The following is a 57,671-nucleotide window of genomic DNA, read 5'->3' as shown; positions in this document are numbered from 1 at the left end:
CCTGTTTCCGGTCAGTTGTTGTCGCCGGACATCTCCGTGGCTGCCGCCGCGGCCTGCGCGGCGGCGCTGCCGGGCCGCTTACGGGCCACCCAACCCTCGATATTCCGCTGCTGGCCGCGGGCTACGGCCAGCGAACCGGCCGGTACGTCCTTGGTGATGACGGACCCCGCGGCGGTGTAGGCACCGTCCCCGACCGTGACCGGTGCCACAAACATGTTGTCCGAGCCCGTCTTGCAGTGCGAGCCGATCGTCGTGTGGTGCTTGGCCTCGCCGTCGTAGTTCACAAAGACGCTGGCCGCACCGATGTTCGAGTACTCGCCGATCGTCGCGTCGCCGACATAGGACAGATGCGGCACCTTGGTGCCCTCGCCGATCGAGGCGTTCTTCATCTCGACATACGTCCCCGCCTTGGACTTCGGGCCCAGCCGGGTGCCCGGACGGAGATAGGCGTACGGTCCGACGGCCGCGTCCGCGCCGATCTCCGCACCGTCGGCGACGGTGTTGTCCACCCGGGCCCCGGCGCCGACGGCGGTGTCCTTCAGACGGGTGTTGGGGCCCACTTCGGCGCCTTCGCCGAGATGGGTGACCCCCAGGAGCTGACTGCCGGGGTGGATGATCGCATCTGGCTCAAAAGTGACGGTGACATCGACACGTACGGACGCGGGATCCACCACGGTGACCCCGGCCATCATCGCCTGCTCCAGCAGCCGGGCGTTGAGGAGCCGGCCCGCCTCGGCGAGCTGGACGCGGTTGTTGATGCCGAGGATCTCGCGGTGGTCCGCGGCGACGGATGCGCCGACCCGGTGACCGGCCTCGCGCAGAATGCCGAGGACGTCGGTGAGGTACTCCTCGCCCTGGCTGTTGTCCGTACGCACCTTGCCGAGCGCGTCCGCGAGGAGCCGGCCGTCGAAGGCGAAGACCCCGGAGTTGATCTCCCGGATCGCGCGCTGGGCGTCGGTGGCGTCCTTGTGCTCGACGATCGCGGTCACGGCGCCGCTGGCGGCGTCCCGCACGATACGGCCGTAGCCGGTCGAGTCGGGGACCTCGGCGGTCAGCACGGTGACGGCGTTGCCGTCGGCGGAGTGCGTGGCGGCCAGCGCGGTCAGCGTCCCGCCGGACAGCAGGGGGGTGTCACCGCAGACGACGACGACCGTGCCGTCGAGCGCGCCGCCCGGCGCCAGCTCCTCCAGACCGATACGGACGGCGTGACCGGTGCCGTTCTGCTCGGCCTGGTAGGCGGTGCGGGTACCGGCGTACCGCTCGGCGAGATGCCCCTCGACCCGCTCGCTGGCATGGCCGACGACGACGACGAGATGCTCGGGCTCCAGCTCGCGCGCGGCGCTGACGACATGGCCGACGAGTGATCGTCCGCACAGTTCGTGCAGGACCTTGGGTGTCTTCGACTTCATGCGGGTGCCCTCACCCGCTGCGAGGACGACGACGGCTGCCGGGCGAATGGCGCTCACGGGTATGCCCTTCGGCTTCGAGTGGTGGACATCCGAAGGATACCGGTGGGTTTCGCCGGTGATATGAGGACGGGTCCCGACCGTCACCGGTCAGGACCCGTCCTCACGACGCTCCCAGGGAAGGAATCGAACCCTCATTCAATGGACCAAAACCATTTGTCCTGCCATTAGACGACCTGGGAAGGCGTGCCCCGGAGAGGTGATGACGTCCCGCTTCGCGTGGCCGACATCACCAGGGCAGCCCCTACTATGCCGTACCGCCCGCCTCCGCCGCGACGGTACTCCGCCGTCGGCCGCGCGGGGCGGGTCGCCGGAGGCGCCGGGGGCTCGTCCGGGAGTCGTCCGGAGGCGCCGGGAGAGATGCCCCGGGGGGTCCGGTGCCACGGCGTACGCGGTGGGGACGACGTGGGTACGAGGTGGCGCGCGTCGGGGGTGCCGGACGGCCGTGCGCCGGACGCGGAGGCCGGCGCCGGGCGGGTGCGGGCGGGGTGTGTGGGCCGGCGCCGGGCGGGTGCGGGCCGGGCTCACCGCGGGTGCTCCAGGTGTCCGCTCCCCGAAAACTGCCGGGAAAATCCGTCGCGCGCGCCCGTAGGGTGGAGTACATGACCACAACGGGGGCACAGCAGGACGCCACGGGAACGACCACCCGTGCCTGGCTGTGGTGGGGACGGCGGCGGAGCGTCGCGCTGGATGCCGGGCTCGGCGTCGTCTCCGCCTTCGAATGCGCTCTGGAGGGTGCGAGATTCGCCGAGAGGGCCGCGTTTCCCCTGCCGCTCGGGGTGCTGTTCGGGCTGATCGCCGGATCCGTGCTCGTCCTGCGGCGGCGCTCGCCGATCGCGGTGGTGCTCGTCTCGATCGCGGTCACCCCCGCCGAGATGGGCTATCTGCTGGGCTTCGTCGGCCTGTACACGCTCGCCGCGTCCGAGGTGCCGAGGCGCATCATCGTCACGCTGTCGGGCACCTCGCTGGTGGCCATGTTCATCGTGGCCTCCCTCCAGCTCCGCCAGGACATACGGAACTCCGACTTCGAGGACCCCGGCGTCTGGTACGTCCCGCTGATGGCCAGCTTCGTGGCCATCGGGATGACCCTGCCGCCCCTCCTCTTCGGCCTCTACATAGGGGCCAGGCGCCGGCTGATGGAGAGCCTGCGGGAACGTGCCGACAGCCTCGAACAGGAGCTGTCCCTCCTCGCCGACCGGGCCGAGGAGCGGGCCGAGTGGGCGCGTACGGAGGAACGGACCCGGATCGCCCGTGAGATGCACGACGTCGTGGCCCACCGGGTGAGCCTGATGGTCGTGCACGCGGCGGCGCTCCAGGCGGTCGCCCTGAAGGACCCCCAGAAGGCGGTGAAGAACGCGGCGCTCGTGGGGGACATGGGCCGCCAGGCCCTCACCGAGCTGCGCGAGATGCTCGGCGTCCTGCGCGCGGGCGAGGGGGACACGCCCCGGATCACGCCGGTGCCCCTGGCCGCGGTCGGGGCCGCCGCGGCCGCGGCCGCGGCGGCCGCGGCGGACGACGGGCCCTGCATCGCCGATGTGGAGGACCTCGTCGGGCAGTCCCGGCAGGCCGGGATGGTCGTGGAGCTCGCCGTCCAGGGCGAGGTACGGGCGTATACGCCGGAGGTCGAGCAGACCGCCTACCGCGTCGTCCAGGAGGCCCTCACCAATGTCCACAAGCACGCCGCGGGCGCCAAGGTGATGGTCCGGCTCGCGCACCGGGAGGCCGAGGTCGCCATGCAGATCGAGAACGGCGAACCGGAGGCGGCCGGCTCGGCGCCGCGCGCGGATCTGCCGAGCGGGGGCAACGGGCTCATCGGCATGCGGGAGCGGGTGCTGGGGCTGGGGGGTGTGTTCGTGTCGGGCCCCACGGATGCGGGGGGCTTCCGCGTGTCGGCGGTCCTGCCGCACGGGTGACTCTTCTCCGGGCTCCGCGCCCGGAGCGCCCTCGGTCCTCAAGCGCCGGACGGGCTTGCTTGTGCGTGGCCTTGCCCGGCCGGTGGGGGTGCTCCGGAGCACCGTCCGTCCTCAATCGCCGGACGGGCTGTTGTGGGTGGGCCTTGCCGGGCCCGTGACCGTGCTTCGGGGCATCGTCCGTCCTCAAGTGCCGGACGGGCTTGCTTGTGCGTGGCCCTCCCCCGGTCCGGTTTGGTCTCAGGTGCCGGACGGTCCTCTCGCGCTCGCTCATCACGTCGGAGACAGGAGCATGTCCGCGACGAAGCAGGCGACAGCGCGGCTCGGGGTCCGGCCGATCCACACCGGATAGGTTCCGTCGCCCCAGCCGCTTTCGAAAGCGACCAGGTCGGCACCGGAATCGGACCCGTCGAGAAACGCGAGGCGTACGCCGGCGACCTGGCCTTCTCCGAGCCGGTGGTCGCCGCCCACCACCTCCTGGACCGCGGCGGCATCCATGAAGGACGCCATGCCGGAGTCGACGCCGAAACCATAGGCATCACCGTCACGCAGCAGGCGCGGATCCTCTCCGGGCAAGAGCGCGAGCTCCCACGATGACACCTGCTCGTCCCGGATCAGCAACCCACAGGCGGCGACGCGCGGGCTCATACCGATCCCCTCCGGCGAGCGCACCACATTGAGGAAGACCCGGTAGGTCCCCGGTGGGACGGTCACCGTGTAGGGAGCCCGGTCCGCGAGAAAGTAGTCATCGGGGTCCGACGCGATCACGCGGCCGGTCGGCAGTCGCAGCGATCCGGCGATATGCGACTCAAGCAGCAGCTGTTCACCGTGCAACGACATCGGGCGGGGCGCTCTGTCATGGGCCAGCACCCGGGGATCCGGCAGCAGGGGCCGCGGGGGCTGCCAGACCGGTCGGACGAAGGGCACCACGGCGACATCGGACGGCGGCGGATACCGCTCCACGAGACGGGCGTTGGACAGATGCCTCGGCAGCAGGGGCTCCGGCCTCCAGTCACCACCGTGGCCGGGCAGTTCGGCCAGCAGCGCCAGAACGCCGTCGTCGATGAAATCCGAGACCGTCTCCGTTCCCACGGTGCTGTTGCCCATGAGGATGAGCGTGCTCCAGTCACCGAAGGAAGGCACGTCGAGCATCAGACTGTCCCGGGCCGCGTCCCTGCTCGTCCGGGTGCGCTCCGTGATGACCATCACGCCACCGTCCGGCCTGTCGGTACGGGTCTGGACGGTACGGCACGGCACGGCCGGGTCGAACTCGTCCTGTTCCGCGTGGGAATACTCCCAGACGATCTCCTCGACGAGAACGAGCTGCCCACCGGCCAGCCGGCGCATGTCACGTTTCACCATGCGCCGACGATCCTCGTCGAAGCCCCACACCACACACATGTGATGCCGCCATGCGACCTCGATCAGCACCAGAGGCAGGCTCCCGGAGAAGATCACGACCGCGTACTGCTCCCCGGAGATGTCCCGGGCACGGGCGACCTCGGATGTCAGGGGACCTGTGACCGCACGGGCACACGGGTCCCAACCCTCGCAGTAGATCGCGTCAAGAGGCTTATCCACGGTCGCAACGGACCCTCTCATCGGCAACGGCAGACAAACGGCAGATCAAACGGCAGATCAACGGTGCTCTCCGTGGCGGTCGACGACGTCTGTCGATTCCCCCTGAGACAGGGAAGTTACCTCCCCCGGGCCGTCGGCGGACCGCTTCCGCGAGGCGCCGGTCCGCCCCAAGGAGCCTGCGGGCGTCTGAGGACGGCCGGTGCTCGGGTGGGCGTTCCCGGCCAGGGGCAGGGCCCACCCCATCAAGCCCGTCCGGCGTTTGAGGACGGCGGGTGCTCCGGAGGATGCGAACGGCTCGGGGAGGGGCGGGCATATGTAGCCCGTCCGGCGTTTGAGGACCGGGGGTGCTCTGGAGCACTCCCGCGGACCGGGGCAGGGCCAGGCGCATGTAGCCCGTCCGGCGTTTGAGGACGGACGGTGCTCGGGAGGGCGCGAACGGGCCGGGGAGGGTCGAGTACATGGAGCCTGTCCGGCGTTTGAGGACCCGGGGGTGCTCCGGTGCACTCCCGCGGGCCGGGGAGGGCCCGGCGCATGAAGCCCGTCCGGCGATTGAGGACAGACGGTGCTCCGGCGCACCCCCGCGGACTGGGGCGGGGTCGAGTACATGGAGCCCGTCCGGCGTTTGAGGACCGAGGGTGCTCCGGAGCGCGCCCACGGACAAGGGCAGGGTCCGCCCCCGCACCCCGGCGGCGCCCCCCGCGGCGCCCCCGCATTCGTCAGGAGAGGGTCAGGCGCTTGGGCTGCAAGCCCTCCAGGAGCGTGGAGAGGGCGCGGTCGATGTCCGCGCCGACGAACCAGTCCCCCGTGTGGTCCACACTGAACACCCGCCCCGCGATGTCGATCGCGAGGACCGCCTGATCCTCCCCCTCCATCCCCAGCGGAGCGACCTCCGTCTCCAGCGCCCGCCCCAGATCCGCGAGCGTGCGCGCCAGGTGCAGCCCCGCGAGCGGATCCACCCGTACCAGCGGCGGCACCGTCTGCCGCCCCGGCCCGAGCGCCGCGATCCGCAGTCCGCCGAACTCCGCCCATGCCTCCACCGCCGCCGGGAACACCGTGTGGCGGTGCCCCCCGGGGGACTCGTACGCGCGCAGGGAGTCGGCCCAGTGCTCGGCCAGCTTGATGTCCCAGCGGCCGGGCTGCCAGCCCGCCTCTCGCAGCGCGGCGTCGACGCCCACCGGGAACCTGGTGGTACTGAGATTTTCGGGCATAGGGGTTTCAGCCGTTCTCGGGGGCGGTGGGGTCCACGGCTCGTACCCCGAAGTGGTCGAGCATCGCCGTACAGGAACGGCAGGGCGGCGCGTAACTGCCGTGCAGCGGATCGCCGTCCTCCCGGATCCTGCGCGCCGTCAGCTTCGCCTGCTTCAGCGCGCGTTTGGCCTCGCCGAACGTCAGCGGCTTGCGCTGCGCCCGCTTGGAGCGCCTGCCGTCCACCGCCGTCAGATGGCGCGACAGCAAAATCGCCTCCGGACAGCGCCCGGTGAAGCGCTCGCGCTGACCGCTGGTGAGGGTGTCGAGGAAGTCCTGGACGAGCGGGTGGTGCACGGGCGGCTGGTCGCCCTTCCCGGCGGTGGACGTGAGCGTTTCGCCGCGTACGGAGAGTGCCGCCGCGACGGTGGGCAGGATGCCGTCGCGCCGGTGGTTGAGCGCGGGCACGGGCGTCTCCTCGTCGCTGCTCCAGCTGAGACGAGGATCACCCGTGTTGCTCTTTGTACTTGGTTGCGCTGTGTGCATGGTGCGGTCGTCCCCTCCGGTGCACTCCCCCCGAGTTGCGAACAGCCTGCCAAACGCGGTGCTGCGTGGGGAAGCTGGGTCGCTGAAACGTGTGTCGCCGTCGGCGTTCGGTCACGCGGTTGTGACACTTCGTAACAACGGGGAACGCCCGGCGCCGACGGTTTGCAGACCCCCGAACCGGCGGTCGCCATGGGCCGGAACGGGGTGGGAGGCGGCCGTACGGGGACCGCTGCCGCCGCCCGGGCGCCCCCTGTCGCCCCACCGCATAGGCTGTCCCGAACAGTCAGTAGCCAGCAGGGGGCAGATCGCCATGACGACAGATCGGCAAGGGCTGGGGGCACCACCCCCCGGCCCCCGGGGACATGTCGCGCCACCGAACGCGGCCTACGCCGGTCAGGTCGTGAACTTCCCGGATCCGGTGCGGGCCGCCCGCCACCCCATGGGCGTGCGCGTGGACCCCGACGGCTACCCGGACTTCTCCGCGTACGCCCGTGCCGCCGCCGAGATCGACGAACCCCCGACGGGCTTCGGCATCGACGAACTGCGTCTGACGGACTACGTGTCCGCCAACGCCGCGCTGCACGCCGACGGCCACCAGCTCTGGGACACGGTCTCCCCGGTCGCCACCCCGCACGGCTGGACCTGGCACCACGTCCGCGGCACCCGCCGCCTCGAACTGATCCCGGTCGAGGTCAAGGCCCTGCTCCGGCACCACGGCGGGCTGACGACCACCGTCGTCGACCAGTCCAAGCGCGGCACCCGCCCGCTCCAGGAGACCCGGCCCGCGCACTTCGGGCTGCCCAAGAGCGCGGTCTCCGTCAGCGAGCAGCAACTGCTCGGCGTGGAGGAGGACCTCGGCTACCGGCTGCCCGGCGCGTACCGCACCTTCCTCAAGGCCGCCGGCGGCTGCGCCCCGGTCGGCGCCGCGCTCGACGCGGAGCTGGGGCTGCTGGTGGACCAGCCGTTCCTCACGGTGCGGGACGAGGCCGCGATCAACGACCTGGTGTACGTCAACAAATGCCTGCGGGACCATCTGACCAAGGACTATCTCGGTATCGCGTTCGTCCAGGGCGGCATCCTGGCCGTGAAGGTGCGGGGTTCGGCGACCGGCTCGGTCTGGTTCTGCCCGTACGACGACGCACGCGACCAGGACGGCTGGCACGTACAGGAGCGGGTGGACCGGCTCCTGCTGCCCTGCGGCGACGACTTCGACGGCTTCCTCCAGCGGCTCGCGGGCAATCCGCCGGAGCTGGAGACCGTCGCGAACCTGATGGTGGACGGCGGCTTCGCGCGTGCCGTCCCGGTTTCGGACGAGGGGTGACGCTCCGATGGTGACCTTCGCGCAGGCGCAGGAGCGCGCGGAAGAGTGGGTCAACGGCGATGTGCCCGCCTATCAGCACCGTGAGGTGCGGGTGCGGGAGTTCGATCTCGGCTTCGTCGTCTGGGCGGAGGACCGCGAGGGCGGCGCCCGTTCCGACGGCGGTGCCCAGCGGCTGGTGATCGCCCGCGACAGCGGTGACGCGACGCTCTGGCCGGGACTGCCGGTGGGCGAGGTCATCCGCCGGTACGAAGAGGAGTACGGCGCCGCAGTCGCCCCTTCCCCGGCCGCCGCCGAGCCGCCGAAGCGGATCGATCTCAACCAGACGTCCTTCCTGATCACTCCGCCGGAGTGGCTCCAGGAGGCCGCGGACCGGTTGGGTGCGCCGGACAGGAGGCCGTCCTCCGGTACGGATACGGGCGCCGGCACCGCTGTTCCCTCCGCGCCTTCCGTCCCGGCCGACGCTCCCGGTGCTGCCGGTACCTCCGGTGTTTCCGGTACCTCCGGCGCGGGCGCGGGTGCGGGTGCCTCCTCGGATCCCTTCGCGGCGGGCGGTTCGGCGTCCGGGGGGTCCGGGGGGTCCTCCTCCGCCGGTTCGCCGGCGGGCGGTACGGGGTGGCCCGACGCCGGTTCCTCGCGTACGCCCGCGTCTCCCGGCACCTCCGGGGGCGGGACCGCCTGGCCGGACGCGCGTGACGGGGGCCGCGGGCCCGTGCCCTCGGACACACCGCCTTCCGACCGCTTCCCCTCCGGCCCGCTCGCCTCGGGCCAGGGCCCTGCCGACCGGGTACCCCCGGCCCCCTCAGTCCCCTCGGATGCGCCCCCCGGCGGCCGTACGCCCTGGAACGACACCAGTGCGGCGGGCCCGGACGACGCCTCCGTACCGCTGCCGGACACCGTGTTCGCACCGCCGATCTCCGGCTCGGACCGGGAGGACGCCCCGCCGATCGTGGGCGCGGACGCCCCCACCGCGCTGATGTCGGGCGGCAGCGCGCTGCCGCCGACCGCGGTCTCCCCGACGCTCGACCCCACGCCCGGCCACTCCGCCGCGGCCCCCGGCGCCCCGGGAGCCCCCGGTTCCACTCCGCCCGCGCCGGGTGACCCGTCCGCCAGGCCGGGTGCCGGGCCCGCCGCGCCCGCCGGTGCCGCCGACATCGCGGACGCGGCGACGAGCAAGGCGCAGGCCCCGCCGAGGGGCGCGCGCGGTCCGCGCGGCGGTGGCTCGACGACCCCGCCGCCGCCCGGTGCTCCCGGTACGCCGGGCGTACGCCCGGGGGCGACGCCCCCGCCGTCGGGCCCGGGTACTCCGGGAGCGCCGGCGGCGGGATATCTGCCGACCCAGCTCGTCTCCCAGCTCGGTTCCGAGGGCCCGCAGCCGCCCGGTCCGCCGGCCCCTCCCGGTCCGCCCGGCCCTCCTGGCGCGCCCGGAGTCTCGTCCGGTGCCACCCCGCCGCCTCCGGGACCCCCCGGACCGCCCGCGCCCCCCGGTCCTCCTGGTCCGCCCGGGCACCCCGGCTCCACGCCTCCGCCCGGCGGTGGTGTCCACCACGCGGCGACGATGCTGGCGGGCCCCAATCCACTTGGCCCGGGCGCTCCGGGTGGCCCGGGCGCGCCCCAGCCTCCCGGACCGCCCGGTTTCACTCCGCCGCCCCCTCCGGGCGGTGGTGTCCACCACGCGGCGACGATGCTGGCCGGTCCCAACCCGCTTGGCCCGGGCGCACCCGGCGCCCCGCAGCCGCCCGGCCCACCTGGTCCGCCCGGTGTGCCGTCCGGTGCCACCCCGCCGCCTCCGGGACCCCCCGGTCCCCCCGCCGGTCCTCCCGGACCTCCCGGCCCGCCGGGTATGCCGCACGCCTCGCAGGGCGCCCCGCCTCCCGCGTACGGCTATCCCTCGCAGCCCACCGGAACCCCGACCGTCGGACCCGGCTACCAGGCCGTCCTGCGCTACCGCGCGCCCGACGGCTCGGAGGCGCAGCTGATCCGCCGTTCCGCGCCCGGCACCCCGCACCCGGAGTGGCAGATCCTGCACGAGCTGCGCGCCATGAACGTGCCGCCGCAGCAGGTGCTGGAGCTGCACACCGAGCTGGAGTCGTGCGAACTGCCCGGCGGCTACTGCGCCCGGATGATCCGGGAGACCTGGCCACAGGCGCGGATCACCAATATCGCCCCGTACGGCAGGGACCATGCCAGCCGTCAGACGGGCATGCGCCAACTGATCACCCACCAGGGCGAGTTGCACCAGGTGGCGGACGGTCCGGCGCGCCCCGCGCCGGTACGGGCGCCGCTGCCCCAGGTGCAGCAGGCGCCGCCCGTCCCGCCGCAGGCGGTGGCGCAGGAACTGCTGGGCGCGTTCGGGCCGCAGGGCCTGTGCCGGTTCGACCAGCGCGCGGTGGCGCGTCAGGGCGTGCCGGACGTGGTGGCCGCGACGCTGGTGTTCGCGGGGCTGCCGGGTGACTTCAACCCGTTCTTCTGGGCGCAGCCCGCCCAGCCGGTCATCCCGACGCTGGCCGAGCTGGCCGCCCAGCGACAGGTTCAGGCCGCCGTGGACGCGGGCTCGTATCTGGTGATCGGCAGTGACTTCGGCCGCGCGATCTGTGTCCAGTACGGTACGGCGAACATCGTGGCCGTCCCGGTGGAGGCCGGGCCGGGCGGTCAGTCGCACGCCCCGCAGTTCGTGAACACGGGGCTGCCGGAGTTCGTCCGCTGTATGGCACTGCTCGGCCGGATGTGGCGGCTGCGGTACGGGCTCAACCCGGAGCAGGCCGGCCGCTGGACGGTGGACTTCCAGTCCTATCTGGCCGCGCTCGACCCGGCGGCGCTGGCGTCGCCGGAGGGCTGGTGGTCGGTCCTGCTCGAACAGATGTGGGACGGCCTGCTGTAGCCGTACCGAAGGCGCCCGGACCACCGCACCGAGGTCCGGGCGCCTTGCCGTTCCCGCCCGCGTCAGGGGCGTGAACCGGCTCGGTGTCCGGGGCCTGAACCGGCAGCGTGTCCGGCGCCGGGTCCCGGCGGGCCCGCCTGTCCGCTCGGCTCCTCGTCCGTGGGCGGTGGCCCGGGAGCCGTGACCCCGAGCCGTGTCGCCGTGTGTACGGAGCCGTGTCCCCGCGCATCCGGGCCCGGGGTCGTGCCCCCTCGTACCACGAGCCGGCCACGGGCCGACCACGAGCCGACGGCGGCCCCGCGAATCCTTGTTCCCCGAGCCTGTGTTCCCGGCGTTCCCGCGAACCTCGTGACTCCACCCGCCCGTGGTCTCGGACCACCCGCGAGTTCGCGCATTGTCCCGCAAAACGACCCGCAGAGTGTCGCGTTTTGAACGCTTCGCTTCGATCCTGGATGATATGCGCACTATCGCGTCATGTGCTCTGGGTGCCGCGGTGGTCCGCTGTGTCGTGGGGGGCCGGAAGGGATCGCGAAAATGAGTACCGCAGGAGTGCCGCCTCACGGCTTCGACGTCGTACGCCGCGGCTACCGCCCCGAACAGGCCGACGCGTACGTCTCCTCTCTCTCCGAGGAACGCGACGCCTCCTGGGAGCGCGCGGCCCGGCTCACCGTCCTCGCCAAGCAGATGGAGAGCGAGGCGGCCCGGCTGCGGGAGACCGTCGCCGCGCTCGCCCCGCAGACGTACGAGTCGCTGGGCGGGCGGGCCCGGCAGCTCCTCGGGCTGGCGGAGGAGGAGGCGGCGGCGCTGCGCGAGTCCGCCCGTGACGGCGCGCAGGCGACACTGGACACCGCCGCCGACGGTGCCCGTGCCCTCGCCGACCGTACCCGTGCGAACGCCGACGCCGTACGGTCGGCGGCCGAGGAGGACGCCCGGCAGCGCCTCTCCGCGGCCCGCGCGGCCGCCGGTGAGCATCTGACGGCGGCCCGCGGTGAGGCCGCCGGACTGCGCGACGAGGCGATGACCTACTGGCAGGACATGCGCCGGCGCGCCGAGGACCTGCTCGCCCGGCTGGAGTCCGGGCAGGCCGAGCGCTGGGAGTCCGCGGAACACGAGATCGCCGTCCGCCACACCGCCCTTGAGGCCCGGCACGCCGAGCTGACCTCCCGCGCCGAGTCCTCCCGAGCCGAGGCCGAGCGCGCCGTCGCCGGAGCGCAGGAGTACGCCCGCCACACCCAGGAGGACGCGGAGGCCCGCGCCGCGGAGCTGCTCGCCGTGGCCCGTACGGCCGCGGAGCGCACCGCCCGGGAGACGGACCGGATCCTGCGGGAGCACGAGGAGTCGCGCGAGGAGATGCAGGCGCATATGGACCACATCCGCAACAGCCTGGCCTCCCTGACGGGCCGGGCGCCCGCGGACGGTTAGCCGGCGCGGCCGGACTCCCGCCGGGTCCCTGTGGACCCGGCGTCTGCGAGTACCCCCGCCCCTGGGCCCGGCTTCTCCTCGAAGCACTCCCGCCGGGACCCGGGCCGCGTGGTCGGGGTGACCCGACTGCGCCCCGTGCGGGAGCGATTCTCCGCCCGGCGACCGTACGTACCGGACACCTGGGACCCCGCCCTTCCCGTGCGGACGGCGCTCCTTCGACGACACGGCCCGGCCGTCCGTTCCCGCGTGCGGCCGGGGCGCTCCCCGGCCGCCGGTGCCCGGGTAACCCGATGCCGTGCGTACGGCCGTCCCGGACGCGGTCCACCCGGCGGGGACGCCGCCGGTCCGCTCGGGGTGAGCCTTCCGTACCCCGCCTGCCTTGCGGCGGTCCCCGTACCGGCCGTCAAGCCCCGCCCCGCCACGGCTCACGTCCCTCCCGGACCCCGGCGGCGGGCTTGCCCCCCGCCCACCGTCCCGGCTCGCTCGCGCCCACGCGCGCCCTGGCCCCCTCGTCCCTCCTCCGGGTCCCTCCGCCCGCCGGGGGAACGCCCCGCCCCCTGAACAGCGGCACCGGCCGCAGCACTTGAGCCTGACGCGGCGGCAGGGTGCAGGCTCGTGACCGAGGGTCTCCACCCGGGGATGGAGACCCCTAAGGGCCTCTCCCTACGTACGACAGGCGCATGTTCGTACTGAGGGACGACGAGACCGCGGGGTCCGATTCCCTAGCGTGTTCTCACGGCGCCCGGACCGCCCGGCGGGGAAGTCCGGCCGCTCCGGCAGGGGGGCGACCGGACGTTCCGACGGCGGAACAACGCGCTCCGGCGGCGGAACAACGCGCTCCGGCGGCGGGACGCAACGCTGCTCGGGCGCGGCCGGGGCGTACTCCGGGCCCGACGCCGGGCCGGACACGCTCCGGACGCGCTGGGGCAAGCCCCACCGGGGGGTGGGGTAAACCCCCGCACCAAGACGGTGCCCCGCCCCAGCGCGCCGCCCGGCTCCCCGCCGACAGACTCGACACGTACGCGGCGACACCACACGACCACTGATCGAGGAGACATACCGTGACCACGGCTACGACGTTTCCGCCCCACGGGGCCACTGGAGGGCGGACCGCCGTCGCCGCGCGCGGACGACAGGTCGTCAAGGCGTACGGCAGCGGGGAGACCCGGGTCGTCGCGCTCGACCATGTCGACGTGGACATCGACCGGGGCCGGTTCACCGCCATCATGGGCCCCTCCGGCTCCGGCAAGTCCACGCTGATGCACTGCCTCGCCGGGCTCGACACCGTGACCTCGGGCAAGATCTACCTCGACGACACCGAGATCACCGGCCTCAAGGACAAGAAGCTCACCCAGCTCCGCAGGGACCGGATCGGCTTTATCTTCCAGGCGTTCAATCTGCTTCCGACGCTCAACGCCCTGGAGAACATCACGCTCCCCATGGACATCGCCGGCCGCAAGCCGGACACCGCCTGGCTGAACCGCGTCGTGGAGACCGTCGGCCTCGCCGGGCGCCTCAAGCACCGGCCCACCCAGCTCTCCGGCGGCCAGCAGCAGCGGGTCGCCGTGGCCCGTGCGCTCGCCGCACGCCCCGAGATCATCTTCGGCGACGAGCCGACCGGAAACCTCGACTCCCGCGCGGGCGCCGAAGTGCTCGGCTTTCTGCGCCGTTCCGTGGACGAGCTGGGCCAGACCATCGTCATGGTCACCCACGACCCGGTCGCCGCCTCCTACGCGGACCGCGTCGTCTTCCTCGCGGACGGCCGGATCGTCGACGAGATGTTCCGGCCCACCGCCGACGCCGTACTCGACCGTATGAAGGACTTCGACGCCCGGGGGCGTACGTCGTGACCGTATTCAAGACCTCCCTGCGCAACTTCTTCGCGCACAAGGGACGTATGGCGCTCTCGGCCGTGGCGGTGCTGCTGTCCGTGGCCTTCGTCTCGGGCACCCTGGTGTTCACCGACACGATGAACACCACCTTCGACAAGCTCTTCGCCGTCACCTCGTCCGACGTCACCCTCTCGCCCAAGAGCGCGGGCAGCGAGGAGGAGACCCAGAAGACCGGCAAGCCCGAGACGCTGCCCGCGTCCCTGGTACGGAAGATCGAGTCGGTCGAGGGCGTCGAGTTCGTCGAGGGCGTCGCCGCCAGTTCCAGCGTGACCGTCGTCAACGCCGACAACAAGAACATGGGCTCGACGACCGGCGCCCCCACCATCGCGGGCAACTGGACCAAGAGCGATCTCAAGATGTTCGAGATCACCTCCGGCCACGAGCCGCGCGGTCCCACCGATGTGATGGTCGACGCCGACACGGCCGACAAGCACGGCCTGAAGCTGGGCGATGAACTGCGCACCATCTCCGCCGTCGGCGACTTCTCCGCGAAGATCTCCGGCATCACCACCTTCAAGGTCACCAACCCGGGCGCGGCCGTCGTCTACTTCGACACGCCCACCGCCCAGCGTGAACTCCTCGGCAAGGAAGGGCTGTTCGCCCAGCTCTTCGTCACCGCCGCCGACGGCGTGAGCGACGAGCAGCTGAAGCGGGACATCGCCGAGGCCACCGGCGGCGCCTACAAGCTCCAGACCGCCAAGGAGAACGTGGACGAGAGCCGCCAGGACGTCGGCGAGTTCTTGGACGTGATGAAGTACGCGATGCTCGGCTTCGCCGGAATCGCCTTCCTCGTCGGCATCTTCCTCATCGTCAACACCTTCTCGATGCTGGTCGCCCAGCGCACCCGGGAAATCGGCCTGATGCGGGCCATCGGCTCCAGCCGCAAGCAGGTCAACCGCTCCGTGCTGATCGAGGCGCTGCTGCTCGGTGTCATCGGCTCCGTCGCGGGTGTCGGAGCCGGAGTCGGGCTCGCCGTCGGGCTGATGGAACTGATGGGCAGCATGGGCATGAACCTGTCCACGGACGATCTGACCGTCAAGATGACCACACCCGTCGTCGGCCTCACGCTCGGCGTCGTCGTCACCGTCGTCGCCGCGTACATCCCGGCCCGCCGGGCGGGCAAGGTCTCCCCGATGGCCGCCCTCCGCGACGCCGGTACGCCCGGCGACCGCAAGGCCGGCCTCGTCCGGGGCCTGCTGGGTCTGCTGCTCACCGGCGGCGGCGCCGCCGCCCTGGTGATGACCACGCGCGCCGACGAGGCGGGCGACGGTTCGATGTTCCTGGGCCTCGGGGTGTTCCTCACCCTGCTCGGCTTCGTCGTCGTCGGCCCGCTGCTGTCGGGTGTGCTGGTACGGCTCATCAGCGCCCCGACGCTGAGGATGTTCGGCCCCATCGGCCGCATGGCCGAGCGCAACGCGCTGCGCAACCCGCGGCGTACGGGAGCGACCGCCGCCGCCCTGATGATCGGCCTCGCCCTCGTGGCCGCTCTGTCGGTGGTCGGCTCCTCCATGGTCGCCTCCGCCAACGAAGAGCTGGACAAGTCGGTCGGCGCGGACTTCATCGTCATACCGAGCACCTTCCAGCCGATCGTGCCGCAGGCCCACCAGGCGATGGCGAAGGTGCCCGGCATCGACCACATCACCCAGAACAAGGAGGTCCGCGCCAAGATCGTCACCGCCGGCGGCGCCGTCACCAAGGAGTCCCTCACCGCCGCCGACCCGACCTACGCGCAGGACCTGCGCCGGGAGACGGTCGCCGGTGACCTCTCCGCGGCCTACGGCAAGGACTCCATCTCCATCGGCGAGACCTACGCCGACAAGTACGGCGTGAAGGTCGGCGACCCGCTCACCGTCTCCTTCACCGCCGGCCGTACGGCCGAGCTGACGGTCCGGGCGATCACCTCCGACGACAGCAGCCTCGACCAGGGCGCGAAGTACCTCTCCACCGCCACGGCCGAGCAGTACATCCCCGCCGGCAGTATGCCCGGGAACAGCATGCTCCTCGCCTCCGCCGAGGACGGCCAGGAGGACGAGGCGTACGCGGCGCTCAAGAAGGCCCTGGAGCCCTACCCGCAGTACCAGGTGAAGAACCAGGCCGACTACAAGAAGGGCCTCCAGGACCAGATCGGCCAGCTTCTGAACATCGTGTACGGCCTGCTGGCACTCGCCATCATCGTCGCCGTCCTCGGTGTGGTGAACACCCTGGCCCTCTCGGTGGTCGAGCGCACCCGCGAGATCGGCCTGATGCGCGCCATCGGCCTCTCCCGCCGCCAGCTCCGCCGGATGATCCGCCTCGAATCGGTCGTCATCGCCCTCTTCGGCGCCCTCCTCGGACTCGGCCTGGGCATGGCCTGGGGCGCCGCGGCCCAGAAGCTCCTGGCCCTGGAGGGCCTGAGGACCCTGGACATCCCCTGGCCCACGATCCTGACCGTCTTTGTCGCCTCCGCGTTCGTCGGCCTCCTCGCGGCCCTGGTCCCGGCCTTCCGCGCGGGCCGTATGAACGTCCTGAACGCCATCGCCACGGAGTGACCCGGCGGGTGGGGTGACGGGACAACCGGCCCCCGGGGCGCGCGGAGGAACCGCGCCCCGGGGGCCGCCTGTTGCTCACCCGCCCTCCCGGGGGCCGTGCACCCACCCGCGGCCCACACGGTCCTCGGGGCCCGGCCCCGGGACGAGCAGGGGTGCGCACGCGGGGCACGCGTACAGGGTGCGACCGGGGCTGCCCGGGGTCTCGATCCTCCGGACCGTGACGGGCGCGGCGGTCGACCGTGAGCAGCGCAGGCAGCGGGCGGAGCGCTCGGGCGGTACGGGAACGGTGAGCCCTCGCAGGTTCATCCCGCCGCTCCCCGGCGCGCCGGCACGGAGAACTGTCCGTACCGCGCGTAGAGGCCGTTCAGGATCCGGACCTGCCCGCCGATCGCCACGTACACCAGCCTCCGTGGCCGCCGGACGACGGCCTTCAGCCGGAGTGTCCGGTCCAGCAGGCAGTACGGGCGGGTCAGCCGGACATCCTCGCCCCGTAAGGGTGCGTGGCGTTCGATGACATGCACCGGCGTCGGGGTGGGCCAGGGACGCTCCCAGAGGCCGACCGGGACACCGGCGGGGCCGGCATCCGGGGCCTCGGCGGCCCGATGGCGTCCCCGGGAGGGAAGCACCAGCTCCAGTGCCCGGACGAGGGCATGCCGGACAGCGTCACGCATACGTGGTTCAGCTCCTTGTCGGCTGCTCTGCGAGCCCCGGTGGACCGGTCCTGAGCGGTACGCCGGGGCGATTTGTCTGCGGGAATAGGCGCGGGCGGCGGGCGGTCGGGCCCGATGGCGCGGGCGGCCTCAGGTGCTTCCCTGGTTGAATAGAACGTTCCATCCAATGCGGGTACGGCTTTGAATGTTGGCGTCCTTGACGGCGTCGCTCATGGCGTCGGACTGGACGGCGGGACGCAGATCCCGGGCGGGCGCGTCCCACTCGCGTCCGCCATTGAGCGGCCGGAGCTGGTAGTTGGTGCCGACGCGATCCATGACCCGCCCGACCTTGCCGAGCCCGATGTCTTTGACGACATCCCCGAGCGCGGGGGAGTAGACCTCGGAGTCCTCCGCCGGATCGTTCAGGGCAGAGTGCCCTGTGCGGGCCTGTCCGAGAGCGTGCGTCCCACCGTTCCCCTCGGCCTGGAACGGTGGTTCTCTGCCGGTCATCGTCGTAAGCCGCCCTTCGCTCGTCGTGCCCTTGCGGTGCGTGTTCAGGTGAACACAACGAGGCGTAGAATGGCCTTCTTTGAATGAGATCATTCAAATCCTGGCGCCCATGGGATGCCTGGTGGAGATGGCAATTGGGGAGGTCGGACGCATGAGGGACGCAGAGCCTGGGCAGAGTTTGAATCCCCTGGAGCGCTTCGGTCTGGAGGTCCGAGAAGTGCGCCGTGGCCGCAAGCTCACGCAGAAACAGCTGGGCAGAGCGGCCGGGTACACCGACGGATACGTCAGCAAGGTCGAGGCGGGTGCCCTCATGCCGAGCGAGAAGTTCGCTCACGGATGTGATCTCGCGTTTGGGACACATGGCCTCTTCGCGCGCTTGCTGCGTCGAGTTGAGGAAGGGGAGCATCCCTCATGGTTCGTGCCGTACCTGCAACTGGAGTGGAAGGCGGCGCGCATTCTCGACTTCTCGACCACGAGCATCATGGGGATGCTGCAGACCGAGGAGTACGCGCGAGCCATCTTCCGCGCAGGGCATCCACGGGAGGCGGCGGAGGTGATTCAAGGCAAGGTCTCGGCACGCATGAGTCGTCACGAGGTCCTACAGCGGGAGCAGCCGCCGACGCTGTGGGTCATCCTCCACGAATCCTGTCTGCGGACTGTGGTCGGTGGCCCGGTGGTGATGGCCGGGCAGTTGGAGCATCTGATCTCCATGGCCGCCTCGCCCGGAGTAGATCTTCAGGTGATCCCGTTCTCCGCGGGCGCGGCCGCCGTGCACACACTGGCGTTCACACTGCTCGCGTTCGACGATGGCCCGACGGCGCTGTACGCGGACGATGTCCCCAAGGGCGGCAGGATCTACCGCTCTCCGGACACGGTGAGCGCTGCCGTGGAGAACTTTGATCGGTTGCGAGCCCATGCCCTGCCACCAGATGATTCGGTAGCTCTGATGACGGCCGTGCACAAGGAGTACACACCATGAGTCAGCACGAATTCACCGCGATCGACTGGGTCAGTTCGTCCTACAGCGGCTCATCCGGCGGGCAGTGCGTCGAGTGGGCCCCCGCATACACCGCGTCCCACACCCTCGTCCCCATACGTGACAGCAAGATGACGGGCGGTCCGACCGTCGTGGTCGGCACGGAGGCGTGGGATTCATTCGTCGAGGCCGTGAAGGGGGCCGCGCTGTAGGAGATCGCCCGGCCGCCACCCGAACGGCCGCCGAGATCGCGCGGGACGGAATACGGGGCCTCCGGCCGCCCGTTGGGGCCGACATGGCAGACACACACTTCGACCCGCACGCCCTGCTCGCACGGAGCCGGCTCGGCGTACTCGCGACGATCAAGTCCGACGGGCGCCCGCAGCTCTCTCCCGTCCTTCCGTTCTACGACAGGGCGGCCGGTGTCATCAGGGTGTCGACCACCGACGGGACCGCCAAGGTCGCCAATCTGCGCCGGGACCCACGGGCGGCGCTGGAGGTGACCAGCCAGGACGGCCGGGAGTGGGCGACCGCCGAGGGCACGGTCACCGTGGTTGGGCCCGGTGACGACCCGCACGGTCCCGAGGTCCAGGCGCTGGTCGACTACTACCGCGCCGCCGCCGGTGAGCACCCGGACTGGGACGAGTACCGGTCGGTCATGGTGTCCGACCGCAGAGTGCTGGTGACGATCACGGTCGACAACGTCTACGGGGCGAGCCTCCGCTGACGGTTCCCTCGGCTCTTGTGGGTCGGACGCCCTGGGTTCCGTCCCGAGCGCGGCCACTTCCATCCGTCCGGCGTTTGAGGACGGACCCGTGCCGGGGCTACCCCGTGCTGAGGGTCCGTTTCCGTCGCTGCCCGCTGTCTCCAGGGGTGGATGCTCCTGGGGTTCGGCGCGGGGCCGGGCGGCCATTCTCAGCCCGTCCGGCGTTTGAGGACGGACCTTGGGTGCGGGTTACCCGAGCCGGGATGCGGGGTGCCTCTTCGCGCCTGCCCTGGCCGTGTGTCCGGTGCGGGCGCCTTGGACTTCCTCGCGTCTCGGAGCCGGGGGAGGCCATGTTCAGCCTGTCCGGCGTTTGAGGACGGACCCCCGCCCGGGGCCACCCGCACCGCGGGGATCGGCCGCCCCCGGGGTTCTCTTTCGTGTGGTGCGCGCACCCGGGGGCGGGGTTGGCCTCCGGGCCCCCGAGGTCGGGACAGGTGCGCCGGGGCAGGGGCGTCGGCGGGGCGGGGCCGTACCGCGGAGGACGCCCCCGCCCCCGGGGGCTCCGCGCGCGGGGAGCGCGGGGGCGGGCGTACGCTGGAGACCCCCGGCCCGTTCAACGTGTCGGGTCCTTCGCGTTGCCCGCTCGCCGCCTCGTCCTGGGATGGAACCGTTTTCATGAGCCTGCACGGTCTGCTCGATGCCGTCGTACGTGACCCCGCGCTCGCCGAAGCGGTGGACGCTGCCCGTGGCGCGGGCCGTATGCATGTCGACCTGGTCGGACCGCCCGCCGCGAGGCCCTTCGTGGTGGCCGCGCTGGCGCGGGACAGCGGGCGGCCGGTCCTCGCCGTCACCGCGACCGGCCGGGAGGCCGAGGACCTGGCCGCGGCGCTGCGCTCACTGCTGCCCGAGGAGGGCATCGCCGAGTACCCGTCCTGGGAGACGCTGCCCCACGAGCGGCTCTCCCCCCGCTCCGACACCGTGGGCCGCCGCCTCGCGGTGCTGCGCAGGCTCGTCCACCCCTCGAAGGACGACCCGGCCGCCGGGCCCGTGTCCGTGGTGGTCGCGCCGATCCGTTCCGTACTGCAACCGCAGGTCAAGGGCCTGGGGGAGCTGGAACCGGTCTCCCTGCGCACCGGGCGGCAGGCGGATCTGAACGAGGTCGTGGACGCGCTCGCGGCAGCCGCGTACTCCCGGGTCGAGCTGGTCGAGAAGCGCGGCGAGTTCGCCGTGCGCGGCGGCATCCTGGATGTCTTCCCGCCCACCGAGGAACATCCGCTGAGGGTGGAGTTCTGGGGCGACGACGTCGAGGAGATCCGGTACTTCAAGATCGCGGACCAGCGCTCTCTGGAGATCGCCGAGCACGGACTGTGGGCCCCGCCCTGCCGTGAGCTGCTGCTGACGCCCGAGGTGCGGGAGCGGGCCGCCGCGCTCGCAGAGGCCCACCCCGAGCTGGGCGAACTGCTCGGCAAGATCGCCGAGGGCATCGCCGTCGAGGGGATGGAGTCCCTCGCGCCGGTGCTCGTCGACGACATGGAGCTGCTCATCGACGTACTGCCCCGGGGGTCGATGGCCGTGGTGTGCGACCCGGAGCGGGTCCGTACGAGGGCGGCGGACCTGGTGGCCACCAGCCAGGAGTTCCTGCATGCCTCCTGGGCCGCGACGGCGGGCGGGGGAGAGGCCCCCATCGATGTCGGCGCGGCCTCGCTGTGGGGTATCGCGGACGTACGGGACCGGGCCCGCGAACTGGAGATGATGTGGTGGTCGGTCTCCCCGTTCGCCTCCGGCGCCACCGACATCGCAACCGCACCCGGAACCGGGATCGGAACGGGAGCAGGAGCCGGGACAGGGACGGGGACAGGGACGGGGTTCGGCGCCGATGGCGGGCTGCCGGACGACATCGTCGGCGACGACACCCTCAAGCTCGGCATGCACGCCCCGGAGTCCTACCGCGGCGACACCGCCCGCGCTCTCGCCGACACCAAGGGCTGGCTCGCGAACGGCTGGCAGACGGTCTATGTGACCGAGGCCCACGGCCCCGCCACCCGTACCGTCGAGGTGCTCGGCGGTGAGGGCATCCCCGCCCGGCTGGACCCCGGCCTCGCGGACATCTCGCCGTCCATCGTCCATGTGGCGACCGGCTCGATCGACTACGGCTTCATCGACCCGGCGCTGCGGCTCGCCGTGCTCACGGAGACCGATCTGTCCGGCCAGAAGGCGGCCGGCAAGGACGGCCAGCGGATGCCCACCCGCCGCCGCAAGACGATCGACCCGCTCACCCTGGAGACCGGCGACTACATCGTCCACGAGCAGCACGGCGTCGGCCGCTACATCGAAATGGTCCAGCGGACGGTTCAGAACGCGACCCGCGAGTACCTCGTCGTCGAGTACGCCCCCGCCAAGCGCGGCCAGCCCGGCGACCGGCTCTACATCCCCACCGATCAGCTGGAGCAGATCACCAAGTACGTCGGCGGCGAGGCGCCCACCCTGCACCGCCTCGGCGGCGCGGACTGGACGAAGACGAAGGCGCGCGCGAAGAAGGCGGTCAAGGAGATCGCCGCCGATCTGATCAAGCTCTACTCGGCCCGGATGGCAGCTCCGGGTCACGCCTTCGGCCCGGACACGCCCTGGCAGCGGGAGCTGGAGGACGCGTTCCCGTACGCGGAGACCCCCGACCAGCTCTCCACCATCGCCGAGGTCAAGGAGGACATGGAGAAGACGGTCCCCATGGACCGGCTGATCTGCGGCGACGTCGGCTACGGCAAGACCGAGATCGCCGTCCGGGCGGCGTTCAAGGCGGTCCAGGACGGCAAGCAGGTCGCGGTCCTCGTACCGACGACCCTGCTGGTGCAGCAGCACTTCGGCACCTTCTCCGAGCGCTACTCCCAGTTCCCGGTCAACGTCCGGGCGCTGTCCCGCTTCCAGTCCGACACGGAGGCGAAGTCCACCCTGGAGGGGCTGCGCGAGGGCGCGGTCGACATCGTCATCGGCACCCACCGGCTGTTCTCGTCCGAGACGAAGTTCAAGGACCTCGGACTGGTCGTCGTCGACGAGGAGCAGCGCTTCGGCGTCGAGCACAAGGAGCAGCTGAAGAAGCTGCGCGCCAATGTGGATGTGCTCACCATGTCCGCCACCCCGATCCCGCGCACCCTGGAGATGGCGGTCACCGGCATCCGCGAGATGTCGACGATCACCACCCCGCCGGAGGAGCGCCACCCGGTCCTCACCTTCGTCGGCCCCTACGAGGAGAAGCAGATCGGCGCGGCCATCCGCCGTGAACTGCTGCGAGAGGGCCAGGTCTTCTACATCCACAACCGGGTCGAGTCCATCGACCGCGCGGCGGCCCGGCTGCGGAACATCGTCCCCGAAGCCCGTATCGCCACCGCCCACGGCCAGATGTCGGAGAACGCGCTCGAACAGGTCGTCGTCGACTTCTGGGAGAAGAAGTTCGACGTCCTCGTCTCCACCACGATCGTCGAGTCGGGCATCGACATCTCCAACGCCAACACCCTGATCGTCGAGCGCGGTGACAACTTCGGCCTCTCCCAGCTCCACCAGCTGCGCGGCCGGGTCGGCCGGGGCCGTGAGCGCGGTTACGCCTACTTCCTGTACCCGCCGGAGAAGCCGCTGACGGAGACCGCGCACGAGCGCCTCGCGACCATCGCCCAGCACACCGAGATGGGCGCGGGCATGTACGTCGCCATGAAGGACCTGGAGATCCGCGGCGCGGGCAACCTCCTCGGCGGCGAGCAGTCCGGCCATATCGCGGGCGTCGGCTTCGACCTGTACGTCCGCATGGTCGGCGAGGCGGTCGCCGACTACCGCGCCTCCATCGACGGCGGAGTGGTGGAGGAGCCCCCGCTGGAGGTCAAGATCGAGCTCCCCGTCGACGCGCACGTCCCCCACGACTACGCGCCGGGCGAGCGGCTGCGCCTCCAGGCGTACCGTGCGATCGCCTCCGTGAACACCGAGGAGGACATCAAGGCGGTACGCGAGGAGCTGACCGACCGCTACGGCAAGCTCCCCGAGCCGGTGGAGAACCTGCTGCTGGTCGCGGGGCTGCGCATGCTGGCCCGCGCCTGCGGGGTCTCCGAGATCGTGCTCCAGGGCTCGAACATCCGCTTCGCACCGGTGGAGCTGAGGGAGTCCCAGGAACTGCGCCTGAAGCGTCTGTATCCCCGTACGGTCATCAAGCCCGCGGCCCACCAGATCCTCGTGCCCCGCCCGGCGGCAGCCAAGATCGGCGGCAAGCCGGTGGTGGGCCGGGAACTGCTGTCGTGGACGGGCGAGTTCCTGACGACGATCCTGTCCGGCTGACGACTGCTCCTGGTCCGGGCCGCCCCGGCGCAGTTCGGGTCTGCGGCCGGACCAGGGACCGTTATGGTCCTCAGGGGCGTCGCTGCCACCAACGGCGCTTGGCGATCGCGATTTTGACCTGCTCGCCGTGGACGGTGATGACCGTGTGCCAACTGCCATGGGTGTTCAGGGCGCGTTCGACGGTGCCTGCGGAAAATGCCTTGTTGGCCATCAAGGCGCCCTGTGACGCTGCCTCCGGCGCACGCGCCACAAGGTCGGTGATGTACTCCATGACGGCCAGTTGCGCGTCAGGGAGGGAGTGGACTCGCACATCCCTTCCGTCCAGCGTCAACGTGTAGTTGCCCATCTACACCTTTTCCCTGCAAGCGATCACAGACCAACAGCCCTTGGCGGGAGATCTGCTGCGCCTGCTCGGCTGGCTGGCCCCCTCTCCGCTGCCACGCGACGTCCTTCGAGAACTACCCACCGACCTGAGTGAGGACCCGTTCGCCGTGGAGGAGGCTCTGGCTCTCCTCCACGACTACAGCATGATCACCTTGACCCGCCGGACCGTGGCAGTCCACGCCCTGGTCCAGGCAGTCGCACGTGCTCCCGACGCCGCCGATCCCAATCGAACGGGTGAAGCCATCGCCAGGGCCCGCCGATACGCCACGGAGATGCTGGAGCGTGCCCTGCCGGAGAACCCTCTGCTCAATATCTCCGGCTGGTCCCGCTGGCGCGAGCTCCTGCCCCATCTGCGGGCTCTTACGGACCGGACCCCTGCGGAGGGCGACCTGTGCGTCGCCGGTCTGCTCGTAGCCGCGTCCGGATTCCTCCAGGGCGACGGCAGTCCGGCCACGGCCGTATCCTGCGCACAGCGCGCGGTCACCATCTACCGGCGCCTGGAGGGCTCCGACCACCCGGACACTCTCTTCGCGCGCAGCTTCCTCGCCAGCGCTCACCGGGCCGCAGGCGATCTGGACAGCGCGGCCCCACTGCATGAGCAGCTTCTTGCCGACCACGAGCGCCTACACGGTCCTGATCACCCTGATACCCTCACAGCCCGCGCGAACTTGGCCTACCTTCATGGCCTACGGGGCCAGTCGGCGGCGGCGCGTGATCTGCACGAGCGGAACCTGACCGACATGCAGCGCGTCTACGGATCCGACCACCCACACACCGTCAACGCCCGCGCGAATCTGGCTGCCGCCTACCGCGACCTGGGTGAGGTGCAGAAGGCCATCGGTCTTCACCGCGAGGCAGTTGCCGACTCCGAGCGTGTCCATGGCCCCGATCACCCCGAGACCATTACCGCCCGGAGCAACCTCGCCTGCGCCCTCCACCTTGCCGGTGATTTCGATGCGGCCCTTACTCTCCATGGTCGCGTCCTGGCCGACCGGGAGCGTCTCTATGGCCACGAGCACCATCTCACCGATCTGGCCCGTGAGTTTTTTCAAGGCACCCGCACAGCACGTGACAGGGAGCAACGATGACTGCGGACCGTCCTTCGGCCCCAAGGTATGGCAAGCGTGGCCGGCAACCTGTCGAAGAGGTCGACGTCCCTGGTGCCCACCGTGCTGCCTCCTCCCGCAGACATTGGACGCGTCGCCTCGTCCGCCCCGCCCCTGATGGGTGCTCGGTTCGATCGCCACGCGCGGCACCGGCACTGCTCCTGCCCGGGGCGGTGACCGGGACGCTGCCATCAGTACTCTGCGGAGGTGAAGAACAGTCGTAAGGCCCGCAGAACGTATGCGATCGCCCTGCTCGGTACAGCCGTTCTCCTCGCCGGGTGCGAGAAGGGTGACGGTCCGTCGGCGGACGGTGGGGGCGGCGGGGCGGGAAGTGCGGACGCGCGCGGTGTCAGCCCGCTCGACAACCCCGAGGGGACGCGGCCCGGTCTCGGTGCCATCGGCACGGGCGGGGCACGGGCCGAGGCGCGGCGCCTCATCGAGACGGTGCCGACCAAGGGGCGCGGGCCCAAGACCGGTTACGGGCGGGAGCGCTTTGGGAGTGCGTGGCTGGATACGGCGGACGGGGTGCCGCTGGCGCGTAACGGCTGTGACACCCGTAATGATCTGCTCGCCCGGGACGGCCGGGATCTGCGGTACCGCGAGGGCTCGGACTGTGTGGTCGTGGCGATGACCCTGGACGACCCGTACACCGGCGCGGTCATCGACTGGCGCAAGCGGGACGCGTCGGCCGTGCAGATAGACCATGTGGTCCCGTTGTCGTACGGCTGGCAGCTGGGCGCGGCCCGCTGGAGCGACGAGAAGCGGCGGCGGTTCGCGAACGACCCGCTGAATCTGCTGCCCGTGGACGGCCCGGCGAACGGGCGGAAGGGCGATTCGGGTCCCGCGTCCTGGCTCCCGCCGAACAAGAAGGTGCGGTGCGCGTACGCGGTGCGGTTCGCGCAGGTCGCGGTGGAGTACGACCTGCCGGTGACCGCCCCCGACAAGAGGGCGATGCTCACCCAGTGCCGAGCCCCCTGACGCCGGGCCGGCTGTTCATCGCGAGCCGCGGCGAGGGGTGTCCCCATTGGATGGATCGTTCTATTCGGTGAGCAACAGTGGGGGAGCGGGCGGGGCAGCGGCCGCCGTCGGTCGCGCGTTCCGGTGCGTACTCGACCCGGAGTGACCGGCCGGTGCGGCGGAGGGCTCATCGAGGGCCCCTTCCGCCGGGCGAGCGGCGAACGATGCGCCGCTCCCGTCGCGCGTGTGGTGTACGGGTGCAGCGCGCCGCTTCTTTCCGGCCGGGACCGACTCCGCCGGGGCGGCACCCGCCGGAGGCGGCACGCGAAGAAGGCCGCTCCCCCGGGGCGGCCTTCTTCACGGTCGGGCGACGGGTCCGGGCGGGTCGTACGACCCCGGGCCCGTCTGGTCCCGCTACCCGATGTCCAGGATCTCCCCGGCCGGGGGTTTCTTCGCCGGGACCGGCTTGTCGTAGTCGGAGAAGGTCATCGTGCCCGGCTCCGCACTGCCCGCCTCGTCGAGCCGGAGGATGTAGGGCTGCCCCTCCACGGCGACATAGATGGTGTAGGTCGTCCGGCCGGCCTTCTCGATGAGCTTGAGCGCCTTCCGGCCGTTCACCGTGGTCTCACCGGCCCGGCGGGCGATCGTGCTCTCGTCGCCGAGGACCTCGCCGAGCAGCTTGTCGAGATCACAGAGTTCGAGCATGTCCTTGGCATCGGGCTCGGAGAGGCCGGCCTTCACCCACTTGCCCTTCATCATGGCGATGACCGCGTCCGTTTCCGCCTTGGGCTCCCCTGTGGACTCCGCCCGGAGGAACGCCTCGTCGAACCGCATGTACGCGACGTCGCCGATCTTGATCAGATCCATCCTGCCGGACGTCCCGGGGGACATGTCCCCCGCACAGTCGCCCTTGGAGCTGATGGCTATCCGGGCTCTCATCGGGCCGTCGGACGACGTGCCGTCCATGCCGAGGGTGAGGGAGGTGGCGCTCTTGGTGGCCTTGACCGCCATGGTGGCGATCTCCCCTCCGGACTTGCCGGGGAACGCCTCGGCCGGGGTGGTCGAGTCCTTCCCGGTGCCGCCGGACTCCCCGCCACCGGACTTCGCGGCACCGGCCGGACTCCGGCTCTCACCGGAGGTCTTGGACTCCTTGCTGCCCTTGGAGTCCTGACAGGCCGTGGCACCGAGTGCGAGTGCCGCGGTGAGGACGGCGACGGCGAGGGTCCGGCCGCGGCGGGAGGGGGTGACGGGCATCGGGTTCTCCGTGGGGTGGTGCGCGGCGGTGCGAGGAGCCGGGCGGACGGTCAGAGCTTCAGTTCCCAGATCACCGCGTCGTGGGTGAAGTCGGGGGTGACCTCGACCGTGAGGTCCTTGGCGGTGGCCGGGGTGTCGAAGGCGTAGGTCACCGTGGACTTCTTCCCGGGCAGGATCGTGCCGTCGAAGCCGCCGCCGACCTTGTCGTCGAAGATCTGCTCGGCGGTGACACCCTCCGCACCGGCGCGGGCGTCGGCGAGGACCAGCGTGGAGTCGAAGCTCTCCTGGCCGGCGTTCTCGACGACCACGGTGACCTTGTACGCCTTGTTGCCCGGCGTGACGCCCGAGGCGTACTCGCTCGGGGTGTAGGGGCTGGCGGCGGAGACGGTGACCTTCAGGTTGTCGTCGTAGACGGCGGTGTCACCGGCCGCGAAGACCTCACCGCCGCCGCCCGACCCCTTGTCGCCGCCCCCGCTCTTGCCCTTCCCCTTACCCTTGCCCTTGCCTTTCCCCTTGCCCTTCTTGCCCTTGTCGAACGAGTCGGTGTCGGACTCCGCCGAGGACGCGGCTTCGTTGACGGACCGGTCCAGCTCGTCCACCGCGTCGCCCATGATCTGGAGCGTGAACACCGCGCCGACGACCGCGAAGACCATGCCGACGCCACCGAGGATCGCGCCGACGGGGTTGTTCGGCCTGCCGTTCTTCGCCCGTCCCGACAGGCCGACGATCAGGGCGACCAGACCGAGGATCCCGCCGATCCAGAAGAGGAACGGGATCAGACCGACGATGAGGGCGATGATGCCCAGCACCAGCGCGGCCTTGGGGCGCTTCGCCGGCGGATCGGCGCGGTGGGAGGGGCCGGAGCCGCCCCACTGCGGGTCCTGCTGGGGCCCGCCCCACTGGGGGGTCTGCTGGGGTCCGCCGTGTGGGGGCTGAGGCTGCTGCATGGAGTGGGACATGGACGTTTTCTCCCGGACATAACGGTGTGTGGGCCGGATGTTGTCAACGGCCCCGTGAAGCGACGGGGGTAATAAGAGCAGAGCCTGTGAACCGAGTCAACATGGGTTGTGTGATTGTGCACTGCATGCAGTGTGAATGGGTCTCTCTGGTGAACATCGGTATGATCGGCAACACAGCGGGGGGGCTACCGAGCAGCGGGTGCGGATGATCACGGAGGCCAGCAGGTGCCAGAGAGCGCAAGCGAGGTGACCGCGGCCGGGATCGCCCGGCTCGCGGGAGTGGGACGGGCCGCGGTCAGCAACTGGCGGCGGCGCCACGCCGACTTCCCCAAACCCGTCGGCGGTACGGAGACCAGTCCGTCCTTCGCCCTCACCGACGTGGAGCGATGGCTTCGTGACCAGGGGAAACTCGCCGAGGTCCCGCTGCGGGAACGCGTCTGGCAGCAGCTCGCCGACCACCCCGCCACCGCCGCCGACGTCCTGGTGCAGGCGGGCTGCGCCCTGCTGCTCGTACGGGACCGGCCGACCACCTGGCAGGAGCTGACCGCCCGCTCCGACGAGCGCATGGCGGAACTGCTGCCGACCGCGCTGGAGCAGGCGCTGGGCTCCCGCTTCGGCGACGGGCGCACCGAGCGCGCCAGGCTGTTCACAGGCCCCGGGCGCTCGGCCGGCGTCCGCCCGGAGAACCTCGTCCCGTTCCTCCGCTCCACCGGTGAACTGGCCGGGCAACTGGGCACCCGGCAGACGTACGAGTTCCTCCTCGGGAGGTTCCTGGACGCGAATCTGCGCCAGTACACACCCACCCCGCCCGGCCCGGCCGCGCTCATGGCCGCCATCGCCGTACGCGGCCCCGGCCGTACCGTCCTCGATCCGGCGGCCGGCGCCGGCACCCTGCTGTGCGCCGTCGAGCACCCCGCCGTCCTCTGCGCCCAGGACGCCGACACCGGCCTCACCGCGCTCACCGCGCTGCGCCTCGCCCTGCGCGGCGACGCCACCGTGAGCGCCCGCTCCGGCGACACCCTGCGCGCCGACGCCTTCCCCGATGTCACGGCCGACGCGGTGCTGTGCCATCCGCCGTTCAACGAACGCAACTGGGGACACGAGGAGCTGGGCTACGACCCGCGCTGGGAGTACGGCTTCCCGGCCCGTACCGAGTCCGAACTCGCCTGGGTCCAGCACGCGCTGGCCCGGCTGCGCCCCGGGGGCACCGCCGTGCTGCTGATGCCGCCCGCCGCCGCGTCCCGACGCTCGGGCCGCCGGATCCGGGCCGGGCTGCTGCGCCGCGGGGCGCTGCGGGCCGTCATCGCGCTGCCGGCGGGCGCCGCGCCTCCCTACGGCATCCCGCTCCACCTCTGGGTGCTGCGCAAGCCGGACGCGGGGCGCAGCCCGTCGCCGGAGCTGCTCTTCGTGGACACCACCGAACTCGCCGGGGCGGGCGGGGGCCGTGACCGGCTCGACTGGCAGGCCGTGCACAACGCCGTACTCGACGCCTGGGAGCCGTTCGACGGGGCCGGGGCCCCGGGCCGCCGGGCGGAGGACCGCGCCGGGGTCAGCCGGGCCGTGCCCGTCATCGAACTCCTCGACGACGATGTGGACCTGGCCCCGGCCCGCCATGTGCCGCCCGCCGCCACCGGCGGGGACGCGGACGAACTCCAGCGGGTACGGGACCGGCTGGCAAACACCCTCAAGCTCACCGGGAAACTCACCCCCGCACCCGGCGAGCCGGGACGGGCGGCCCCCGGCCTGGCCGCACCCTGGCCGACGACCACCATCGGTGAACTGGCCCGCGCGGGCGCGCTGGTGATCCGCGCGGGCACCGCGTCCGCCGTACCCGGATCACCGGGATCCCCTGGATCGGCTGGATCACCGGGGTCGTCCGGGGCGCCTGGGTCGTCTGTGTTGTCAGGGTCGTCAGGGTCGTCAGGGGGGACAGTCCTCACCGAACAGGACGTCCTCGCCGGGTCACCGCCGTCGGGCGTGCTCCAGGAGGTGCCCGCGGGCCCGGAGAGCTCCGCCGTATCCGGTGACCGCGCGGGTACGGGCGGCACGGCGGAGGCCGGGACGGTCGCCGGGATCCCGGCCGGGGGCGTGGCACAGGCACCGGCCCCCGCCCGCCCCGATCCGCCCGCCCGCCCGGAGGAGGACGCCGTCCGCATCCAGGAGGGCGATGTCGTCGTACCCGTCCACGGCGGCGGCACCGTCGTCCGCGTGGTCGACGCGGCCACCGCGGGCGCCGCACTCGGCCGCAGCCTCCAGTTGCTGCGCCCCGACCCGGAGGCGCTGGACCCCTGGTTCCTGGCCGGGTTCCTGCGCGGTACCGCCAACACCCGGCAGGCCAGCAGCTATGTCTCCACCGCGACCCGGCTCGACGTACGACGGCTGCAACTGCCGCGGGTGGCTTTGGCAGACCAGCGGCGCTACGGTGAACGCTTCCGCGCGCTGGCCGCGTTCGAGGACGCGCTGCGGCTGGCGGGGCGGCTCGGTGAGCAGTTGGTGCAAGGGCTGTACGACGGCCTCACGGACGGCACCGTACAACCGGACGGCGCACCGCGGCCGAACCGCGGCCGGCGAACGGCCTGAGCGGGACCGAACGGACTGAAGAGCGGACTGACATGCGGAATCGGGGGTTCACATGTCCGGAGTGGCCTATCGGGCAACAGGCGGGCACAACCCCTGAGCCGTTGTCGTCATCGGTGTATACGCTCGTCCCTACCCACCTCGCCTCGTCCCCAGGTCACCAGGAGCAGGAATGCACGGCCCCGGCTATGCCCCTCAGCAGTCCGGTCCACCGTCGACCGCGGCGGCCATCGTGCTCCGCGTGGTGTTCCTGACCCTCTCGGTGTTCAGCTGCGGCATGCTCGCCTGGGCCACCATGCTGCGGGTCGCGACCATCCGGCGGCGGGCATCCGACTGGGTCCTGTTCGTGGCGAGCTTCATCCTGACGGTCGTCCTGCTCATCGTGATCTCCGAGTGGGGCGCCCAGGGGAACGACCCGATCAACGGCGTCGACTGGGCGGTGCTGATGTCGCTGTTCGGCCTGGCCATCGGGTCGGCCGTCCACTACCTGATCATCGACATCCGCCATCTCGACATCCGCCGGGCCGCGTGGTCGGGGCAGACGGCCTCGTTCAACCCCGGGGTCACCGGGGGCTTCGGGCCGCCGCCGGCGAACCACGGGTACGGGTATCCGCCCCACCAGACCACCCAGCCCTCCGCGGCGCCGGGTTACGGCTACCCGCCCCCGGCCGCCGCCCGGCCTCCCCAGCCCCAGCCCCAGCCGCAGCACCACCCCCAGCCGCACGCTCAGCCTCAGCTCCACCCGCACCAGAACCCGGGCACCCCGGTCGCACCGGTGCCGCACGCCCCCGCGCCGGGCCCCGCCACCCCGCCCGCTGCCGCCGACAAGCCCCGGATCGACCAGGTCCGCGCCGAACTCGACGAACTGAGTGACTACCTGCGCAAGGAGCAGGGTCGGTGAACGGACGCGTCGTTTCGGAGCGGTACGAACTGTCCGCTCTCATCGGACAGGGCGGTATGGGCCAGGTCTGGACGGCGTACGACCGGCGGCTCGACCGCCGGGTGGCGGTCAAACTGCTGCGGCCCGACCATATGGCCCACGGCTCCGACGCCGACGAGATGCGCCGCCGCTTCGTCCGCGAGTGCCGGGTGACCGCCCAGGTCACCCACCCCGGACTGGTCACCGTCCATGACGCCGGCAGCGCGGACGACGACCTCTATCTCGTGATGCAGTACGTCGAGGGCGCGGACCTCGCCGACCACTTCGCCGAGCACGAGCCGTACCCGTGGCAGTGGACCGTCGCGGTCGCCGCCCAGCTCTGCGCGGTGCTCGCCGCCGTGCACGCGGTGCCGATCGTGCACCGCGACCTCAAGCCGCGCAATGTGATGGTCAAGCCCGACGGCACGGTGACCGTCCTCGACCTCGGGGTCGCCTCCGTCATCGACACGGACACCACCCGGCTCACCCACACCGGCTCACCGATCGGCAGCCCCGCCTATATGGCTCCCGAGCAGGCGATGGGCGGCGCGGTCGGCCCGTACACCGACCTGTACGCCCTCGGGGTGCTGATGCACGAACTCCTCAGCGGGAACGTGCCCTTCGCGGGCTCCACCGCCCTCGGTGTCCTCCACCGGCATCTGTACGAGGCCCCGCTCCCGGTCCGCCGGATGCGCCCCGACATCCCGGAGCCGCTGGAGGCCCTGGTGCTGCGGCTGCTCGCCAAGGACCCGCAGCACCGGCCGTCGGGTGCCCAGGAGGTGTACGAGTCACTCGCGCCCCTGCTGCCCCAGCGCGGTGTCCCCAGCGGGCCGCTCGACCCCACCCGCCCCTTTCTGCGCCCGCACGCGCCCTGGCCGGACCGGGCCACGGCCGCCCCCCAGCCCGCCCCGGTCGTCGCGCCCCCGCCCGGGCGGCCCGATGTGGCCGCCGCCGTGGACGAGGTCAAGCGCCTGCTCGGCGAGGGCAGCATCGCCCGGGCCGTGGACATCCTCGGCGGTATCCTCCCGGCCGCCGCGGCCGAGCACGGAGAGCGCTCCCCGGTCGTGCGTATCCTGCGCAAGCAGTACGCGACGACGCTGATGGACGACGGGCAGTACCGCCGCGCGCTGCCCGAGCTGCGGCGGCTGGCGGACGACCGGGCGGCCGAGGCGGGCCCGGCCGATCCGCAGACGCTCCAGTTCCGCTACGACGCGGCCCACTGCCTGGAGCAGCTGGGTGAGGCGGCCGCCTCCATCGCCGAGTACCGCGCGGTGCTGCCGTACTACGAGAACGGCGGCGACCAGGCGCGTGCCTTCGACGTCCGCCACCGCATCGCGAATCTGATGCTGGCGGTCGGTGACCACACGGGCGCTCGGCACCAGTTGCAGAGCCTGCTCTACGACGCCGAGCGGACGTACGGGCCCTACCACCAGCTGCCCGTCGAACTGCGCAGGGCGCTGGAGCGGCAGAGCCGGTTCCATCCCTGAGGAACCGCCTCCGTCGGTGACGTACCGCCGTGATCGACGGCCCTGACCGTATGTGACGCACCGCCCTGGCCGACCACTCTGGCCGAGGGCCGTGACCGAAGGCCGTGACCGACGGCGTCGGCGTACCCCGGTGACGTAACGCTCCGAGGAACCGCGGGGCCGCTCCCGCTCGTCCCCACGGCATACGGGAAGTCCGAGCCCAAGACGTACGGCCAGGACATACGGCCATGACGTACGCTGCCCGCGTCCTGGTAGGGACGGGGACATTCACCAGCCAGGGGAGCCGGCGAGAAGATGACAGTCCAGGGCCAGCTGGTCAGATTCGCCCTGGTGGGTGCGGTCAACACCGGTACGTACTACGGCGTCTACCTGGTCCTGCTGAACGCTCTGCCGTACGTCGCCGCGCATGTGGCCGCTTTTGTGCTCAGCATGATCGGCTCCTTCTTCCTGACCTCCTACGTCACTTACCGGACGCGGCCGACCTGGCGGAAGTTCCTGCTGTTCCCGCTGACGAACGCGGCGAACTTCACCGTTACGACGACGGGGGTCTATCTGCTGGTGGACGTGTTCCACTTCGGCAGCCGGTACGCGCCTCTGATCGCGGCCGCCGCCGCGATACCGGTGACCTTCGTCGTCTCCCGGGCGATCATGCTGCGCCCGGAGCCCGGGCCGGCGCCCGCGCCCGCGCAGGAGCGCGGACACGGGCACAAGCACGGGCACGGGCACGGGCCGACGCGGAACCCGGCGGCGCGGCCGGGGGACCCGGCCGCGGGTGACGGGCGGGCCTCAGCGTCCGTCGGGCAGAATCTGTGAGGCGGGCGCCCAGAAGTCGGTGAGCGATCCCGCCGTGATGTGCACCATGGGCCGGCCGTTGACCACGGCCCTGCGGTCGAAGGGCGCGGTGGACGCCTTCGCGAACCGCACGGTCTTCGTCGCCAGGACGTCGCCGTTCTCCGCCACCTTGATACAGCCGATGCTGACGGCGGCGGGGAAGGTGGCCACCCGGGTCGGGCGGTAGACCGACGCGAACCACTCGCCCCGCAGATACGCCTTGGGGTACGCCTCGGGCGTGTACCAGCCCTTGGCCGTGCCCGCGCTGATCTGGTAGTGGATCCCGCGCCCCTGGATACGGATCCGCTGGGAGGCGGGCGCCGAGGTGGGCTTGTTGAACGTGAGCTTCTTCGTCGCCGTGATCGCGCCCGTGGGGCCGAACTTGTAGAAGGTGTGCTGACCTCCGGCCAGAGCGATCTGGCCACCCGGCGAACCCAGCGCGGGATGCGGGTAGTCGTCCATCAGCATGTCGGAGACATGGGCGGACTTCCTGCTGCCGGAGAGCCAGTGCAGCTGCCGCATCAGCTTGACGTGCACCCCGTGGTATTTCGCGTTCGGAACACCGTGGGTCAGGCAGTAGTCCGACATCCAGTTGGTGTTCCGCATATTGGGGTAGTACGCGAGGAGCGTCGTCAGCGAACCGTCGAAGAGTTTCTCCGCGAGCGGATTACCGGTCATCTTGTGGTAGTCCCACAGCCCGAGCGCCGCGAACATGAAGCCGTTGTACGTGAAGTCCGAGACGGTCGGCTTGTTCTTCGGGTACTCGTGGATCCACAGGTAGCCCGCCCGGTCCTTGGCGACCACCCACGGGTTGGCGTTGTCCGCCACCAGCAGGGAGGCGAAGGCGCCGTCGGCGATCTTGCGGTACAGCTCCTTGTCGGCCGGGGACACACCGTCGAGCAGGGCGAGCTGGGAGAACAGGCTCAGTGCCTCGCCCTGGGCCATCCCCGAGTACCAGGGGGCCTTGTAGGCGACTCCCTTGTGCGCGCCGGAGGACCAGTCGAAGGGGTAGGGGAACCACCAGGCGGCGCGCGCCCTGACCTTGCGGTCGATCAGCCGCTTGGCCTGCGCCTGGGCCCTCTTGAGGTAGAAGTCGTCCTGGGTCTGCCGGTAGCTGGTGACGTTCTGGAGGCCGTACTGGATCTGGCTGACCGGGTGGTCGTACTGCCTGCCGTTCACCAGGTGCATCCGCACGCCCTCGGCGTCATGCGGTCCGGTGTCGACCCGCAGCGCCGTGTGGTCGCGCCACGGCTGCATCTCCTCGGGGACGTCCGTGACGCAGGTGTAGCCACCGGTCTTGAACTGGAACGGCAGTCCGCTGGTCACTGCGGCGGCGGAGCGCCCCTCCAGGGCCCAGGAGCCTCCGGTGGCCAGCGCGGCGATGCCGGTCGCTTTGATGAGCGTTCTGCGGCTGGGGCCGTTGTACGCGGCGTCTTTCATTCAGTTCTCCCGATCGGGCCGGATATGCCCGTTGTCGTGTGTCGGTCCGGTTGACCGTGGCCCGCGTGCCGGCCGGGTCGAACGTGGCCCGCGTACCGGTCCGGTTGACCGTGGTCCGTGTGTCCGCTCCGTGGCAGCGGTGGGCGTGCCATGGGGCGCGAGCACCGTGCGACGCGGTCCGCGGGCCGGGTGCCCCTGGCGGTCCGTGTCCCCACGGTGGCCCGGGTCGCCCCGGTGGCGGCCGGTGTTTCCCCCGCGACTGCCCGGGTTGCCCGTGCGGCGGCCTGTGTTTCCCCGTATGCGTGCGGGGCGGACGGCGCCTGTGGCGGACGGTGCCGGCCCGTGGACCCCGAGGGGGCCCGGCCGGCGGTGTCCGCGGGGGGAAGGCGCCGGCCCTCGCGGTGAACGAGCGATGTCATGCGGTCTCTTTGCCGTCTCTGCCGAGTGCGAAATACCCGGCCGCCCGTCATTTCCGGCGAAGGGTTTCCCTTCGCCCGTGGCCGTGATCGAGATCACGAATCCCACGGGCCGGTCCACTTGTTCGGCCGCGGAAACTCTGGCCGGTCACGGCGAACCGGCCAAAAGACTAACTGTTGAGTGCAGCAACATGAAGAGGGATAACGGTGGTGGGCGTGTTACCCGCGGTGCGGGAGCGCCTTTTCGGCGGCCGGGAGCGGCGGGGAGCGGCGAGGGAGTGACGGGAAGCACCCGATGGCCGCGGAGGTTCTGGACCGGCCGCACGCGGAGGCGGGCATTCCAGGCATCCGTCCTGTGCCGTGCGCCCTGCCCCCGGGCGGGCGGACTGTGTTCTTCCGCACCTTCCACCGGAACGGCCGCGCCGGGCACGGATATCCCGGTGGCCGGATCGGACCGGCGCGTACGAATCGAACCGGGCCTACGGATCATTGACCGAATCAGTGACGGCGAAGTAGTGGCCCGGACCACCCTCCACTGCCTAACATCATCACCTCAGGGCTTTGTGAACCACCGCACAATCACGCCGGGAGGCTCCTTTGCACCGCCGCCGTCGCACCGCGATCATCGTCTCCACCGCGCTGCTCCTGGCCGCGCCCCTTCTCAGCGCCTGCAGTGACCAGGCCCACCCCGGCGCGGCCGCCGTCGTCGGCGGGGAGCGGATCGAGGTGTCCACGGTCCAGGGAGCGGTCAAGCAGGTGCGCACCGCGCAGGAGAAGTCCCCGGAGGCCGCCGAGCTGATCAAGAACAGCGGGCAGATCAGCCGGGCCAAGCTGTACGACCTGATTGTGAACAGGGTCGTCCAGCGCGCCGCCGACAACGCGGACGTGACCGTCAGCCGCAAGGACATGCAGGCGGCCCGGACCGCGCTGGTACGCCAGGCGGGCGGTGAGGAGCAGCTCGCCTCGATGTACCTCCAGCAGCGCGGGGTCGCCCCCGACCAGCTCGACTCCGTCATCCGGCGGGACATCCTCATCGACAAGCTCGCCCGCTCCATCAGCGCGGCCGACGAGGCCGAGGGCCGGCAGAAGCTGAACGAGGCGTTCACCACCGCCGCCAAGTCCCTCGACATCGACGTCAACCCGCGCTTCGGCGCCTGGGACAACCAGAAGCTGGAGCTGGGCGACTACAAGGCCCCGTGGATCAGCCAGGTCACCAAGCCCCAGGAGCCCGCCTCCGCCGGCGCCTGACGGGCCCCGCCCGGCCCCCGGTCCCGAGCCGCCCGCCCCCGGCGCCCGGTTCTCCGTCCCGGGGCCGGTTCTCCGTCCCGCCCCCGCCCGCCACGCCGGCATCCGGTTCTCGGCCCCGCCCGCGGGCCCGGTTCTCCGTGCCGCGTCCGCCCGGCCTGCGGAGTCCGGCGGGGCGGGCCGCGGGGTAGGTTCGAGGGGTGACCACCTCTTCCTCCGCTCCCGACGGCCGTATCGTCCTGCTGACCGCCAGCCACCGCGTCGCGCCGGGGCTGCTGTCCTGGCCCGCCTGGCAGACGCTGCACGCGGCCGACCGGGTCCTGTGCGCGGACGCCTCCCATCCGCAGCTGCCGTATCTGCGCGAGGCCGGGGTCACCGTGGAGATCGCCGCGCCCACCGCGGGGGAACTGGTCGACGCCTGCTCCGGGGGCGCGACCGTCGTGGTCGTCACCACGGGCGAGGGCGACCGGTCCCTGACCGACGGGCTCGCCCGCCTCGCGGGCTCCGGCCGGGTCCGGATACCCGACCTGGAGCTGCTGCCCGGCTCGTACGACCTCCCGGGGGCCCGGCTGCTCGACGTCGTCCAGGTCATGGACCGCATCCGCGCCGAGTGCCCCTGGTCCTCCGTACCCACGCACCGGGCGCTGGCGAAGTACGGCATCGAGGAGGCGTACGAACTCGTCGAGGCCATCGAGGACGGCGACCGCGACGAACTGCGCGAGGAACTGGGTGACGTCCTGCTCCAGGTCGTCTTCCACGCCCGGATCGCGGAGGAGGACGAGGAGGATCCGTTCTCGGTCGACGACGTCGCCGCGACGATCGTGGAGAAGCTGATCCACCGGCATCCCCATGTCTTCGGCGACGAGAAGGCCGAGACCCCGGAGGACGTCCGGCAGATCTGGCTCCGCACCAAGGCGGTCGAGAAGCAGCGCGACTCGGTGACGGACGGGGTGCCGCTCGGTCAGCCCGGCCTGGCGCTCGTGGCGAAGCTCGCGTCCCGGGTCCGTACGGCGGGACTGGACGTACCGCTCCCGTCCGGGGCGGGCGTCGGGTACGACCTGCTCGCCCTCGCGATGGAGGCGGAGTCGTCCGGCACCGACCCGGAGGCGGCGCTGCGTACGGCGGCCCGCGCGTACCGCGACGCGATCCGCACGGCGGAGGGCCACGGCGACTGACGGGCCTGGCCGGCCCGCGAGGCCCAGCCGCCGGTGGGGCCACCGGACCGCGGGGCCACCGGCCTCACGCTGCCCGGGGTACGGGCCCGCTGAGTCGGGCGCGGGGCCTCCGGGCAGTCGGGAGCGCCGGGGTTACCGTGCTGACCAGGGCCGGGCAGGTACGGCCGGCCGCTCTCGGCGGGGGCATATTCACCAGGTCCGGTTGCCCGGGGCGCGGGCGCGGGGCCCTCGGGCAGTGGGGAGCGCCGGGGTTACCGTGCTGATCAGGGCCGGGCAGGTACGGCCGGCCGCTCTCGGCGGAGGCGTACGTACCAGGTGCGGTTTCCTGGGGCGAGGGCGCGGTGAGTCGGGCGCGGGACCCCGGGGCAAGCCGGGCAGCCGGGGTCACCGTGCTGACCAGGGCCGGGCAGGTACGGCCGGCCGCTCAGGGCGGGGGCCTACGCACCGGGTCCGGTTGCCCGGGGCGCGGGCCCGGTCACCCCGCCCCCGGCCACCCCGCCACCCCGCCCCCGGGCCGACGGGTAACGTCGGGGGGTGAGCAGCCGCACCCCCGCGCCCCACCCCGCCCCCGAACTCTTCACCTGGGAGTTCGCCACCGATCCGTACCCCGCCTACGCCTGGCTGAGGGAACACGCGCCGGTCCACCGGACCACGCTCCCCAGCGGTGTGGAGGCATGGCTCGTCACCCGTTACGCCGACGCCCGGCAGGCCCTCGCCGACCAGCGGCTGTCGAAGAACCCCGTCCACCATGACGAGCCCGCCCACGCCCGGGGCCGCACCGGCATCCCGGGGGAGCGCAAGGCGGAGCTGATGACGCATCTGCTGAACATCGACCCGCCCGACCACACCCGGCTGCGGCGGCTGGTGTCCAAGGCGTTCACACCCCGGCGGGTCGCGGAATTCGCCCCGCGGGTCCAGGAGCTGACGGACCGGCTCATCGACGGCTTCGCCGGGCGGGGGAGCGCCGATCTCATCCATGAGTTCGCCTTCCCGCTGCCCATCTACGCCATCTGCGATCTGCTCGGCGTACCGCCCGAGGACCAGGACGACTTCCGGGACTGGGCGGGAATGATGATCCGGCACGGCGGGGGACCGCGGGGCGGGGTGGCCCGGTCGGTGAAGAAGATGCGCGGTTATCTGGCGGAGCTGATCCACCGCAAGCGCGAGTCCCCGGGGGACGATCTGATCTCCGGGCTGATCCGGGCGAGCGACCATGGGGAGCATCTGACGGAGAACGAGGCCGCAGCCATGGCCTTTATCCTCCTCTTCGCCGGTTTTGAGACGACCGTGAACCTCATTGGAAATGGCGTCTATGCCCTACTTCGCCACCCGGAGCAGCGAGCCCGTCTCCAGGCGTCCCTCGACGCGGGGGAGGCCGGTCTGCTGGAGACGGCGGTGGAGGAACTGCTGCGCTACGACGGGCCCGTCGAGATGGCGACCTGGCGCTTCGCGACGGAGGCGCTGACCATCGGCGGCCGGGAGATCGCCGCGGGTGATCCCGTACTGGTCGTGCTGGCGGCGGCCGACCGCGACCCGGAGAAGTTCGGCCGGCCCGATGTCCTCGACCTCTCCCGGAGTGACAATCAGCACCTCGGATACGGGCACGGCATCCACTACTGTCTGGGCGCGCCCCTGGCCCGGCTGGAGGGGCAGACGGCGATCGCGACCCTGCTGCGGCGGCTGCCCGACCTGAGGCTGACGGGGGATCCGGCGGATTTGCGCTGGCGTGGCGGCCTGATCATGCGTGGACTGCGCACCCTGCCCGTGGAGTTCGCGAACCGATACAACTGACGGAAAGTCAATTCCGTGACTCGGGCGTGATCTGCACATCATCGACTTGTGACAGACGTTCGGGTGCCGCTACCTTTCACCCCCGTCCCGGGTGTCACGTGAAAGGCAACTGCATGCTCTCCGGAAATGGTCGCCATCGCCGTCCCCGTCAGGCCCCTGCCATCGTCGTCGCCGCGGGGGTGACGGGATCCGCCATCGCGATCCCCCTCCTCGGCGCGGGCTCGGCGTCCGCGGTCGACGGGGCGGTGTGGGACCGGGTCGCGGAGTGCGAGAGCGCGGGCCTGTGGAGCGCGAACACCGGCAACGGCTACTACGGCGGACTCCAGTTCTCCCAGCAGGTCTGGGAGGACTTCGGCGGTACGGAGTACGCGGCCCGGCCCGATCTCGCCAGCCGCTCCCAGCAGATAGCCGTCGCGGAGAAGGTCCTTGCCGCGCAGGGTCCCCAGGCGTGGCCGTCGTGCGGCACGCTCGCGGGGCTGGCGCCCGGTGGCACCGATACGGGGGCGGCGGTCGACCCCGGGCCCGCGCCCGCACCCTCCGGTACCCCGTCCGGCGCTCCCTCCGGCACCCCGGCTCCCGGGCAGAAGGCCCCCGGAGAGCAGAAGGCGCCCGGGGCGAAGGCACCGGGAAAGAAGACGCCCGCACCGGGGGCGACGGCCCCGGCCGCGCCCGGCGGCGGCAGCGCGGGCAGCGGTACGCCCGGCGCCGAGCCCGCGCCCGAGGCGACCGGCTCCTCCTCCGCCGACCCGGCCGACCCCACCGCGCCCACCGGCCCGGGTGGTGCGGACAAGAGCCGTGGAACGGACGGCGATCGCGCCTCGCGGAGCGACTCCGCGGCCCGCCCCGGCGCCAACGACCAGAAGCAGACGGGCGGTACCGGCGCCGCGGAGGTCCCGCCCCTCACCTACACGGTCAAGCCCGGCGACAACCTCTGGGCCATCGCGGAGGAGAAGAAGCTGGAGGGCGGCTGGCCCGCGCTCTACGAGACCAACCGGGAGACCGTCGGCGCCGATCCGGACCTCATCCTTCCCGGTCAGAGCCTTGAACTGGGCTCGGAGTAGCGGGAATCCACCCGGAAATCGCGCCCCGGTTCACACCTCTTTGTCCGATTCTGCGCAAGTGAGACATGGGTCTCTTTGCCGAATCCGGCCCATCCCGTCCGGCGGAATGTTTCATTCCGTACTCGACCTGCGGAAACGCGGGTTGTGGCAGTGGCGGGATGGGCGGTTTTTCCCTGATGGGCCTCTTTGAACATCCGGGACAGGTGTGCCTACGGTCTGAACCGCTCGCCACCGCGGGCACCGTCGACCGTCACGCCGAATCCTGCCGTCGGTCGGGGGGAACAGTCGTCGCTCAGAGCGCCGAAGGCAGGAGCGGGGGACCCAAGGTAAGTGCCGGACCCGTCCGTCGAGGATGAACGACGGGCACCCGGCTCGGGGTGAAGCCGCGCGCCAGGACGCGCGGCCGGGCAACTCACTTGGCCCGAACCCGACAGCTCACCTCGCAGGCGTCGGTGAGGAGATCGTTCCATGCTGTTTTCCAGCAAGGGCAAGCACCGCCGCCCGTCCAAGGCCGCCAAGATCGTCGCGTTCGCCGGCATCACCGGTGCCGCCGTCGCCGCACCGCTGATCGGCGCCACCTCCGCCTCCGCCGCCACCGCCTCCGAGTGGGACCGGGTCGCCCAGTGCGAGTCCGGCGGCAACTGGTCCATCAACACCGGCAACGGTTACTACGGCGGCCTCCAGTTCTCGTCCTCCACCTGGGCCGCGTTCGGCGGGACCGCGTACGCCCCCAACGCCCACCAGGCGTCCAAGTCGCAGCAGATCGAGATCGCCGAGAAGGTCCTCGCGGGCCAGGGCAAGGGTGCCTGGCCGAGCTGTGGTGTGGGCCTGTCCAACTCCGCGTACACGGGCTCCTCCAGCTCCGGCTCCTCGCAGCAGTCCCAGTCGCAGTCCCAGTCCCAGTCCCACCAGCAGTCGAAGCCCGCGCAGAAGCGCGCCGAGGCCCCGACCACCCGCTCCGAGCGCTCCCACGCCCCGGCGCAGCAGCAGGAGTCCCCGAAGCCCGCCGCCAAGGCCAAGGGCTTCCAGAAGGGTGACGGCGAGTACGAGGTCAAGGCCGGCGACACCCTGAGCAAGATCGCCGAGGCGAAGAACGTCGACGGCGGCTGGCAGAAGCTGTTCGAGCTGAACAAGGACATCGTGGACGACGCCGATGTCATCTACCCGGGCCAGCAGCTCCACCTGAGCTGACCCCGCACTCCGCACGGCATCCGCCGACCGCACAGGCACCCGCCCGGAGCACGGAGCCCCGTCCCCCGGCGGGGCACCTGTCCGCGGCACGGCACCTGTCCGCGGCACGCACCCGCCCCCGGCGGGGCACCGGAGCACCCCGGTCCGACGCGCTTCCCCCGTACGCGCCGGACCGGGGTTTTCCCGTGATCCGCCCGAGCCGCCGGGCGGACGGGATGCCCGCGCCCCCGCCGCGTACATCTCCCGGAGCGGTCCCGGTACCCCCGCGACGGGCCTTACCGATGGGTAGTGATCACCCGTCCGCCCGTCCTTTTCTCCCTCGCCGACGCGCTTCACGCCGTTTTTCGTCCCAGGGAGCGGGCAGCGACAGGGCCACGACCCCCGGCCGGTTAGGCTCGTGCCGCAAGGCCGATGAGGCCCTGCACTTCCAGCGTCACATCCCAGAAGGAGATGCTCGTGCCGTCCATCGACGTCGTCGTAGCCCGGGAAATCCTGGACTCCCGAGGCAATCCCACGGTCGAGGTCGAGGTCGGCCTCGACGACGGAAGCACCGGCCGTGCCGCCGTTCCCTCCGGTGCCTCCACCGGAGCGTTCGAGGCCCTTGAGCTGCGCGACGGTGACAAGGACCGTTACCAGGGCAAGGGCGTCGAGAAGGCCGTCCTCGCCGTCATCGAGCAGATCGGCCCGGAGCTGGTCGGCTACGACGCCACCGAGCAGCGCCTGATCGACCAGGCGATGTTCGACCTGGACGCCACCCCGGACAAGTCCTCGCTCGGCGCCAACGCCATCCTCGGTGTCTCCCTCGCCGTGGCGCACGCCGCGTCCGAGGCGTCCGACCTGCCGCTCTTCCGCTACCTCGGCGGCCCGAACGCGCATCTGCTGCCCGTTCCGATGATGAACATCCTCAACGGCGGCTCGCACGCCGACTCCAATGTGGACATCCAGGAGTTCATGATCGCGCCGATCGGCGCGGAGTCCTTCTCCGAGGCCCTGCGCTGGGGCACCGAGGTCTACCACACCCTCAAGAAGGTCCTGAAGCAGAAGGGCCTGTCCACCGGCCTCGGCGACGAGGGCGGCTTCGCGCCGAACCTCGACTCCAACCGCGCCGCGCTCGACCTCATCCTCGAAGCGATCAAGGAAGCCGGGTACGCCCCCGGCAGGGAGATCGCGCTCGCGCTCGACGTCGCCGCGTCCGAGTTCTACAAGGACGGCGCCTACGAGTTCGAGGGCAAGTCCCGCTCGGCCGCCGAGATGACCGAGTACTACGAGGAGCTGGCCGCGGCCTACCCGCTGGTCTCCATCGAGGACCCGCTGTTCGAGGACGACTGGGAGGGCTGGAAGGTCCTCACCGAGCGCCTCGGCTCCAAGGTCCAGATTGTCGGCGACGACCTCTTCGTGACCAACCCGGAGCGCCTGGCCCGGGGCATCGAGGACGGCGCCGCCAACGCCCTCCTCGTCAAGGTCAACCAGATCGGCTCGCTCACCGAGACCCTGGACGCCGTCGAGCTGGCCCAGCGCAACGGTTTCAAGTGCATGATGTCCCACCGCTCCGGTGAGACCGAGGACGTCACCATCGCCGACCTCGCCGTCGCCACCAACTGCGGCCAGATCAAGACCGGCGCCCCGGCCCGCTCCGAGCGCGTCGCCAAGTACAACCAGCTGCTGCGCATCGAGGAGATCCTCGACGACGCGGCGGTCTACGCGGGGCGCAGCGCGTTCCCCCGCTTCAAGGGCTGATCCGGCGCCGGTCCTGCCAGTCGTTCGTACGTCCCCGGCCCGGTCCCGTACCGTGTCCGGGGACGTACGCGCGTAAGGACACGGGAGGCGAGTGATGGCCGGGAAGGACCGGGACCGGTTCTCCACCGCGACCAGGCTGAGGCTGCTCGGCGAGCAGACCGCGGCCCGTGTCTACCGCTCCCAGACCCGGCGCCAGGCCCGCCGCTCCCGGCTCACCGGCCGTGCGGCGTTCCTCGTGCTGGTCGTCTGCTCGCTGGTCGTCGCGCTCGCGTACCCCATGCGGCAGTACGTGTCCCAGCGCGGCGACATCGCCGACCAGCGGGACCGTATGGCCGAGGCGGAACAGCAGGTCGAACGGCTCCGTGACGAGAAGGCCCGCCTCCAGGACGAGATGTACATCCGGCGGCTGGCCCGGGAACATCTGCACTATGTGCTGCCCGGCGAGACCGGGTACACGATGATCGACCCCGAGGCCGAGGAGAAGCGCCGCACGGACGAGGGGTCGGCCGACCGGCCCTGGTACTCGAACGTCTGGGAAGGCGTCGACAACGCGGACCGCGACTGAGTACCGGCGCGGCCGGACCCTCCCCCCGGGGCGGGCGATCCCGGCACGGCCGGGCACACCGGACAGAACAAGATCCAAGGCAGGCATGGAAACCCCTCCACCCACCACCGAACCGACCGAGCCCACGGACGCGGACATCGCGGCGTTCCGGGAACAGCTCGGCCGCCCTCCGCGCGGGCTGCGCGCGATCGCCCACCGCTGTCCGTGCGGGCTGCCCGACGTCGTCGAGACGGCGCCGAGGCTGCCGGACGGGACGCCCTTCCCCACGCTGTACTACCTCACCTGCCCGCGGGCCGCGTCCGCGATCGGGACGCTGGAGGCGAACGGGGTCATGAAGGAGATGACCGAGCGCCTGGCGAACGATCCCGAGCTGGCGGCGGCGTACCGGGCGGCGCACGAGGACTACATCGCGCGGCGGGACGCGATCGAGGTGCTGGAGGGTTTCCCCAGCGCGGGCGGGATGCCGGACCGGGTGAAGTGCCTGCACGTCCTGGTCGGCCACGCTCTGGCGGCGGGGCCGGGGGTGAACCCGCTCGGCGACGAGGCGATCGCGATGCTTCCGGAGTGGTGGCGGAAGGGCCCCTGCGTCTGCCCGCCGTCCTAGCGCCGGGTCGCCCCTCGGGTGCGCCGCCCCCGAACCCCTGCGCCTCAATCGCCGGCGGGGCTTGGGTTGGCTGGGCGGCGAGTGGCCCTGTGGTTCGGCTGTCCAGCGGGGCGCCGGGTTGCCTGTCGGGGCTCTGCCCCGAACCCCGCGCCTCAATCGCCGGCGAGGCTGGGTTTGCCCGCCGTCGGTGCCTCCTTGGGGGTATCCGGGCGGAAGCGACTCCGGCCCGCCCGGGTATGGAGGGCACTGCCTGACGGGCTGGGGTCACCACCCCTGCCCGCCCGGGTGCCGTCACTCCAGCCCGTCCGGCGTTTGAGGACGGACTTCGGGCCCGGGTGCCTGGGCCCCACTCGTGGGGGCAGGTGGGGAATCCCAGCCCGTCCGGCGTTTGAGGACGGACCCCCCGGCCCGGGGCCCGGGCCCCACGGGGGAACGGTAGGACAGGGACGTACGCGCGGGGGAAGGACCCGCCCGGAGACAACAGGAGCACACCCAGACATGACCCGCGTCGCCGCCATCGACTGTGGCACCAACTCCATCCGGCTCCTCGTCGCCGACGCCGACCCCGCCACCGGCACCCTCGTCGAGCTGGACCGGCGGATGACGATCGTCCGGCTCGGACAGGGGGTCGACCGTACGGGACGGCTCGCCCCCGACGCCTTGGACCGCACCTTCGCCGCGTGCCGCGACTACGCGGAGATCATCAAGGGCCTCGGGGCCGAGCGCCTCCGCTTCGTCGCGACCTCCGCCTCCCGGGACGCGGAGAACAGGGACGACTTCGTACGGGGTGTGCTCGACATCCTCGGTGTGGAGCCCGAGGTCATCACGGGCGACCAGGAGGCGGAGTTCTCGTTCACGGGAGCCACCGGCGAACTGCCCGGTCATGAGGAGCGCCTGGTCGTGGACATCGGCGGCGGCTCGACGGAGTTCGTCATCGGGCGCGCGCATGTGGAGGCCGCGCGTTCCGTGGACATCGGCTGTGTACGGCTGACGGAGCGGCACATCCGCCACGACCCCCCGTCCGCCGCCGAACTCGCGGCCGTCCGCGCGGACGTCGACGCGGCGCTGGACCTCGCGGAGGAGACCGTTCCGCTGCGGGGCGCCGACACCCTGGTGGGTCTGGCGGGTTCGGTGACCACGGTCGCCGGAATCGCGCTCGGGCTCGACGCGTACGACTCCGAGGCGATCCACCACTCCCGTATCCCGCGTGACACGGTCGCGGAGATCACCAGGAGCCTGGCCGCGTCCACGCACGAGGAGCGCGCCGCGATCCCCGTGATGCACCCGGGGCGGGTGGACGTCATCGTCTCCGGTGCGCTGGTACTGCTCGCGATCATGGACCGCGTCGGCGCCTCGGAAGTGATCGTCAGCGAGCACGACATCCTCGACGGAATCGTCTGGCAGGCCGCCCGGGACGCCGGGTGACCCTCAGGTGTCCTCGGTTGCCCTCAGATGCCGCGGGAGACGTCGCGCCGGTCGCCGACCGTCGTCGCCCGGCCATCGCGCGGTAGCCCGGGCGCGGCCCCAAGCTCCTCCGGGAACCGCTCGGCGGCACCGGAAAGTCGCATATATGCGGCCTGTGATGAGACAGCCGTGAGCAACTTCGTGAAGTTCTTCACAAGGAAAAGGGGCCTGATGGGAGCGGTATGAGGCCGAAAGGCTCTCCTGGTGGTGCCCCCGGGTGCGGGGGAGTGGGGGCCGGGCGGATGCGGTCACCGCCCGAAGGCGGAGAACTGCCGGGTGGTCCAGGCCCGGACACCTCCCAAGGCGGCAGCTCACGAGGGGTGTGCAACGGTCGGCCGGGGCCGGTGGTTCCCCCCGGTTCCATGATCTCGATCACGCGGGTCGCGCAGTGTAGCAGAGGTGCCCGGACACCTTGTGAAGGGGCTCACGAGCACCCCCCATCAGGGGGGTGGATACTCGATGGCATGAGCACCACGGAGCGTCCCAGGATCCTCGTAGTAGGCGGTGGGTACGTTGGCTTGTACGCGGCACGGCGCATTCTGAAGAAGATGCGCTACGGCGAGGCGACCGTCACGGTCGTCGACCCGCGCTCGTACATGACGTACCAGCCCTTCCTCCCCGAAGCCGCCGCCGGCAGCATCTCCCCCCGGCACGTCGTCGTCCCGTTGCGACGCGTGCTGCCGAAGGCGGAGGTGCTCACCGGACGGGTCACCACGATCGACCAGGACCGCAAGGTCGCCACGATCTCCCCGCTGGTCGGCGAGGCGTACGAGCTGCCGTTCGACTACCTGGTCGTCGCCCTGGGAGCGATCTCCCGTACCTTCCCGATCCCCGGCCTCGCCGAGCAGGGCATCGGTATGAAGGGCATCGAAGAGGCCATCGGCCTGCGCAACCATGTGCTGGAGCAGCTCGACAAGGCCGACTCCACGAACGACGAGGACGTCCGCCGCAAGGCGCTGACCTTCGTCTTCGTCGGCGGCGGCTTCGCCGGCGCCGAGACCATCGGCGAGGTGGAGGACCTGGCGCGCGACGCGGCCAAGTACTACACCAACGTCCGGCGCGAGGACATGCGGTTCATCCTCGTCGACGCGGCCGACAAGATCCTGCCGGAGGTCGGGCCCAAGCTCGGCCAGTACGGCAAGGAGCACCTGGAGAGCCGCGGCGTCGAGATCTATCTGTCGACGTCGATGGACTCCTGCGTCGACGGCCATGTGGTGCTGAAGAACGGCCTGGAGGTCGACTCCGACACCATCGTGTGGACCGCCGGTGTGAAGCCCAACCCCGCGCTCGCCCGGTACGGACTGCCGCTCGGCCCCCGCGGCCATGTGGACACCTCCACCACGCTCCAGGTCCAGGGCACCGACTACATCTGGGCCGCGGGCGACAACGCCCAGGTCCCGGACGTCGCCGCCCGCAAGGCCGGTGTCGAGAACGCCTGGTGCCCGCCCAACGCCCAGCACGCGCTGCGTCAGGCGAAGGTCCTCGGCGACAACGTGATCTCCGGCCTGCGGGGCTTCCCGCAGAAGGAGTACAGCCACGCCAACAAGGGCGCCGTGGCCGGACTCGGCCTGCACAAGGGCGTCGCGATGATCGTCATGGGCAAGGTGAAGATCAAGCTCCGCGGCCGGCTGGCCTGGTACATGCACCGCGGCTACCACGGCATGGCGATGCCGACCTGGAACCGTAAGATCCGCGTCTTCGCGGACTGGACGCTCGCGATGTTCCTCAAGCGCGAGGTCGTCTCCCTCGGCGCCATCCAGTCTCCGCGCGAGGAGTTCTACGAGGCCGCCAAGCCCGCCCCCGCGGCCGTCGGATCCGCCTCCGCTCCGACGCCGGAGAAGGCCAAGGCGTCCTGAACCGGGTCTGACCGACCGGTCGTCAACGGCGCCTTCCGAAGGGGCCGCCCGCCATCCGTGGTGCGGGCGGCCCCTTCGGCATTCGTACGATCATCGCCTCGCAGACACCCCCCGCGCGGCCCGATCACACCGCCGAGCGGGGGCTTCGGCGGGGAATCCGGTCGGGAAATGCCGTGGTGCGGGAAGCACCCAGAGTGGTCGGCTTGTTCTCAGGAGACAGGAATCCGCAAGCTGGAAGCTCATGGAGGTGTGCGCCATGGCCGATGCCGCACTGCGGCTGACCGCCCTAGCGGAAGAGATGCTCGGGACCCCGTTCCCGGTCCGTATCCGGGCCTGGGACGGCTCGGAGGCGGGTCCGCCGGGCGGGCCCGTTCTCGTCGTACGGCACCGCCGTGCCGTACGAAGGCTGTTGTGGCGGCCGGGTGAGCTGGGGCTCGCCCGTGCGTGGGTCGCCGGGGACATCGACGTCGAGGGGGACCTCTACGCGGCCCTCGATCTGCTCTCCGGAGTCGTCTGGGAGCGCGGCTCCGACGGCCCGGGGCCACTGCGTTCACTGCGCGACCCCGGGGTCCGCGCCGCCGCCCGGGGGATGCTCGGACTCGGCGGTACGCTCCCGCCCCCGCCGCCCCCCGCCGAGGAGGTCCGCCGCCGCGCGGGCCCCCTGCACACCAAACACCGCGACCGGCGGGCCATCAGCCACCACTACGACGTCGGCAACGACTTCTACGAACTGGTCCTAGGGCCGTCCATGGTCTACTCGTGCGCCTACTGGGGGGACGGGGACACCACCCTGGAGGACGCCCAGCGCGCCAAGCTCGACCTCGTCTGCCGCAAGCTCGGTCTGAAGGAGGGCGAGCGGCTGCTCGACGTCGGCTGCGGCTGGGGCTCGATGGCCATGCACGCGGCCCGCGAGTACGGGGTGAACGTCACCGGCATCACCCTCTCCCGCGAACAGGCCGCCTACGCCAGGAAGCGCATCGCGGAGGCCGGGCTCACCGACCGGATCGAGATCCGCGTCCAGGACTACCGGGACGTCAGGGACGGCCCGTACGACGCCATCTCCTCCATCGGGATGGCCGAACACGTCGGCTCGGTCCGTTACCACGAGTACGCCACCCGGCTCAGCGATCTGCTGAAGCCCGGCGGGCGGCTGCTGAACCACCAGATCGCACGCCGGCCGGAGAAGGACGAGGAGTCCTACCGGATCGACCCGTTCATCGACCGCTATGTGTTCCCGGACGGAGAGCTGTCGCCCCTGGGCCGTACCGTCTCCCTCCTGGAGGAGTCCGGCTTCGAGGTACGGGACGTCGAGTCGATCCGGGAGCACTACGCCCTCACCCTGCGCCGCTGGGTCGCCAACCTGGAGGCGGACTGGCGCCGGGCGATGGCCCTCAGCTCACCGGGGCGCGCCCGCGTCTGGCGGCTCTACATGGCCGCGTCGGCGCTCTCCTTCGAGCGCAACCGGATCGGCGTCAATCAGGTCCTGGCCGTGAAGCCGTCCCCCGGAGGTGCCTCCGGCCTGCCTCTGCGCACCCGTACCTGGAACCAGCACCTGACGGACGGGCCGGCTGACGGGTCCGGCGCGGGTACGTAACGGTCGGGGCGCGGGCTCCCCGTACGGGCCCGGGCCTGTACCGCGTACCGGGCCCGTACGGTACCGGGCCCGTACGGTACCGGGCCCGTACGGTACCGGGCCCGTACGGTACCGGGCCGTACCGCACCACAGCCGTGCGGGACGGCTGTGGTGCCGGAACCACGAGAACCACGGGTCCGGCGAGGACGCCCCCGGCGCGGGAACCCCGGTCCGGCAGCGCCCACCCACGGCAAGGACCCCGCGACCGTCCGGTCGCGGGGTCCCGCCGTGTCCCCGTGCGTGCCGCGGCTACTCCGTCTTGATCGCCGTCAGCATGTTCAGCCGCGCGGCGCTGCGCGCGGGCCACATCGCGGCCAGCACACCCACCACACCGGCCAGCAGCAGGAAGATCCCGATCCGCGCCCACGGGAGGACCAGCTCGTAACCCGTGATCGAGTCCCGGAAGGTCTCACCGATCGCCCAGCCCAGGAACGAGCCGAGCCCGATGCCGATCACCGCTCCGAAGAGGGAGATCACGACGGCCTCCAGCCGGATCATCCGCTTGACCCGCCTGCGGTCCAGGCCGATCGCCCGCAGCATGCCGATCTCCTGCTGACGCTCGAAGACGGACATCGCCAGGGTGTTGATGACACCGAGGACCGCGATGATCAGGGCCATCGCCAGCAGGCCGTACATGATGTTCAGCATCGTGTTGATCAGCCCGCCGAACAGATTGCGGATGTCCTGCTTGTCCATGACGGACATCCCGGGGTTGTCACCGAGGGCGTCCACGAGCGCCTGCTCGTTGGCCTTGGTCTCCCCGCCGTTCATCTTCACCCAGACCTCACGGATGTCGGGCTTCTCCTGGTAGGGAGCGACCACCGACGCGTCGATCAGATAGGGCGAGACCAGCTCGTTGTCCTTGTAGACCGCGCCGATCGTGAGGTTCTTGGTCTCCTTCTTGCCGGTGGTGCCGTCGAAGACGGCGGGCACCGCGTCGCCGGTCTTCCAGCCGTGCTTGTCGGCGGTCTTCTCCGCGACGGCGACCTGACCGTCGGAGAGGGTGTCCAGCGAGCCGGACAGCGTGTCCAGGTTGAAGACCTTCTGCACGCCGTCGGGGTCGACCGCGGAGACGGACCGCTCCTCGCCCTTCACCGAGAAGTAGGCCGCCTGCTGCCGGGAGAGCGCCTCGACGCCGTCCGCCTTGCGCAGCGCGGTGAGAGCGGACTCGTCGAGCGGGTGGCCGCTGGCCATGGACACCAGGTAGTCGGCGCGGATGTTGTCCGTGGTCATCTTGTCGACGGCCTGACCCACCGTCACACCGATCACGGTCAGACCGGTGACCAGGGTGAGACCGATCGCCAGTGCGGAGGCGGTGGCGCCGGTGCGGCGGGGGTTGCGGACCGCGTTCTGTCCGGCGAGCTTCCCGGAGACCCCGAAGACTCCCTTCAGCACCGGCCGTACCAGCGCGATCACCGGGCGGGACAGCAGCGGAATCAGCACGATCACGCCGATCAGGGCCAGGAACGCGCCCACACCGATCAGCATCCGGCCGTTGCCGCCGTCGCTCGACGAGGCGCCGGCGACGATCGCGCCGAGGCCGCCCGCGGTGATGAGGCTGCCGAGGGTGTTCCGTACGACCAGGGACTTGGCGGTCGCGACCCCGTGCACACTGCTCATCGCGGCGACCGGCGGGATCTTCGCGGCGCGGCGGGCGGGCAGCCAGGCGGCCAGCACGGTGACGATGACGCCGACGGCGAGGGCGGCGAGTACGGCGGTCGGCGAGACGATCAGCGGGCCGTTCGGGATCTTCGCTCCGAAGGAGCCGATCAGGGAGCGCAGGCCCACCGCGAGCCCGAGGCCGACGACGAAGCCGACGACCGAGGCGAGTGCGCCGACGACCAGGGCCTCCAGGATCACCGAGCGCTTGACCTGGCGGCGGGAGGCGCCGACGGCGCGCATCAGCGCCAGCTCACGGGTGCGCTGGGCGACCAGCATCGTGAAGGTGTTGGCGATCAGGAAGATGCCCACGAAGAGGGCGATGCCGGCGAAGGCGAGCAGCATGGTGTTCATATTGCTCATGCCGGACTCGATGTCCTTGGCCTCCTGGTCGGCCAGCGCCTGGCCGGTCTTCGCCTCGGAGCCCTTCGGCAGCAGCGGCTTCACGGCCGACAGGACCGCCGTGTCGGAGGTGCCGGAGGTGGCGGTGACGGTGATGTCCTGGAAGTAGCCGGGCTTGAGGTAGAGCTTCTGGGCGACGGCCGTGTCGAAGAGCACCAGGCTGCCGCCCGCGTTCACCGCGCCGTCCTCGGTGGTGAAGATGCCCGCGAGCTTGAACTCCTGCACCGGGCCGGTCGTCGCGACCCGCACGGTGTCACCGACCTTGTACTCACCCTTGTCGGCGCTGGTCCTGTCGAGCGCGATCTGTCCGTCGTTCACCGGGCCGGAACCCTGTGTGAAGTCGTACGCGGCGTCCTTGCCGTCCTTGCCGGGGGCGAAGTTCCCGCCCTTGTTCGCCCAGCCGCTGCCGATCAGTTTGCCCTTCTGATCGGCGACCCCGGCGAAGCCGCTGAGACGGCCGGTGGCCTCGGCGACCCCGTCGACACCCTTGATCCGCTCCAGGGTGGCGGCCGGGATGCCCAGGTCCATGTCCTTCTTGCTGGGGCCCTCGACGGCCACGGCGATCTCGTCGTAGCTCTTGGCCGACTGTTTGCGGAAGGCGTTGCCGAGGGTGTCGGTGAAGACCAGGGTGCCGGAGACGAAGGCCACGCCGAGCATGACCGCGAGTACGGTCATCAGCAGCCGGGCCTTGTGCGCGAGCACATTGCGCAGGGCGGTACGGAACATGTCAGTCAGTCCTGTGGTGAGAGCCGGAGTTCTGCGGAGCGGCCGGGATCAGCTGGTCCGGCCCTTGGCGTCGAACGCCTTCATGCGGTCGAGGACGCCGTCGGCGGAGGGGCTGTACATCTCGTCGACGATCCGGCCGTCGGCCAGGAAGATCACCCGGTCGGCGTAGGAGGCGGCCACCGGGTCGTGGGTGACCATGACGACGGTCTGGCCCAGTTCGCGCACCGAATTGCGCAGGAAGCCCAGGACCTCCGCGCCGGAGCGGGAGTCCAGGTTTCCGGTGGGCTCGTCACCGAAGATGATCTCCGGCTGGGAGGCGAGGGCACGGGCCACGGCGACCCGCTGCTGCTGGCCTCCGGAGAGCTGGGTCGGCCGGTGGCTGAGCCGGTCCCGCAGTCCGACCATCTCGATCACGGCCTGGAGCCACTGCTTGTCGGGCTTGCGGCCGGCGATGTCCATGGGGAGCGTGATGTTCTCCAGCGCGGTCAGCGTCGGCAGCAGATTGAACGCCTGGAAGATAAAGCCGATCTTGTCGCGGCGGAGCTGGGTGAGCTGCTTGTCCTTCAGGGAGCTCAGCTCGGTCTCACCGATGCGTACGGAGCCGGAGCTGAAGGAGTCCAGTCCGGCGACGCAGTGCATGAGCGTGGACTTGCCGGAGCCGGACGGTCCCATGATCGCGGTGAACTCCGCCTGCCGGAAGTCGACCGTGACATGGTCGAGCGCGACCACCTGCGTCTCGCCCTGTCCGTACACCTTGGACAGATCCGTGGCGCGAGCGGCCACGTTGGTGGCGCGGTGTGCGATGGGCGTGGTGGTCACGAGGAGACACTCCTGTCGGCGTCTGGCGTTCGGGGACCACACCATCGTGTCGGCCGTTTCGCGCCGGAACGTCAGCCCCCGTGCCCGTTCCCGTGGCCCCCTTTGGTCGGATCGCCGGGCCCGCTCCTCCTCCTTTGGTATGACGGTGCCCCCGAGCCTGGGGGGCCTTCCGGGGGAGCGCGCACCCGCCCTTCGCGAGCCCCCTGGACCACCCGGATGAGCCGTTGCGGCCGGGCGGGAGACGAAGAAGGCGAGTTTCCGTCAATCGCACGATGTCGTGAGGGTGACCACCTGTCGGGACATGTGCGCGTACGTGCCTTTCACCAGCACTGACGCTTCTTCAGGCGGCAATAAAATAAGACAACATCGGGTCAATGCCCACCTGCCCAAGGGATCTACCCGGATAGGCTCTTGGGCCTACGCGGCGCCGCGCAGACCAGGCCCGGATGGTGGAATGTAGACACGGCGAGCTTAAACCTCGCTGCCCTTCGCGGGCGTGCCGGTTCGAGTCCGGCTCCGGGCACGACGGCACCCGCCCCACTTCACCAGCAGGTATGGCGGCTTCTCGCAGAGATCCTTTCCCCGTTTGGGAACACCGCGGGAACACCGAGCCCTACTGTCGCCCTCATGGCAAGCGTGCACCCGCGGGAATCCCGCACAGGAGAAATCACCAGCTACTAGGTCAAGTGGCGCGAAGGGGGTAAACGCGCTGGTCGAGGGCAGAGTGAGAGCTTCGACGACGAGGGCTCGGCCGAGGTCTTCAGGGACGCTGTCAACGAGGCGGGGCAGCAGTGGCCGCCCGGCTGGGTGAAAGGTCATGGGTACATCACCTCGCTTCCCTCGCAGTCGCTGAGTGACGATGCAGCGTACCGCTTTCGTGCATACGCCACGAGAGTAATTGAAAACCGGACCGGAATAGAAGAGCACTACCGGAATGCATGTCTCCGCGAGCTCGAGCGCTACATCTTCCCGACGTTCGGGGAATGCGACGTGCGCAGCACCGAGCATTTCTCCGGCGACACCGTAAAGGCGTGGGTCCGGAGTCTGGAGCAGACCCGGGTCACCCGCGGCGCGCAGCTGCCCAACAGTCCCAACCGGAAGCTGATGTCACCCAAGACCATCCGCAACCTGCACGGGCTGCTCAGCAGCATCCTTCAGGAGGCGGTCACTGCCGAGCCCCCGCTCCGCGGCCGGAACCCGTGCGAGCTCACCCGGTTGCCCCGCTCGGACGACGACGGCGCAGACGAGGGCGAGGACGTCTGCTTCCTCACCCCGCAGGAGGTCGCGGCGATCCGGGGATGCCTCGAGCGGCGCGCGGACCAGCTCCTGCTGGACGTCAAATACGGGACGGGGCTCCGCTGGGGAGAGATAACCGGCCTGGCCCCCATGTGCGTCATCGACCGCGGCACCGCCAAGCCCAAGATCAAAGTGCGGCGGGCCTGGAAGAAAGACGGGCAGGGTGGGTACTACCTAGGCGCTCCGAAGTCGAAGAAGTCCCGGCGAGTCCTGCGGGTCAGCCCGACGGTGATGGCAGCACTCGGCGAACTGGGACTCGAGACCCTGCCGTCCGACGGGCTGTTCTGGACCGGGGACAGGCGCCAGCGGCTCCACGGCTCGACCTTCAACAACCGTTGGCACAGGGCCGTGACGAAGGCGAAGAAGGCTGGCCTCCTGCCGCCGGAGAAGTTCCCGACGCCGCACGACCTGCGGCACTCCCACGCGGCCGCGCTCATCTCGGCCGGCTACGCACTTACCTACGTCCAGCGCAGGCTCGGCCACGAGTCGATTAAGACGACCAGCGATCTGTACGGGCATCTGCTGCCCGAGCTGGACGACGATGCGATGCAGACCATCGAGACGGCGCTGGGCGGACAGCGCCCGCAGCTGCGTGTCGTCTGATCCCTGAGGCTCCGGCCGCACGACGGGCGCCGGAGCATCAGGGACAGCTAGCGGCCGGTGCCTGAGCCCGACGAGGGGCCGTGCCACGGGGGAACAGCGGCTGCCCAGGCCGAGCCCGGGCAGGTCGGATCAGTCCGGCGCTCGGCCTCCAGGATCACCACCCCTGTGGCGGCCAGCGCGGCTGTAGTCACCGCGGACGCGCCGCTCGTCCGGCGATGCCGGAGCCGGGACGGTCCCGTGCTCCGGCCTGTGATCAGCTCTAAGTGGCGCGCACGCCTGCCAGGTGATGAATCATCTCCGAGTTGGGAGCTCAGAACGTTCTCGACCCGGGCCAGTGCGACCTCGGTACGCAGGGCATCGAGCTGGCGGTGCAGCGACCTGATGCGCACGATCACTGCGCCGAGGATGGTGGCGAGCACCCCCAGGGCGATGCCGAATGTCAGTTCGGTCATGATGCCTCGATTGCCTGTTGCTGCCGTGGGGGGACGCGCTCAGAGTGGCGCGGCATATGTCATCGGTCAGGCCCAATGGGCCGGAGCGTAGCTGAAACGTTACCTCTCGCTACGTAGTGCTATATCTATGGCCAAGGGATTGGCCGGGCGGGTCCAGGGATCGGAAGGCCCCGGCCTGCCTCAAATGGGGGAGCAGGCCGGGGCCGGGACCGCCCGCGGTGAGTGCGGGGCCGCGGGCGGTGGTCTCAGACGGGGGTGTCCCCGTCCGGTGTGGCCGAGGTGACGGGGACCATGGCCCCGGGCCCGGATCCGGTGTCCAGCCACCGCAGCTCGGTAGGTCCCGGCCGGGGTGCGCGGACGGCCGACAGCCGCAGGGCCTCGGCGATCTGCTCCGCGACCTCCGGGTGGAGTAACCCGATCTCGACGTAGGCCCGCCCGGACGTAGACACCACCGGCCGGATCAAGGGGCGCGCCCGTTCCGGGATCCCGAGGCCGGCGAGCGCCTCCTGAAGCGCGCGGGCCGCAGCGGTGGCCGTGTCCCGGGCGCTCCTCCATGTCTGCATCTCCATCACGCCACCTCGGTGGGCGTGCCGGTGAGCAGGTACAAGGGGACGGTGCCCCGTTCGCGGGCGCACGCCTGATGCCCGTACACTGCCCGACGCAGTGCGCCCGGCGAGCCGGAGGTCATGCGGATACAGGCGTCCGCACCGGACTCTCCGCACACCTCGCACAAGCGCACAGGTTGATGGTCCGCCATGTGAACCGCCCCGGGTTCGATAGAGATCTCAGTTGGTGGCTGTGAGCTGGGGTTTCGTGGTTGCTCGGTAGTAGTTGGCTTCGTATTCGGCGGGTGGGATGTGCCCTGTCTCACCGTGGAGTCGGCGGTGGTTGTACCAGTCGACCCACTCAGCGGTGGCGAGTTCGACGTGTGAGAGCGTCTTCCACGGCCTCTGCGGTTTGATGACCTCGGTTTTGAACAGGCCGATCGTCGACTCCATGAGGGCGTTGTCATACGCGTCGCCGACCGAGCCGACGGAGGCCGCGATCCGGACGGCGTCGAGGTGTTCGGCCAGGCGGAACGACGTGTATTGCTTGGACTCAACCGGTCGTTGCAACACCGGCTTGTTGGAGCAAGAGTAGCTGCTCGTTGAATGCCTCGGCCGGGGTCCTCCAACCA

At 71.1% G+C, this 57,671-nt stretch carries 43 protein-coding genes, 2 tRNA genes and 1 riboswitch; of the genes, 29 read left to right on the top strand and 16 right to left on the bottom strand.

Annotated features, from left to right (window positions below; translation table 11 throughout):
• Positions 1-11: 11 nt before the first annotated feature.
• Positions 12-1,466 (bottom strand): bifunctional UDP-N-acetylglucosamine diphosphorylase/glucosamine-1-phosphate N-acetyltransferase GlmU, encoded by a 1,455-nt coding sequence (gene glmU, locus ACIBCM_RS27500; protein WP_399247714.1) that lies wholly within the window; start codon positions 1,464-1,466, stop codon positions 12-14.
• Between the two features lie 111 nt (positions 1,467-1,577).
• Positions 1,578-1,648: transfer RNA gene (locus ACIBCM_RS27495), tRNA-Gln, on the bottom strand.
• Between the two features lie 420 nt (positions 1,649-2,068).
• Here ACIBCM_RS27495 and ACIBCM_RS27490 point away from each other — a divergent pair.
• Positions 2,069-3,379: a sensor histidine kinase gene (locus tag ACIBCM_RS27490; RefSeq protein WP_399247712.1), complete on the top strand. Its 1,311-nt coding sequence runs from the start codon at positions 2,069-2,071 to the stop codon at positions 3,377-3,379.
• Positions 3,380-3,649: 270 nt separating this feature from the next.
• On the opposite strand, the gene ACIBCM_RS27485 is transcribed toward ACIBCM_RS27490, so the two are convergent.
• The 3 genes from ACIBCM_RS27485 to ACIBCM_RS27475 form a co-directional block, all read right to left on the bottom strand.
• On the bottom strand, positions 3,650-4,957 hold the full coding sequence (locus tag ACIBCM_RS27485; RefSeq protein ID WP_399247711.1) for a DUF4241 domain-containing protein: 1,308 nt from the start codon (positions 4,955-4,957) through the stop codon (positions 3,650-3,652).
• A 716-nt stretch (positions 4,958-5,673) separates the two neighbouring features.
• A complete protein-coding gene (locus ACIBCM_RS27480; protein ID WP_399247709.1) occupies positions 5,674-6,165 on the bottom strand; it encodes an SUKH-3 domain-containing protein in 492 nt (163 codons plus the stop codon).
• Between the two features lie 7 nt (positions 6,166-6,172).
• Positions 6,173-6,688, bottom strand: coding sequence for a YwqJ-related putative deaminase (locus ACIBCM_RS27475; protein WP_399247707.1), 516 nt, complete (start codon positions 6,686-6,688; stop codon positions 6,173-6,175).
• 310 nt (positions 6,689-6,998) lie between these two features.
• Here ACIBCM_RS27475 and ACIBCM_RS27470 point away from each other — a divergent pair, with 310 nt between their 5' ends.
• The 5 genes from ACIBCM_RS27470 (at position 6,999) to ACIBCM_RS27450 (ending at position 16,729) form a co-directional block, all read left to right on the top strand.
• Complete coding sequence (locus ACIBCM_RS27470) at positions 6,999-8,009, top strand: SMI1/KNR4 family protein (protein ID WP_399247705.1); 1,011 nt, start codon at positions 6,999-7,001, stop codon at positions 8,007-8,009.
• Positions 8,010-8,016: 7 nt separating this feature from the next.
• Positions 8,017-10,887: an SUKH-4 family immunity protein gene (locus tag ACIBCM_RS27465; protein ID WP_399247703.1), complete on the top strand. Its 2,871-nt coding sequence runs from the start codon at positions 8,017-8,019 to the stop codon at positions 10,885-10,887.
• 534 nt (positions 10,888-11,421) lie between these two features.
• Complete coding sequence (locus tag ACIBCM_RS27460) at positions 11,422-12,309, top strand: cellulose-binding protein (protein WP_399247701.1); 888 nt, start codon at positions 11,422-11,424, stop codon at positions 12,307-12,309.
• 1,061 nt (positions 12,310-13,370) lie between these two features.
• The gene (locus tag ACIBCM_RS27455; RefSeq protein ID WP_399247699.1) at positions 13,371-14,159 is read left to right on the top strand and encodes an ABC transporter ATP-binding protein; all 789 of its coding nucleotides are present in this window, start codon (positions 13,371-13,373) and stop codon (positions 14,157-14,159) included.
• Positions 14,156-16,729, top strand: a complete 2,574-nt coding sequence (locus ACIBCM_RS27450) for an ABC transporter permease (protein WP_399247698.1) — start codon at positions 14,156-14,158, stop codon at positions 16,727-16,729. Before ACIBCM_RS27455 ends, ACIBCM_RS27450 begins: the two co-directional genes overlap by 4 nt.
• 302 nt (positions 16,730-17,031) lie before the next feature.
• On the opposite strand, the gene ACIBCM_RS27445 is transcribed toward ACIBCM_RS27450, so the two are convergent.
• Entirely contained in the window at positions 17,032-17,400 is a 369-nt protein-coding gene (locus ACIBCM_RS27445; RefSeq protein ID WP_399247696.1) for a hypothetical protein, read from the bottom strand.
• Positions 17,401-17,529: 129 nt separating this feature from the next.
• On the bottom strand, positions 17,530-17,889 hold the full coding sequence (locus tag ACIBCM_RS27440; RefSeq protein WP_399247694.1) for a hypothetical protein: 360 nt from the start codon (positions 17,887-17,889) through the stop codon (positions 17,530-17,532).
• Between the two features lie 151 nt (positions 17,890-18,040).
• Between ACIBCM_RS27440 and ACIBCM_RS27435 the strand changes: the two genes are divergently transcribed.
• The 4 genes from ACIBCM_RS27435 to mfd all read left to right on the top strand — a co-directional run bounded on the left by ACIBCM_RS27435 (position 18,041) and on the right by mfd (position 23,885).
• Positions 18,041-18,868: a Scr1 family TA system antitoxin-like transcriptional regulator gene (locus tag ACIBCM_RS27435; RefSeq protein WP_399247862.1), complete on the top strand. Its 828-nt coding sequence runs from the start codon at positions 18,041-18,043 to the stop codon at positions 18,866-18,868.
• Entirely contained in the window at positions 18,865-19,077 is a 213-nt protein-coding gene (locus ACIBCM_RS27430) for a DUF397 domain-containing protein (RefSeq protein ID WP_399247693.1), read from the top strand. Before ACIBCM_RS27435 ends, ACIBCM_RS27430 begins: the two co-directional genes overlap by 4 nt.
• Before the next feature lie 83 nt (positions 19,078-19,160).
• A complete protein-coding gene (locus ACIBCM_RS27425; RefSeq protein WP_399247691.1) occupies positions 19,161-19,592 on the top strand; it encodes a PPOX class F420-dependent oxidoreductase in 432 nt (143 codons plus the stop codon).
• A gap of 654 nt (positions 19,593-20,246) precedes the next feature.
• The gene (gene mfd, locus ACIBCM_RS27420) at positions 20,247-23,885 is read left to right on the top strand and encodes a transcription-repair coupling factor (protein WP_399247689.1); all 3,639 of its coding nucleotides are present in this window, start codon (positions 20,247-20,249) and stop codon (positions 23,883-23,885) included.
• 70 nt (positions 23,886-23,955) lie between these two features.
• Here the strand turns inward: mfd and ACIBCM_RS27415 are convergent, their stop codons facing one another.
• The gene (locus ACIBCM_RS27415) at positions 23,956-24,231 is read right to left on the bottom strand and encodes a hypothetical protein (protein WP_399247687.1); all 276 of its coding nucleotides are present in this window, start codon (positions 24,229-24,231) and stop codon (positions 23,956-23,958) included.
• On the opposite strand from ACIBCM_RS27415, the gene ACIBCM_RS27410 reads away from it, so the two are divergent.
• Together ACIBCM_RS27410 and ACIBCM_RS27405 are read left to right on the top strand one after the other, a co-directional pair.
• A complete protein-coding gene (locus tag ACIBCM_RS27410) occupies positions 24,224-25,357 on the top strand; it encodes a tetratricopeptide repeat protein (protein WP_399247685.1) in 1,134 nt (377 codons plus the stop codon). The genes ACIBCM_RS27415 and ACIBCM_RS27410 overlap by 8 nt on opposite strands.
• Positions 25,358-25,582: 225 nt before the next feature.
• On the top strand, positions 25,583-26,353 hold the full coding sequence (locus ACIBCM_RS27405; protein ID WP_399247683.1) for an HNH endonuclease family protein: 771 nt from the start codon (positions 25,583-25,585) through the stop codon (positions 26,351-26,353).
• A 393-nt stretch (positions 26,354-26,746) separates the two neighbouring features.
• Here the strand turns inward: ACIBCM_RS27405 and ACIBCM_RS27400 are convergent, their stop codons facing one another.
• Positions 26,747-27,586 (bottom strand): hypothetical protein, encoded by an 840-nt coding sequence (locus ACIBCM_RS27400; RefSeq protein WP_399247681.1) that lies wholly within the window; start codon positions 27,584-27,586, stop codon positions 26,747-26,749.
• 50 nt (positions 27,587-27,636) lie between these two features.
• Positions 27,637-28,545, bottom strand: a complete 909-nt coding sequence (locus ACIBCM_RS27395; protein ID WP_399247679.1) for a DUF4352 domain-containing protein — start codon at positions 28,543-28,545, stop codon at positions 27,637-27,639.
• Between the two features lie 225 nt (positions 28,546-28,770).
• Here ACIBCM_RS27395 and ACIBCM_RS27390 point away from each other — a divergent pair, with 225 nt between their 5' ends.
• The 4 genes from ACIBCM_RS27390 to ACIBCM_RS27375 all read left to right on the top strand — a co-directional run bounded on the left by ACIBCM_RS27390 (position 28,771) and on the right by ACIBCM_RS27375 (position 34,341).
• Positions 28,771-31,125: an N-6 DNA methylase gene (locus tag ACIBCM_RS27390; RefSeq protein WP_399247677.1), complete on the top strand. Its 2,355-nt coding sequence runs from the start codon at positions 28,771-28,773 to the stop codon at positions 31,123-31,125.
• Positions 31,126-31,294: 169 nt separating this feature from the next.
• Positions 31,295-32,023 carry a hypothetical protein gene (locus ACIBCM_RS27385; protein WP_399247675.1) on the top strand — a complete coding sequence of 243 codons (729 nt, stop codon included), beginning with the start codon at positions 31,295-31,297 and terminating at the stop codon, positions 32,021-32,023.
• Positions 32,020-33,528 carry a protein kinase gene (locus ACIBCM_RS27380; protein WP_399247673.1) on the top strand — a complete coding sequence of 503 codons (1,509 nt, stop codon included), beginning with the start codon at positions 32,020-32,022 and terminating at the stop codon, positions 33,526-33,528. Before ACIBCM_RS27385 ends, ACIBCM_RS27380 begins: the two co-directional genes overlap by 4 nt.
• A gap of 294 nt (positions 33,529-33,822) precedes the next feature.
• The gene (locus ACIBCM_RS27375) at positions 33,823-34,341 is read left to right on the top strand and encodes a GtrA family protein (protein ID WP_399247671.1); all 519 of its coding nucleotides are present in this window, start codon (positions 33,823-33,825) and stop codon (positions 34,339-34,341) included.
• On the opposite strand, the gene ACIBCM_RS27370 is transcribed toward ACIBCM_RS27375, so the two are convergent.
• Positions 34,315-35,799: a D-glucuronyl C5-epimerase family protein gene (locus ACIBCM_RS27370; protein ID WP_399247669.1), complete on the bottom strand. Its 1,485-nt coding sequence runs from the start codon at positions 35,797-35,799 to the stop codon at positions 34,315-34,317. The two genes, ACIBCM_RS27375 and ACIBCM_RS27370, sit on opposite strands and share 27 nt — an antisense overlap.
• 1,013 nt (positions 35,800-36,812) lie before the next feature.
• Here ACIBCM_RS27370 and ACIBCM_RS27365 point away from each other — a divergent pair.
• From ACIBCM_RS27365 to ACIBCM_RS27315, 11 genes are all read left to right on the top strand, one after another.
• Positions 36,813-37,463: a SurA N-terminal domain-containing protein gene (locus ACIBCM_RS27365; protein ID WP_399247667.1), complete on the top strand. Its 651-nt coding sequence runs from the start codon at positions 36,813-36,815 to the stop codon at positions 37,461-37,463.
• A 197-nt stretch (positions 37,464-37,660) separates the two neighbouring features.
• Positions 37,661-38,635 carry a nucleoside triphosphate pyrophosphohydrolase gene (locus ACIBCM_RS27360; RefSeq protein WP_399247665.1) on the top strand — a complete coding sequence of 325 codons (975 nt, stop codon included), beginning with the start codon at positions 37,661-37,663 and terminating at the stop codon, positions 38,633-38,635.
• Between the two features lie 534 nt (positions 38,636-39,169).
• Positions 39,170-40,426, top strand: coding sequence for a cytochrome P450 (locus ACIBCM_RS27355; protein ID WP_399247663.1), 1,257 nt, complete (start codon positions 39,170-39,172; stop codon positions 40,424-40,426).
• 113 nt (positions 40,427-40,539) lie between these two features.
• Positions 40,540-41,487, top strand: coding sequence for a transglycosylase family protein (locus ACIBCM_RS27350; protein WP_399247661.1), 948 nt, complete (start codon positions 40,540-40,542; stop codon positions 41,485-41,487).
• A 288-nt stretch (positions 41,488-41,775) separates the two neighbouring features.
• Positions 41,776-41,951: riboswitch (cyclic di-AMP (ydaO/yuaA leader) on the top strand.
• 4 nt (positions 41,952-41,955) lie between these two features.
• Positions 41,956-42,678 carry a transglycosylase family protein gene (locus ACIBCM_RS27345; RefSeq protein WP_399247659.1) on the top strand — a complete coding sequence of 241 codons (723 nt, stop codon included), beginning with the start codon at positions 41,956-41,958 and terminating at the stop codon, positions 42,676-42,678.
• 450 nt (positions 42,679-43,128) lie between these two features.
• Positions 43,129-44,415: a phosphopyruvate hydratase gene (eno, locus tag ACIBCM_RS27340; protein ID WP_399247657.1), complete on the top strand. Its 1,287-nt coding sequence runs from the start codon at positions 43,129-43,131 to the stop codon at positions 44,413-44,415.
• Between the two features lie 94 nt (positions 44,416-44,509).
• Positions 44,510-44,980, top strand: a complete 471-nt coding sequence (locus ACIBCM_RS27335; protein ID WP_399247655.1) for a septum formation initiator family protein — start codon at positions 44,510-44,512, stop codon at positions 44,978-44,980.
• 85 nt (positions 44,981-45,065) lie between these two features.
• Positions 45,066-45,584, top strand: a complete 519-nt coding sequence (locus ACIBCM_RS27330; RefSeq protein ID WP_399247653.1) for a DUF501 domain-containing protein — start codon at positions 45,066-45,068, stop codon at positions 45,582-45,584.
• Between the two features lie 498 nt (positions 45,585-46,082).
• Positions 46,083-47,009, top strand: coding sequence for an exopolyphosphatase (locus tag ACIBCM_RS27325; RefSeq protein WP_399247652.1), 927 nt, complete (start codon positions 46,083-46,085; stop codon positions 47,007-47,009).
• A gap of 503 nt (positions 47,010-47,512) precedes the next feature.
• On the top strand, positions 47,513-48,904 hold the full coding sequence (locus ACIBCM_RS27320) for an NAD(P)/FAD-dependent oxidoreductase (RefSeq protein ID WP_399247650.1): 1,392 nt from the start codon (positions 47,513-47,515) through the stop codon (positions 48,902-48,904).
• Between the two features lie 256 nt (positions 48,905-49,160).
• A complete protein-coding gene (locus ACIBCM_RS27315; protein ID WP_399247648.1) occupies positions 49,161-50,498 on the top strand; it encodes a class I SAM-dependent methyltransferase in 1,338 nt (445 codons plus the stop codon).
• Between the two features lie 288 nt (positions 50,499-50,786).
• Here the strand turns inward: ACIBCM_RS27315 and ACIBCM_RS27310 are convergent, their stop codons facing one another.
• Both ACIBCM_RS27310 and ACIBCM_RS27305 read right to left on the bottom strand, forming a co-directional pair.
• A complete protein-coding gene (locus ACIBCM_RS27310; protein WP_399247646.1) occupies positions 50,787-53,324 on the bottom strand; it encodes an ABC transporter permease in 2,538 nt (845 codons plus the stop codon).
• A gap of 48 nt (positions 53,325-53,372) precedes the next feature.
• Positions 53,373-54,143: an ABC transporter ATP-binding protein gene (locus ACIBCM_RS27305; protein ID WP_399247644.1), complete on the bottom strand. Its 771-nt coding sequence runs from the start codon at positions 54,141-54,143 to the stop codon at positions 53,373-53,375.
• A gap of 440 nt (positions 54,144-54,583) precedes the next feature.
• Here ACIBCM_RS27305 and ACIBCM_RS27300 point away from each other — a divergent pair.
• Positions 54,584-54,666 (top strand) — tRNA-Leu (locus tag ACIBCM_RS27300).
• A 467-nt stretch (positions 54,667-55,133) separates the two neighbouring features.
• Positions 55,134-56,042: a tyrosine-type recombinase/integrase gene (locus ACIBCM_RS27295; protein ID WP_399247642.1), complete on the top strand. Its 909-nt coding sequence runs from the start codon at positions 55,134-55,136 to the stop codon at positions 56,040-56,042.
• A 47-nt stretch (positions 56,043-56,089) separates the two neighbouring features.
• Here ACIBCM_RS27295 and ACIBCM_RS27290 read toward each other — a convergent pair whose 3' ends face one another.
• The 3 genes from ACIBCM_RS27290 to ACIBCM_RS27280 form a co-directional block, all read right to left on the bottom strand.
• Complete coding sequence (locus tag ACIBCM_RS27290; protein WP_399247640.1) at positions 56,090-56,494, bottom strand: hypothetical protein; 405 nt, start codon at positions 56,492-56,494, stop codon at positions 56,090-56,092.
• Positions 56,495-56,739: 245 nt separating this feature from the next.
• Positions 56,740-57,063, bottom strand: a complete 324-nt coding sequence (locus ACIBCM_RS27285; protein WP_399247638.1) for a hypothetical protein — start codon at positions 57,061-57,063, stop codon at positions 56,740-56,742.
• 216 nt (positions 57,064-57,279) lie between these two features.
• Positions 57,280-57,492, bottom strand: a complete 213-nt coding sequence (locus ACIBCM_RS27280) for an integrase core domain-containing protein (protein ID WP_399247860.1) — start codon at positions 57,490-57,492, stop codon at positions 57,280-57,282.
• Positions 57,493-57,671 lie beyond the last annotated feature (179 nt).

Source organism: Streptomyces sp. NPDC051018, from assembly GCF_044456085.1.
Classification (GTDB): Bacteria; Actinomycetota; Actinomycetes; order Streptomycetales; family Streptomycetaceae; genus Streptomyces.
This window is presented reverse-complemented; position numbering and strand designations above follow the sequence as displayed.

Excerpts from the sequence above, each read along its gene's own strand:
- ACIBCM_RS27490 (WP_399247712.1), top strand. The coding sequence starts at position 2,069 with ATGACCACAACGGGGGCACAGCAGGACGCCACGGGAACGACCACCCGT.
- ACIBCM_RS27480 (WP_399247709.1), bottom strand. The coding sequence starts at position 6,165 with ATGCCCGAAAATCTCAGTACCACCAGGTTCCCGGTGGGCGTCGACGCC.
- ACIBCM_RS27475 (WP_399247707.1), bottom strand. The coding sequence starts at position 6,688 with ATGCACACAGCGCAACCAAGTACAAAGAGCAACACGGGTGATCCTCGT.
- ACIBCM_RS27470 (WP_399247705.1), top strand. The coding sequence starts at position 6,999 with ATGACGACAGATCGGCAAGGGCTGGGGGCACCACCCCCCGGCCCCCGG.
- ACIBCM_RS27465 (WP_399247703.1), top strand. The coding sequence starts at position 8,017 with ATGGTGACCTTCGCGCAGGCGCAGGAGCGCGCGGAAGAGTGGGTCAAC.
- ACIBCM_RS27460 (WP_399247701.1), top strand. The coding sequence starts at position 11,422 with ATGAGTACCGCAGGAGTGCCGCCTCACGGCTTCGACGTCGTACGCCGC.
- ACIBCM_RS27445 (WP_399247696.1), bottom strand. The coding sequence starts at position 17,400 with ATGCGTGACGCTGTCCGGCATGCCCTCGTCCGGGCACTGGAGCTGGTG.
- ACIBCM_RS27440 (WP_399247694.1), bottom strand. The coding sequence starts at position 17,889 with ATGACCGGCAGAGAACCACCGTTCCAGGCCGAGGGGAACGGTGGGACG.
- ACIBCM_RS27435 (WP_399247862.1), top strand. The coding sequence starts at position 18,041 with ATGAGGGACGCAGAGCCTGGGCAGAGTTTGAATCCCCTGGAGCGCTTC.
- ACIBCM_RS27430 (WP_399247693.1), top strand. The coding sequence starts at position 18,865 with ATGAGTCAGCACGAATTCACCGCGATCGACTGGGTCAGTTCGTCCTAC.
- ACIBCM_RS27425 (WP_399247691.1), top strand. The coding sequence starts at position 19,161 with ATGGCAGACACACACTTCGACCCGCACGCCCTGCTCGCACGGAGCCGG.
- mfd (WP_399247689.1), top strand. The coding sequence starts at position 20,247 with ATGAGCCTGCACGGTCTGCTCGATGCCGTCGTACGTGACCCCGCGCTC.
- ACIBCM_RS27415 (WP_399247687.1), bottom strand. The coding sequence starts at position 24,231 with ATGGGCAACTACACGTTGACGCTGGACGGAAGGGATGTGCGAGTCCAC.
- ACIBCM_RS27400 (WP_399247681.1), bottom strand. The coding sequence starts at position 27,586 with ATGCCCGTCACCCCCTCCCGCCGCGGCCGGACCCTCGCCGTCGCCGTC.
- ACIBCM_RS27395 (WP_399247679.1), bottom strand. The coding sequence starts at position 28,545 with ATGTCCCACTCCATGCAGCAGCCTCAGCCCCCACACGGCGGACCCCAG.
- ACIBCM_RS27385 (WP_399247675.1), top strand. The coding sequence starts at position 31,295 with ATGCACGGCCCCGGCTATGCCCCTCAGCAGTCCGGTCCACCGTCGACC.
- ACIBCM_RS27375 (WP_399247671.1), top strand. The coding sequence starts at position 33,823 with ATGACAGTCCAGGGCCAGCTGGTCAGATTCGCCCTGGTGGGTGCGGTC.
- ACIBCM_RS27370 (WP_399247669.1), bottom strand. The coding sequence starts at position 35,799 with ATGAAAGACGCCGCGTACAACGGCCCCAGCCGCAGAACGCTCATCAAA.
- ACIBCM_RS27350 (WP_399247661.1), top strand. The coding sequence starts at position 40,540 with ATGCTCTCCGGAAATGGTCGCCATCGCCGTCCCCGTCAGGCCCCTGCC.
- ACIBCM_RS27345 (WP_399247659.1), top strand. The coding sequence starts at position 41,956 with ATGCTGTTTTCCAGCAAGGGCAAGCACCGCCGCCCGTCCAAGGCCGCC.
- eno (WP_399247657.1), top strand. The coding sequence starts at position 43,129 with ATGCTCGTGCCGTCCATCGACGTCGTCGTAGCCCGGGAAATCCTGGAC.
- ACIBCM_RS27335 (WP_399247655.1), top strand. The coding sequence starts at position 44,510 with ATGGCCGGGAAGGACCGGGACCGGTTCTCCACCGCGACCAGGCTGAGG.
- ACIBCM_RS27330 (WP_399247653.1), top strand. The coding sequence starts at position 45,066 with ATGGAAACCCCTCCACCCACCACCGAACCGACCGAGCCCACGGACGCG.
- ACIBCM_RS27325 (WP_399247652.1), top strand. The coding sequence starts at position 46,083 with ATGACCCGCGTCGCCGCCATCGACTGTGGCACCAACTCCATCCGGCTC.
- ACIBCM_RS27320 (WP_399247650.1), top strand. The coding sequence starts at position 47,513 with ATGAGCACCACGGAGCGTCCCAGGATCCTCGTAGTAGGCGGTGGGTAC.
- ACIBCM_RS27315 (WP_399247648.1), top strand. The coding sequence starts at position 49,161 with ATGGCCGATGCCGCACTGCGGCTGACCGCCCTAGCGGAAGAGATGCTC.
- ACIBCM_RS27310 (WP_399247646.1), bottom strand. The coding sequence starts at position 53,324 with ATGTTCCGTACCGCCCTGCGCAATGTGCTCGCGCACAAGGCCCGGCTG.
- ACIBCM_RS27290 (WP_399247640.1), bottom strand. The coding sequence starts at position 56,494 with ATGACCGAACTGACATTCGGCATCGCCCTGGGGGTGCTCGCCACCATC.
- ACIBCM_RS27285 (WP_399247638.1), bottom strand. The coding sequence starts at position 57,063 with ATGGAGATGCAGACATGGAGGAGCGCCCGGGACACGGCCACCGCTGCG.
- ACIBCM_RS27280 (WP_399247860.1), bottom strand. The coding sequence starts at position 57,492 with ATGGAGTCGACGATCGGCCTGTTCAAAACCGAGGTCATCAAACCGCAG.